This window comes from Rhodococcus sp. DT1 (genome assembly GCF_049844875.1).
Lineage (GTDB): Bacteria > Actinomycetota > Actinomycetes > Mycobacteriales > Mycobacteriaceae > Rhodococcus.
Genome location: NZ_JBNCLW010000004.1, coordinates 405,783 through 462,388 on the forward strand (window position 1 = coordinate 405,783; position 56,606 = coordinate 462,388).

Genomic DNA, 56,606 nt, shown 5'->3' on the forward strand with positions numbered 1-56,606 from the left:
GCATCACCCGCGACGCCACCATGCGCACGATGACGGAAGACGACTTCGACCTCGTGATCGACGTGCACCTCAAGGGCACGTGGCACGGCACCCGCAAGGCCTCGGCGATCATGCGGGAGGCCAAGCGCGGCGCGATCGTCAACATCTCGTCGTTGTCGGGCAAGGTGGGCATGGTCGGTCAGACGAACTACTCGGCGGCGAAGGCGGGCATCGTCGGTCTGACGAAAGCGGCTGCCAAGGAGATGGCGCATCACGGCGTGCGCATCAATGCAATCCAGCCCGGTCTGATCCGCTCCGCGATGACCGAGGCCATGCCGCAGAAGGCATGGGATCGGAAGATGAGTGAAATTCCGATGGGACGGCCGGGCGAGGTTGCCGAAGTTGCTTCCGTCGCACTGTTTCTCGCATCGGATATGTCGTCGTACATGACCGGCACCGTTCTCGAAGTCACCGGCGGCCGCTTCATGTGACGCTCGGCCGTCACCTCGTCACTCCTTCCGAAAGGCCGTCATGCGCGAAGTTGTCATCTGTGAACCTGTCCGGACCCCCATCGGTCGCTACGGCGGCATGTTCAAGTCCCTCACCGCCGTCGATCTCGGCGTCGCGGCACTGAAGGGTCTGCTCGACCGCACGGGCATCGCTCCCGCCGAGATCGGGGACGTCATCCTCGGTCACTGCAACGGCAACAGTGAGGCTCCCGCGATCGGCCGGGTCGTCGCGCTCGACGCGGGCCTGCCCGTCACCGTCCCGGGCATGCACATCGATCGCCGTTGCGGATCGGGTCTTCAGGCCGTGATCCAGGCGGCGTTGCAGGTGGGCAACGGAGACAACGACCTTGTCGTCGCCGGCGGCACCGAGTCGATGAGCAATGCCGCGTTCTACTCCACCGATATCCGTTGGGGCGGCGCCCGCACGGGCGTGCAGATGCACGACGGTCTGGTGCGTGCCCGGTCCACCGCCGGTGGCCGCTTCTACCCGGTGGTCGGCGGCATGATCGAAACGGCCGAGAACCTGCGTGCCGAATATTCGATCTCCCGCGCGGAGCAGGACGAACTTGCCCTCAACTCGCACGTACGGGCGGTGGCAGCGCAGAACAACGGCATCCTCGCGGAGGAAATCGTGCCGGTCACGGTGAGTACCCGTAAAGGTGAGCAGGTCATCGACACCGACGAGCATCCTCGCGCCGACATCAGCCTCGAGTCGCTCGCCGCGCTCCGTCCCGTCATGGGCACGCAGGACCCCGATGCCACCGTGACCGCCGGCAACGCCAGCGGTCAGAACGACGCCGCGTCGATGGCACTGGTCACCACCCCGCAGAAGGCCGCCGAGTTGGGTCTGACACCGCTGGTGCGCATCGTGTCGTGGGGCGTGGCAGGGGTCGCGCCCAAGGTCATGGGCATCGGTCCGGTGCCGGCGACCGAGATCGCTCTCGCCAAGGCCGGAATCGCGCTCGCCGATATCGATGTCATCGAATTGAACGAGGCGTTCGCCGCTCAAGCGCTGGCCGTGACCCGCGAGTGGAGGTTCGGTGCCGCGGACTTCGAACGCACCAACGTCCACGGTTCCGGCATCTCACTCGGTCACCCCGTAGGTGCGACCGGCGGCCGGATGCTCGCGACACTCGCCCGCGAGTTGCAGCGCCGCGAGGGCCGCTACGGCCTCGAGACCATGTGCATCGGTGGCGGACAGGGTCTCGCGGCGATCTTCGAACGCGTGTCCTGACCGCTGCTCAGGGCTGGGTCGTCGTGGACCGGACCAGGTCCACGAACGCCCGCCCGGCTTTCGACAGGGATTCGGGTGCGAAGGCGAGACCGAACGGCCGGGTGAACGTGGGTTCGCACGCCCGCACGACGGCGACGTCCTGGGCTGCCTCGGCCAGAGAACGTTCGACGAACGAACCGCCGAGCCCGGCGAGCACCATCGGCAGCCGCGCTTCGCGGTGGGCGGTCAGCACCGCGATCGGGCGTCGCACCCCTGCCCGGCGCATCGCGTAGTCGATCTCGTCGCTCATCGACCCACCGCCGCGCGGAACGAACACCATGGGGATGTCGGGCAACGCGGTCAGGGCCACGGGGCCCGGCGGCAGATCCGTGCCCGGTGGGTATGCGAGCCAGTACTCCTGCTCGCCGAGTTCGATCACCTCGAGTCCCACCCCGTCTTCGAGTGGGAGATGGGCGAGCACGAATTCGCAATGTCCGTCGCGGATCACGCCGGAGGCGAGTTCTTCGGACTTGAGGTCGGAGAACCGCACCGTGGACTTGGGGTGGGCGCGCCGGAACCGGGCGACCAGGTCGACGATCGGCCCGCCGGCAAGTGCCGGGAACACCATCAGGTCGAGGCTGCCCGTGACCTCGTCGGTCGGCGCGGAGAGCAACTCTTCCACCGCATCGACATCGCGCAGAATCTGACGGCTGGGACCGATGAGGCTCTTCCCCGCTGCGGTGAGGACCATCCCGCGACCGATGCGGTGGAACAGGTTGACGCCGAGTTCGCGTTCGAGGCTCCGGAGCGCTTGGGACACGGTGGGCTGCGCGACACCCAGCGCGGCGGCGGCACCGTTGATGCCGTCGTTTTCGACGACGGCGAGGAAGTACTCGACCTGACGAAACTCCATGCTCAGGCTCCCGGGGTCTCGGCGGTGGCAGTCGCAAGGAACGCTGCGGCAGCCGGCGACGGTTCCCCGGGGCGCAGCACCAGGCCGACGGGCCGCATGAACGGCGGGTCCAGCGACCGGATCACCGCACTGGGCATTCGCTGCTGGGCCACCTGCCGGGAGACCACCGTCGCTCCGGTGCCGCGCATGACGAACTCCCAGATGGCCGCCGGATGGGCACAGTCGACGACGACGTTCTGCTCACCGAGCAACTCACCCGCGCGCGCAGCACTCGCGCGCGACCCCAGGTCGAGGACGAGCGGAATCTCCCGGACTCGTGCACGAGTCACCGGGTCGGGGACACCGGTGGCGAGGTCGGGGTGCATCGCGAGCACCATTTCCTGTTCGAGGAGCGGGATCGTGATCATGCCCGCGTGCTCGACGGACATGTCGGTGACGCCGATCTCCGCCTCCCCGCGTCGCAGTGCCGCATGGATGCCCGCCGGTCCGTCCGCGTCGGAGATGTTGACGGTGATGCCGGGATAGCGGGCGCGGAACCGCTGGACGAGCGCCACGACGGGGTGGACGGAGAACGCGGAGAACGTCACGATCTCCACCCGTCCCGCCTCGAGGTCACGGACCGCCGCGACCTTCCGCTTGGCACGGTCGACATCGGCGAGGATACGGCGTGCCGCAACCTCGAGCGCCCTGCCGTCGTCCGTGAGCGTGAGCCGGCGACCGGTGCGGTCGAAGAGTGTTGTCCCCAGGCGACGTTCCAGGGTGCGGATGGCCTGGGAGAGCGAGGGTTGCGAAATGTAAAGCGACTGAGCAGCTTTCGTGATCCCACCGTGGTCGACGACGGCCACGAAATAGGTCACGAGATGCAGGTCCACGCCGTCATCGTAGGCGACTGCGGAAACCCGGCCGCTGCGCGTGCCTCGGCGTTCAGTTCGGCGGGGTCATCACCGGGGAGGCGGTGTCGGGTGTGCTCAGCGTGGCGCGGAGCGTGCGTTTGAGGATCTTGCCGCTCGCGTTGCGCGGCAGTTCGTCCACGAGGTGGATGCGCTGCGGTTTCTTGTACGACGCGAGACGCCCGGCGGTGAAGGCGACGAGTTCCTGCTCGGAGGGGCGTTCGACGCCGTCGGCGATGCGGACGACAGCGGTGACTGCTTCTCCCCAGCGCGGGTCCGGGAGGCCCACCACCGCTACCTCGGCGACAGCGGGATGTTCCGCGAGCACGGCTTCCACCTCGACGGGATATACATTTTCTCCGCCGGTGATGATCATGTCCTTGACCCGGTCGGTGACGAACAGGTAGCCGTTCTCGTCGAGGTACCCGGCGTCGCCGGTCCGCAGGAAGCCGTCCTCGGTGTACAGCGCCGCTGATTCGGCGTCGCGACGCCAGTAGCCCGAGACGTTGTTGCGGGAACGCGACACGATCTCCCCGGTCTCACCCTGCGGAAGCGGTTCACCCGTTGCGATATCGCGGATCTGGACCTCGGTGCCCGGCAGGGGTGTACCGGCCGAACGGAGAAGGTGGGTGCGCGTCCCGCGGGGATCGTGGTCGCCGGAGCGCAGTGCGGTGAGCGCGCCCACCGTCTCCGTCATGCCGTAGCGCTGCACCATCCGGCAGCCCAGGGTGTCCATCGTCCGCTCGAGCAGCGTGGGGGTGATCGGCGACGCACCGTACGCGATCACCTTCAGACTCGACAGATCGTAGTTCGCCAGGTCGGGTAGTTCGAGCAGCATGCCGATCGCTGACGGCACCATGAATGTATGGGTGACGCGGTGTTCGGCGATCGTTGCCGCCACCATCGCTGGACGCATCTCACCGAGCAGAATCGTGTGCACACCCGCCGACAACGACGTGGTGAGCCAACCCGCTCCCGCGATGTGGAACAGCGGGAGGGCGTCCAGCGAAACGGATGCGTCCTCGAATTCGTACAGGGCAAAGGTTTCCGGGACGTTGTACAGATTGCGGTGAACCGCGACAACACCTTTCGGCCTGCCCGTGGTGCCGGAGGTATAGAGCTGCAGGAACGCCGTTTCGGGGTCGTCGCCCGCTCCGGGGTCGATGTTGTCCCCCGACGCGACGAACTCCTCCCACGACCGCGCCCCGGCGACAGCGGCGCCGTCACCGGCCACGACGATATGCACGTGCGGCAGTGCCGCCGCGATCGCTGCTGCCGACGCAGAGAATTCCGGCTCGACGATCAAGACCTCCAGCCCGGCGTCCACCGCGATCGCCGCGACCTCGCCGGGAGTGAGACGCCAGTTGAGCGGGGTGAAGACGAGACCGGCCTTCGCGCACCCGACGAGGGTCGCCGCACCGGGCAGGCCCATGCGCAGCAACGCACCGATGCGACCGGGTGCCGATGCCAACGTGGTCAGCGCAGACGCCACCCGGTTGGTGCAGGAGTCGAATTCCCCGTACGTCAGGGTGGTGTCGCCTGCGGTGACTGCCGGCCGGTCGCGGCGCTCGACTGCGAATCGCCGGATTCTGTTCGGGAGGTGCAGTTCGCTCACTCGTGCTCCTGGTCGGCAACGCGCGGGCCGGCGTGCCCGCGCGGCTTCAGTCGAACACGGTCGTGCGGCCGCGACAAAGACCTGCAGCCGCACGACGCCATAGGGGAAACCTATGGAGAGCCGGGGCACGCGCATCCCCGCAACATTTGTCGGATGTCACGATTCCCTATCGGGTAGTCGATGCAGGGTCCACAGGGCTTCGAGGACTCCCACCGTCGGCGGCGGTCGATGGCACACTGCGGCACAGCCCGATCCGATCATGTTCCGAAGGGATTCGAATGAGCGCTGCACGACGGACAGTGGCCTCGGCCCTGGTCGCGGCCACGGTCACATTGGGAGTTTCGACAGGGCAGGCGAGCGCCGACCCTGCCGTCGACACCGTCGTGAACGGGATTCTGTCCGTGACGCCGCTGTGTCAGGGGATGATCGACGAGTTGATCATCGTCTGCACGGAACTGGAGCAACTGACTCCGCGATTTCCGGTGATGCTCGATCTGAATCCGATCGGCACTCACCTCGTTGTTCTCGGCGCGGGACTGACCGAGGACGGGAGGATCCGGCCGGTACTGGAACAGCGTCTCGAGGCTGCTCTCGCGGCGGCACACCGCTACCCGGCGTCGCCGATCGTCGTGACCGGCGGCGTACCGCGCAACGGCGTCACCGAAGCTCAGGCGATGAAGGACTGGCTCGTCGCACGCGGCATTCATCCCGATCGCGTCACCGAGGAAACTGCTTCGACGTCCACCGTGGAGAACGCACGCTTCACCAATGACGTCCTTCTCAGGCGTGGCGCAACGGGTGCCGTCCTGGTCACCAACCGGGACCATCTCAAGCGGGCGATGGTCAACTTCCGGCAGGCCGTCGACGCTCGTATCCCGGTGGCGGGCATCGTCGCTGCGTGATGCGATCAGGTTCTGACGGCTCCGAGTGCTGCCACCACCGTGCGCAGCAATTCCTCGTCGGTGGGGAGCGTGTCGGCCGCGAACCGCCAATCGGTGTTCGTCCACGGATCGGCGAGGTGACCGTCCTCGGCCGCGGGTAGATGCTGCGACACGTCGCGCAAGAGGGCGTACGCGGGATTGTCCACGACTTTGTCGTCCGCGCCGGTGATCACGATCGAAATGTCCTGGGACGAACCCATTCTTGCCAGATGCACGACATTCACCAGATCGATGCTGCCGAACCCGTGCGGCAGGCCCGCCAGCACGATGACGCGGGGTTCGGGCCGGAGCGTCTCGGCGCCGGACGACAGTGCGAGGCCCGTGAGGTCCGCGGCTTCGGCGAGGCCTTTCAGTTTCGGCGCCACCCCGGCGATGTCGTGAATGGGAGGGCCGGCGAGCATCGGCCGTGCCAGTTCGCTCAACGCGAGCAACGATCCGGACGGATCGATGATGTCGAGGCGGGATCCGGGGCGCGCGGACAACAGACGCAACGCCAACGACGACGCGACCGCGCCGGCAATCGCGGCCTCACCGTCGATCCACAACGGCCTACCGAGGGGAAGCGGTACGCACATCGGTAACCGGAGCGCCCCGCGATCCGGCGCCGACAACTCGCCCACGCGCACACCGTCTCCCTGGACCAGCGTGCCGCGCCATGCGCCCGAGTCCCACGAGGCAAGCGACGCGGGCAGCACCGCATCGACCGTGTCGAGTTCGGCGGCGAGCGTCACGCTGTCGTCACGATGCCGGGACTCCGCTGCCGCCACGAGTTCTTCGCAGCGCCGGTGTGCTTGTGCGCGGGCCGTTTCTGCTGCCCGACCGGTACGGGCGGAGGGGTCCGCCACCGCAGCCGACAACTCGTCGTCGAGCCGATGCTGCGCGTATTCGTGCGCAGCGACGTAGGCGGCGGCCGACCGGGAAGCGTCTTCGAAGATCCGCCACACCAGTTCGCAGGACGGGGGAAGTTCGGTTCCTGTCGTCGTCGGCAACGCATCCGCCTGTGCGGGAGCAACATCGGCAGGCTCGTCGACCGCGACGCCGTGCGCGGTGAACATCTCCGCGAGTCCACCGGCATAACCCGCACCGAGCGCGCGAATCTTCCAGGTTCCGTTGCGGCGGTATATCTCCCAACACAGCAGTGCGGATTCTGTGCCCGTCGCGGGCGTGATGTGGAAGGACGCGAGAGGCGTTCCGTCGGCGTCACACAGCGTGGTCGATACCGGCGTCGTCGACGCTGCTCCCACGGCGCACAGCACTCGCGCGCCCGGGCGCAGGGCGTCCGGCTCGAGGACGATGGTCTCGCCCTCGACCCGGACGCCCGCCGTGGCCGGCTGATTGTAGAAGACCACGTCGTCCGAGGTCGCGACCTGCAGCAGGTCGTCCACCACGAATGCGCACAGGTCCAGCGGAACCTGCGCGGACGCGGCGAAACGCAGCGTGCGGACCGTCAGCGGACCGTTCTGCCCCGCCGAGAACTCATACGTCATCCGCGCTACGTAGCCAGGAACCGGCCCAGCTGGGGTGCGGCCTCACCGGGATGCTTGGCCTGGATGCCCTCGCCGATCGCCTGCAGCTTCCAGGAGTTGCCCTCGCGGTACACCTTCGCCATCACCATGCCCGTGAACGGCATACCGCCCTGCATGGTGTACCGGGCGAGTTCGCCGTTGGTGGTGCCGTCGACGAGGCGGCAGAACGCATTCTGAACCTGCTCGAAGGAATGACCCTTGTACGACGTGACGACGAACATCACGGTCGTGATGTGCGCCGGGATGCGCGTGAGGTCGACGAGCACGACCTCGTCGTCGCCTGCTCCCTCACCCGTCAGGTTGTCGCCCTGGTGCTGGATCGATCCGTCCTTCGACTGCAACTGGCCGTAGTAGGCCACGTCCACGATGTTGTGGTCGGCGAACAGGACTGCGGACGCGTCGAGGTCGATGTCGGCGGAACGATTGCCGAACAGCCCGCGCTTCTCGATGGGATCCCAGCCGAGGCCCATGCGCAGGTACGTCAGTGCCACGCCGCCGTCCTTGCGGAGCGTGACCTTCTGGCCCTTGACGAGGCTCACGGGACGGTTCTTCGTCAGGCTGACCTCGGCGGGCTCCGCTGGTGCGGCCGCCGGCGGCGGAGCCTGGTTGTACTGCTGCTGCGGTGCGGGCGGCGGGGTGGCCGCCTGCGGCGGGGGCGGCGTCTGGGCGACGCTCGGTGCAGGCGCAGACGCCGCTGCCGGTGCGTCGTCGACGGACACTCCGTGATCGGTGACGAGCGCAGCGAATCCTCCCGCGTAGCCCTGGCCGACCGCGCGCACCTTCCACGACCCCTGCCGTCGGTACAGCTCGAGGGCGATCACGATGGACTCGCTGGACAACCCTTCGATCCGGTACTCGAACAGCACGTTGCCTGCTGCGTCGGAGACGCGGGCGGTGGGCGGTGCGAACCGGCCGAAACTGCTCGTCGCGTCGTCGAGTGTGATCACCGCGCGCACCTGGTCGATATCGGCGGGCACCTGCGGCAGCGATACTGCCAGCGACGAGTTCTGTCCCGCCTGTCCGGGCACCAGACGCACACCCGGCCCGACCGGCTGATTGAAGAACACGAAGTCGGCGTCGGACCGTACCTTGCCGTCGGCCTTGACGAGCAGCGCCGACAGGTCGGCGGGTGTCGTGAGTTCGAGCGAAACGACGACGTCGGAGACGGTGAGCGGTCCGTTCTGACCCTTGGAGAGCGAAGTCGGCAAGAGATGTGTCCTCACTGTGTCGGCAACCGTGTTGGCGGTCGCGTGCAAGTCCTACTCTACGAACCGCCCTCGGCGCGGGCGGACCGGGCGAACCAGGAGAGGATTTCTTCGCCGGCTGCGATGCCCGAGTGTTCGGTCACCGAGAGGTTCGCATGCTGCCATTCGAGCAGTTCGAGTTCGCCGTGACGTGGGCGGATGGCCGCGTCCGCAGCCCTCAGCATCTCGGCATCGAGCGCTCCGTCGCCGGCTGCGAACACGGGGGCGTCGGCGTCGATCACTCCCTCGTCGGCGAGCCGGCGGTGCACTTCGGCCACCGCGTGGGACTTACAGACGCTGTCGGGCATCGTGTAGATCTTGCGGCCCTGCTGCGAGACGTTCCACCCGCGGATACCGCACCATTCCTGCCAGTCTTCGACGAATCCGGCCGGCTGTGCCGCGACGTCGACGACGAGGTAGCAGAACAACCCGTCGGCGATCCGGAACTTCGACACCCAGCTCTCGGAGATGCGCCGCCGCAACTCGGCGATGACCTCCTCGAGGGAGGCACCACCCTCGCGTACCGCCGTCTCCACGTGCCGGCGCCACTGCTCGTCCGGTTCCCCGTCCGCCAGCAACGCGCCGCCGTTGCTGGTGATGGCATATCGCCACGGGCCGCCGGGCAGGTCGATGCGGCGGAATTGCTCCGGTGTCCGGGTGGTCGTGGGCACCACGGTATGCGCGGACGTGAGGTCTTCGAGTTGTCGTGCGGCGGTCTCGGTGACGTACGACAGCGGTGCGCCCTCGTAGTACTCGATGCACCGCAGATTTCCGGCCGAATACTGCGTGCCTGTCATCGCCGCACGCGAGTAGATCAGGGTGCGGTCGAGGTCGGTGGCGATCAATGCTGCTGTCACGGTAGGTCCTTGATGAGTCCCATACACGAATACGCGAGGTCGGGAACCTCTTCGACGGGAACGTTGCGGGCAGCGGCGAGCATCCGGATGTGCGCGTGCTCGTCGGCGGTCAAATCGCGTACGAGGATCTTCCACGGCACCCGGCGCAGCAGTACCCGGGTCGTCTCTCCGACACCGGGTTTGACGAAATTGATGCTGGAGATGCCGTACCGCACACGGATGCGCTCCACCGACTCCCACCCTGCCCAGGTGGGTTCGCGGTCGGACCCGAGCAGTTCGCGTGCGCTCGCCAGTGCCGCTGCCCGATCGCCGAATTCGGCCGACACCGTATCGAGCAGGAGCGTCGAGACGTCGTCGCCGGCGAGTTCGGCGTAGTACTTCGCACCGTGGAATTCGCCGGGCCCTATCCACGTGTCGTTCAGGACCGTGCGCGACACCAGACCCGACACCGTCGAGTTCAGGCACGCCGACGCGATGAGAAAGTCGTCGCGGGTGCCGTAGGTACGCACGCAGTAACCGGGATCGGCGAGCACGGCGAGGTCGTCCGACAGCGCCGGGCCACCGGCGGCGGAGTACTCGGCCAGCGCGGCCGCCAGCTCCCGCGCGATCGCGCCCTTGCCGGTCCAGCCGTCGACGAACACGACCGAGGCCGGGTCGTGGTGTTCGGTGATGTAATCGAGTGCTGCGGAGTCGATTCCGCGTCCCCGCACGATCGAGACCGCGTAGTGCGGCAGCGACAGGCCGTGGTGCTGTTGCGCCCAGCGGCGGATCAGGATTCCGACCGGCGTTCCCGCGCGCGCCAGCGACACGAGAGTGAGGTTCGTCCCGCGTTCGGCGATCAGGAGTTCGGTCAGGGTTCCCACCGCGTGGGCAAGTCGTCCCGCGGTGGACGCGAGTGCCTTGTCGAACAACTCCCGGTACGGGGCGTCGGGCTGGTACTCGACCGGCAACGACTCCGCGTAGTGCGCGAGTCCCGCCTGGATGCGGGCCTCACGCTCGGCGATGTCGCCTTCGAGGTCGACGTGCGAGAGATCCTTGAGCAGCCAGGTCACCTCGTCCGGGGCGTACGAACCGAAATCGGGTCCGGTCAACGGCGTGGTCATCGTGTCTCCCTCGAAGCAGCCAGTGCTGCCGGATCTGTGGCCGGCACAACCGCCACCAGTACGTCCTCGCCGGCCGCGCTCACTACGTCGAGCACGCCCCCGTCGGCGCGCAGGCGCTCGGTATCGGCCGGAGAGTCGACCACGAGGATCAACTCGGGGCGTACTTCGGCGGGTTCCGGCCACCGGGCGTTGTACAGGTACCGGGCCGCCTCGGTTTCGTGTTCGGACGGGATGTGTTCGGGTGCGACGAAAGAGAATCCGCGCCGCAGTGGGTAGCCCGGGACATCCCGGACGTACGCGGGCGACCGTGTCGTGGTCTGGAATCTGGTCGCGGTGCCACGCTCGGAGAGCGCCTGTGCCAGTCGCAGCGGCAGGTACATGAGTTCTTCGTGGCCGATGACGATCGCCGGACGATCACTCTCCCGGACGGACTCGACCGTCGCTGCCGCCGCGGCGACCGCGGAGTCGTAGGCCGCGAAGTCGCTGCCCAGAACGCCGTGCCGTCCTCCGTCGGGGACGTCCGACGGCCAGGGCACAGAGACGAACCGAACGGTACCGCGGTGAGCAGCGACAGGATTGAGGTCGGGAGCCGGTAGCGCGGTGACCCGGTCGGTGAGATCGGTGGGCAGCACGGTGTGACCGTCCGCGAGGCTCACGTGCTCGATCGTCGCGCCGAGGTCGAGTTCCGCCGCCGCCGTCTGGCGACGGTGCTCCTCGCCGCGCATGTCCACGAGCGACGCGACGATGTAACGGTCACGGGGATGAATCCGGTGCAGCGCGCGGATGGCATCGACAGCTGTTGCACCGGTCGAGATTTCGTCGTCGACGAGAACGAGCGGCGCGGCGTTGGCGAAGAGATCCGGCGAAGTGGGCTGCAGCAGGTGCGATGTCGCGTGGGAGTGCCCCTCCTCGAAACCGGCGAACACCACCGCGCCCGGCACGCGGCGACGTGTCGAATGCAGGTAGCACCCGGCACCCACCGCCTCGGCGACACAGTGTCCCAAACCCGTTGCGGTCTCTGCGAATCCCAGAACGAGCGCATTCGAGGCGTCGTCGCCGAGCAGGTCGGAGACGAGGAGCCCGAGGTCGCGGCCCGCCGCCAGCACCGCGGCGGGGTCGGTGGGGATGTGCTTGCCGAGCACCGTCGATACCAGCAGATGTGCCCGGCGCGGGTTCCGGCGAAGTCCGGGCTGGACGAGTTCCGGGACGGTGTAGCCGCTCGAAGTTCCTCGATGCTCGAGGGCGAGCCCGAACTCCTCGGTGGCCCAATACTTCTGGAGAATATCGGTCATCGGTCCACCAGCGCCGTCAGCAGTTCGACGAACGTGACGCCCTTGTTGGTGACTCCGAATACGGACGCGCGGACCAGCGTCTGCTCCGCCCAGGTGCGGTGGGGACGGCGTTCGTTCATCTTGTTGCCGTACCCGGACGCGCTGACTCCGCCGGTGTCGCGATCGAGAATGTCGGTCGCGTCGTGGAACTCCTCGTGCGTGACCGCCGACAACGCGTGTACCGCGGCGACGTGCGAGGGATGGATCACCGTCTTGCCCTGGATGCCGTTCGCGCGGTCGAGTGCGATCTCCCGCAGGAGCCCGTCGAGATCCCGGCTGACGAGTTGCTGGCGGAACACCACCGCGTCCTGCTCCTCGAACGGGGTAGCGCGCAGCATCGGCCGGAACATGCGTTCGTGATCGGCGAAGTACTCCCACACCGGCCCGGTGATGACGAACCCGGTGCCGTCGGTGCGGCCGAGGTGGTTGACGATGTCGGCGATCACGTCGACGACGACCCGCACGTCGTAGATCGTCAGGTCGCGGTCGCGGCGGATGCCGAAGGTCGCACACATGTCGGTCGCGCCGATCCGGACGGCGAGGATCCGGTGGCGATGTTCGGCGAGCAGCCGAGCGATCGCGCGCAGTTCGTCGTCGCGGGTTTCGCGGTGCACCACAGCAGCCGATTCGATGACGGGCATCGCGTAGAGGTTCCGCCCGACCCGCTCGGAGGCGACGGCGACCGCGTCGAGGAAGTTGCCCCCGGTAGTGGCACCGAACTTGGGAAGCACGAATCCGGTGAGCACGCTGCTTCCGGGACCCAGCATCTCGGTGAGCCGGTCGATCCCGTCGGGGGTGCGGACGCGAACGAACAACATCATCGGCGCTTCGCCACGGAGAGCGAGTTCGTCGAGGGTCGCGACGGCGTTGCGGAGTCCGTCCTCGACCTCGTCGTCGGCCACGGCGTCCTCGAGATCGAGCACCATCGAGGTCACGCCTTCGGCGGAGCGCCGGACGATGGTGGCCGTGAGGTCGTGCCGGGTCGCGGGGACGTACAACGTGGCCCCGAGCGCCATCGCGAGCCGCTCACGGGCGTCGGCGTGACCGAAAGGTTGGGGGTGGTGCAGGAACAGGCGGTCCAAGGTGGGCCGGTCCAGATGTCGGAAGTGCCGCATCGCGCGCACCTCGGTGTGAGTAGCCCCGGTCATCGGTCCGTGTTCCGTCCTCTCATTCGATTCACCACTCCGGTGATGAACGTCGATACCGCGTCCAGGTCTTTGACGTACGCCCAGTAGTCGGGATGTACACCGGTCAGCGCATCGACTGCCCGGTCGATTCGATTCAGCTGGGCGTCGAGGACGGATCCCCATTCTGCTGTGAGTCCACGCTGTACCGCGAGGTGTTGTGCATCACGCAGCCGGAACCGCACGTCACGGACCTTCGACTCCGGGTTTTCCTTGACGGCTCGCAGCGTGGCGAGCCGGTCGGTCACCGCATCGACGAGTTCTTCGGCCCGCGCAAGCTCCGCGCGCACCACACCGGCCTGGGCGAGCGCTTCTTCGGGGCGTCCTGCGGCGAGGGACGCGCGGGCGACGTCGAGTTCCTCGGCGGCGCGCTCGAGCAGAAGAAGGGCTTGTTGTTCGTTGCCGGACAGATCCGCCGAACTGGCGGCGTTGAATTCGCGCAGCAGGGCGGAGTAGGCCGGTGCGAGACCTTCCGACCGAGTGCGTACTGCGCCGAGCCGGGTGGTGACGGAGGCGAGGGTGTTGCGTGCCTCGGCCTGCCGTCCCGGTGCCTCCGCGAGCGCTTCACGAAACGCCGCGGTTGCTTCCTCCACCTGGTGGGCGGCGGTACGCACCGCACCCGCACCGGTCGCGGCACCGAGGGTGTGGAGTGCGCGTTGCACCGCGTCGGTGGTCGCGCGGACGGACGGGTACTCGGCGAACGCGCTGTTCGCGGGTGTGTCCAGCGCTCCGAGGGCGTCGCGGGCATCGGCACTCACCCGGGCGGCCAGCTGGGGTGCGGTCTGCGCGACCGTGACCGCGTGCTCGAGATGACCGCGGTAGCGCTCGTAGAACTCGTCCAGAGTTCTTGCGGCGTCCGCAATCTGGTGGATCACCTGCTCGTAGGCTGCGGCAGGGGCCAGCTCTTCCTCGGGTTCGGTGCGAGCGAGTTGCAGATACGCCTCGGCTGCCTGGTAGCACTTCTGCCGGATCGGTTCCCACCTGCGGAGCAGGTCCCGTTCCGGCGCGACCTCGTGGGAGGCGATGACGCCGGCCTCCGCGATGGACTGTCGCTTGTCCATGTCGAGGAACGCGGCCACCATCGCGTCATGGGCGCGGAGGGCCGCGGGATCATCGGTGCGCCCGCCGCCGAAGAGGCGGCGCGTCCATCGGCTCGCCACAAGACCGAATGGTACTGCTCGCCCGGCCCGCGCCTGTCGACTCGACCTCCCCGGGACCCCGTACGGGGGCCTCGGCTGGGCATTCGGGGCGTGACCCGGCACGGAGTCGGCATAGTGGGTAGGGGCGCACCTCACAGAGACCTATTACTGTGGGGGCATACGCGCACACTGGGCGTGCCCTTCCGGTACGTCGACCGTAGGAACGATCGAAAGGACCCCGCATGGGCGTCAGCTTGACCAAGGGTGGCAACGTTTCGCTCACCAAGGAAGCGCCGAACCTCACGGCTGTGGCCGTCGGCCTCGGCTGGGACGTGCGTACCACCACCGGTACCGACTTCGACCTCGACGCCAGTGCGATCGCTACGGGTGCCGACAAGAAGGTCGTCTCCGACCAGCACTTCGTGTTCTTCAACAACATGAAGTCGCCCGACGGCTCCATCGAGCACGCCGGCGACAACCGCACCGGTGAGGGCGAGGGCGACGACGAGGTCATCAACGTCGACCTGTCCGCCGTGCCGGCGAACATCGAGTCCATCTTCTTCCCCGTCTCGATCTACGACGGTGAGACCCGCAGCCAGTCGTTCGGCCAGGTTCGCAACGCGTACATCCGCGTCGTCGACCGCGCCAACGGCTCCGAGCTGGCCCGTTACGACCTCTCCGAGGATGCGTCCACCGAGACCGCGATGGTCTTCGGTGAGCTGTACCGCAACGGTGCCGAGTGGAAGTTCCGGGCCATCGGCCAGGGCTACGCCTCGGGCCTGTCGGGCATTGCGCGCGATTACGGTGTCAACGTCTAGTTCGATCAGTCGTGATCCGGTCCCGGCCGTGCCGGGGCCGGATCGACGCTCTCCGGAGCCTGCAGTAACCACCCTGCACCGCCCCTGACTTCTACTCAGAAAGGCCACGCTTCGTGGTTCTGCGAATATTCGGCCCGTCGCTGGCCGTCACCGTCATCTCTCTTGTGGTGGCGTTTCTCTACGGTGGCCCCCAGGCTCTGTTCCTCTGTGTGATCCTCGGCATCCTCGAAGTCTCGCTCTCGTTCGACAACGCGGTCATCAACGCGACCGTCCTGCGCCGGATGAGCGAGTTCTGGCAGAAGATCTTCCTCACCGTCGGCATCCTCATCGCCGTCTTCGGCATGCGTCTGGTGTTCCCGCTGCTCATCGTGTGGGTGGCATCCGGGCTCGGTCCGATCGCGGCACTCGATCTTGCGCTCAATCCGCCGGCGGACGGGGCCGCATACTTCCCCGACGGCAGCGCGAGCTACGAGACGCTGATCACCGACGCGCACCCCCAGATCGCTGCGTTCGGCGGCATGTTCCTGCTGATGCTGTTCCTGCACTTCATGCTCGAAGAGCGTGAGATCAAGTGGCTGAAGTGGCTCGAAGTTCCGCTCGCGAAGGCAGGCAAGCTCGACCAGCTCGAGGTTGTCGTCGCCACCGCACTGCTGCTGATCACTGCCACCGTCATCGCACCCGACGACAAGGTGTCGACGGTGATGATCGCCGGTGCGCTCGGCATGATCACCTACATCGCGGTCAACGGTCTCGGCGAGATGTTCCATGTCCCGGAAGAAGACGAAGTACCCACCGGTGGGCCGAGCGGACTGGCCAAGGCCACCGGTAAGGCCGGGTTCTTCCTGTTCCTCTACCTCGAGGTCCTCGACGCTTCGTTCTCGTTCGACGGCGTCATCGGGGCGTTCGCGATCACGTCCGACCCGATCATCATCGCCCTGGGTCTGGGCTTCATCGGCGCGATGTTCGTCCGATCCATCACCATCTACCTCGTCCGCAAGGGCACGCTGAACGATTACGTGTATCTCGAGCACGGCGCCCACTGGGCGATCGGCGCACTCGCGTTGATCCTGCTGTACTCGATCGGCACGCACGTTCCCGAGGTGATCACCGGCCTGGTCGGTATCGCCCTGATCGGCGCAGCCTTCGCTTCGAGCGTCTACCGCAATCGCAACAACGCCAAGAAGGCGGACGCGGACGAAATAGTGTCCGCCTGAGCAGTCCGACAGTGAGTTCGACAGCGAAGGGAGCCTCCGACCCGGATTTCGGGAAGAGGGCTCCCTTCGCTGTTTCGTACCCCCAGTGCAGTCCGCACACCGCAGTTCCGACGAAAGGTAATCGTGGCCATCGACTACAGCAAGAAGCCTGAACAGAATTCGGGCGTCAACCTCAGCAAGATCAACCTCACGAAAGAGTCCCCGACGGTCAGCCTGTCCAAGGGCGGGTCCGCTCGGGGCGTCACGCGCGTCAACCTCGACTGGTCGCGCGGGGAGCAGAAGAAGGGCTTCCTCGCCAAGCTGACCGGCGCGAGCAACGGTGTCGACCTCGACCTCGGCTGCCTCTTCGAGCTTGCCGACGGGTCCAAGGGTGTCATCCAGGCTCTCGGCAACAGCTTCGGAGCGCTGAACACGCCGCCGTACATCCACCTCGACGGTGACGACCGCACCGGTTCGGTGGCGGGTGGCGAGAACATGCACATCAACCTCGAACGCCCCGAACTCTTCAAGCGCGTGCTGATCTTCGCGATGATCTACCAGGGCGCGCCCAACTGGGCCGCGGTCGACGGCGTGGTCACGCTGTCCCCGCCGTCCGGACCGCAGATCGAGGTCCGCCTCGATTCCCCCAACAACGGGGCACGCATCTGCGCCATCGCGATGATCGAGAACACCGGTCAGGGAGTCACCGTCAACCGCCTGGTGGAGTACATCGACGGCAGTCAGTCCGACCTCGACCGCAAGTACGGGTGGGGCATGAAGTGGCAGGCCGGCCGCAAGTAGCGGACGGACGGGGCAGGGGTGCGGCCACGGTCGCGTGGCCGCACCCCGCGGCTCTTCGACCTCCCGGTTCTATGGGTTCTGTCACACTGGACAGAGCACAAAACGCTGCGCTGTGAGGAGTGATCTGATGCGGGACGATCAACGACGCGAGTACGACGAGCAGGACTTGCGCGTCGGAGACCACAAGAACAGTGCCGCCGGCGTCACCGGCGTTGCGGTCGCGTTGAAACGCTCGTTGCGGGAAATGGGCATAGTGCGCTCGGCCGAGACCCTTCTCCAGCTCAATCAGGAGGAGGGATTCGACTGCATGAGCTGCGCGTGGCCCGACCCGGAGCCGGGGCACCGGAAGACCGCGGAGTTCTGCGAGAACGGTGCCAAGGCGGTTGCCGAGGAGGCCACCCGCGACCGGGTCACTCCCGAGTTCTTCGCGCGGCACAGCATCGCCGATCTCTCCCAGCACAGTGAGCTCTGGCTGGGCAAGCAGGGACGCATCACGCACCCGATGGTCAAACGCCCCGGTGCCACCCATTACACACCGATCGACTGGGACGACGCCTACGCGCTCATCGGCGAGCAGCTGCGTTCACTCGACAGCCCCGACGAAGCCCTCTTCTACACCTCCGGCCGGGCCTCGAACGAGGCGGCGTTCGTGTACCAGTTGTTCGCCCGTGCATTCGGCACCAACAACCTGCCCGATTGCTCCAACATGTGCCACGAGTCCACCAGCATCGCGTTGCAGGAGTCGATCGGTATCGGCAAGGCCAGCGTCACGCTCGACGACGTCTACAACGCCGAGCTGATTGTTCTCCAGGGCCAGAATCCCGGCACCAATCATCCGCGCATGCTCACCGCACTCGAAGATGCCAAGCGCAACGGAGCAAAGATCCTCGCGATCAATCCGCTCCGCGAGGCGGGCCTGGTCAACTTCCGTAATCCGCAGACCCCGCGCGGTGTCGTCGGGCACGGCACGGACCTCGCCGACCTGCACCTGCCCATCGCGGTGAACGGCGACCTCGCGTTGATGCAGGGGATCGCGTCGTTGCTCGTCGAGTGGGATGCGATCGATCACGATTTCGTGCGGGAGTACACCGACGGTTTCGAGGACTGGAAGCGGCATGTCCAGAACGTCGACTGGGACGAGGTGATCTCGGCGACCGGGCTGTCGCGGCAACTGATCACCGAGGCGGCCCAGATGCTGCGGCGGTCGAAGGCCACGGTGTTCTGCTGGGCGATGGGTGTGACGCAGCATCGCAACGCCGTGGCGACCATCAAAGAAATCTGCAATGTCGCGTTCGCACAGGGGAACATCGGCCGACGGGGTGCGGGCCTCATGCCGGTGCGCGGCCATTCCAACGTGCAGGGCGACCGCACCATGGGCATCTGGGAGCGCCCGCCGCAGCACTTCCTCGACGCGCTCGAGAAGGAGTTCGGTTTCGACCCGCCGCGCGAATACGGCTTCGACACAGTCGATTCCATCCGCGCGATGCGGGACGGCAAGGCGAAGTTCTTCCTCGGCCTCGGAGGCAACTTCGTGCAATCCGCCCCCGACACGGTGGTCACGTCCGAAGCCATGTCCGGAATCGACATGACCGTCCACATCTCCACCAAGCTCAACCGGTCTCATCTGGTGTGCGGAGATACAGCGCTCATCCTGCCGACGCTCGGACGAACCGAGAAGGACGTGCAGGCATCCGGTCACCAGTTCGTCTCCGTCGAAGACACGGAATGCTCGGTGCACGCCTCCCGTGGTCCGCTCGAACCGGCCAGTGAGCATCTCCGGTCGGAGGTCTCGATCATCACGAGCATCGCCGAGGCGACGATCGGGGACCGTTACGGCATCGACTGGAAGGCGATGCGCGACGACTACGCGAACATCCGCTCGCGGATCGCGAGGGTGGTACCCGGATGCGAGGGGTACGAGGTCAATGTCCGGCGGCCCGGCGGATTCATCCTCCCGCACCCGCCGCGAGATACACGGACTTTCCAAACCGAGACGGGGAAAGCAGAATTCGCGGTGTCCCCGATCGAGGTCGTCCAAGTGCCCCCGGGGCATCTCCTCTTGCAGACGCTGCGCAGTCACGACCAGTTCAACACCACCATCTACGGGCTGAGCGACCGCTATCGCGGTATCGAGGGCGGTCGTCGTGTGGTGTTCATGCATCGTGAGGACATCGCCGCGGCGGGGCTCGACCCGGGCGACATCGTCGACCTTTTCACCCGGTGGGACGGTGACGAGCGGGTGCGCTGCGCCCATCGGTTCCGCGTCGTCGAGTACGACGTGCCGCGCGGGTCTGCGGCGGCCTACTACCCGGAGACCAACCCGTTGGTCCCTCTCGATTCCACTGCTCTCGAAAGCAATTGCCCGACCTACAAATCGGTCGTGATTTCGATTGCGCCCACGGGCACCCGCAGCAGCGAGTGCCCCGACGTGTGCAGCACTCAGGAAGTGGGATCCGACTGGTCGCACAAGACGCGCCCCCAGCCGGAGCATCTGTCGTAACGCTGCTGCACGTGGTGGTTCAGAGAATCCCCTCGCGGAGGAGCGTCTCCGCGTCCGCGAATGCGCGGGCGCGGCGGCGGATCGCCGGGGGGCCGGGGGGATTCCCGTTCCACTGATCGAAGAGCGTGCTCAGGCTCAGTACGAGGCGTTCCGGCGACTCCCACTCGCGCCACTGCCGGAATTCCGGGCTGCGCACGAGTTCTCGTGCCGCCTGCAGAGGTGAGCGACCGGCCCTGTGCCGGTCACGACCCGCGTCGTTCACCCACGCCCAGTAATCGCGCAGCGCCCGGATCTCGGCGTGGCCGCACAGTGGCCCGTGGCCCGGAACGTAGGTTGCGGCGTCCCACGAGATCAGTCGCTCGAGTGCGGAGAACCAGTTCTCCATCGGCCCGTGCCACAGGATCGGCGTCGAACCGATGAAGAGCAGGTCGCCTGCGAACACGACACCGGCGTCGGGAACATGGGCGACGAGATCGCCGGCGGTGTGACACGGCCCGAGCCGTTCGAGTTCTATTCGGCGGTCGCCGATGTCGATGATGTCCCGCGTGTCGAAGGTGCGGTCGGGCAGGCGTGGGGTGCGACGGGGAAAGCGAGCGCCGCCGCGCACGCGGGCAACATACGCACCTGCGGCGCCGACCGGCCCCGGCAGTGCGCCGAGTACCCCGCCGATCCCCGCCAGCGCACCGAGCGCCGCTGGTGGAAGATCCTCGTGCATGCCGGCCAGGGCGGCACGGCTCGTCGTGATCCGCGTGGACGACGGCAGGGTGTCGTTGCCCCACCAGTGGTCACCGTCGCTGTGGGTATTGACGGCCTCGGTGATCGGAGCGTGCGCCACGAGAGGTTGCTGCACCTCCGCCACGCGCTTCGCCCACGCCGTGTCCCAGACGGTGTCCACAACCATCGACGCCGTACCCGGAGCGACGATCAGCCCGGTGTTGGCCTCGCCCCAACCTCCCGACGGACGCACGAAAGCCCATACCCCGTCGCCGATCTGTGTGAGTCCGCTCATCATCCGCCCCCGTCGCCGTCCCCTGTGTGCTCGCGGGGTCAGGTTACTCGCCGGGGTGCCGGGAGCGTTTCGAGGCGCGAGAGCCCGGGTAGCCGGTCGGAGCCGCGAGCCGGCCCCCGACCGACACAGAAGTCCGACCGACACAGAAGTCCGACCGACACAGAAGTCCGACCGACACAGAGGAATGCACTCGACAGGAGTCACCCCGCATGAAGCTCACTACCGTCCTCGCCACCGCCGCAGCGACCACTGTGACCGCGGTCGTCGGTTCCATCGCTTCCCGCGAAACGGATTCCAAGTGGTACCGCAGGCTGCGCAAGCCCGGCATCCAGCCTCCGGCTGCGGCATTCCCCGTGGTGTGGACGGCGCTCTACGCGGATATCGCGGCCACCTCGGCGGTCGCGATCGACTCGCTGACCGAACGCGGGGATCACGACGGCCGGCGCAAGTACGTCACTGCGCTCGGCGTCAACCTGGTGCTCAATGCGTCCTGGTCGTGGGTGTTCTTCGCGTGGCACCGGCTCGTTCCCGCGACGCTCGTGGCCGCTGCTCTGGCCGCGAGTACGGTCGACCTCACGCGCCGGACGGCGGCGGCGAACCCGGTGGCCGGGGCGGCGCTCGCTCCCTACGCCGGCTGGACGAGTTTCGCGACCGTGCTCTCCGGCCGGATCACGCAGCTCAATCGCTGATCGCGCTCACGCGCTCGGCGGACGGGCCCGCGTGAGGCGCCCGCCCGCGTGGGCGATGATGGAACCATGCTCGAAACATCGGTGATCATCGGGATCGGCTCCATCTGCATCGGCTTCGTCTTCTTTCTTCTTGCGGCGACGGGAGCACGGTCGCGCTGGGACAGGAAGGTCACGATCACGTTGTTCGTGATCGCGATCGTGTTCATGACGATCATTCCGGTGATCGGTGCGGTCGGCTTCGCCGCCTGACCACCTTGTGTACCGAATCCGGCACGAGGCGCAGATCTAGGACCGAAGCCGACCGCAATCGTTTCTACCGTGACAGCATCGACGGAATCCGGAAACGAGGAGTGGTCATGAACCAGAGCACAGTCACCGGTGAACACGCGGACATCCTCGAGATGCTGGCCGAGCAGCGCGAGATGTTTCTCATCACCGTCCGCGGAATCGACGACGAGCAGGCCCGCACGCGCTCGACCGCGAGCGAGCTGACGCTGGGTGGCCTCGTCAAGCACGTCGCGAACACCGAGCGGTCCTGGATCGAGACGATTCGTGAGATGGACGAAAACGCCGAGGTCACGGACATGGATGCGCAGATGGAGCAGTACTTCATGCGCGACGACGAGTCCCTCGCCGACCTGCTCGAGAACTACCGCGCGATCGCGGATGCGACGGAGGAGTACGTCGTGACTCTCGACCTGAACCGACAGGTGCCGCTTCCGATTGCTCCGTGGACGCCTACACGGGAATGGATGAGTGCCCGCAAGATCCTCATCCACATCATTCGCGAGACCGCCCACCACAGCGGACACGCCGACATCATTCGTGAATCACTCGACGGCGCCAACACGACGCGACAGCGCGGCGAGGCGGCGGGCATGGAATTCGACTGATCGCCCCGCCCGCAGGACGACGGTGCGGTACAGGATGAGGGAGACGTTCGAGGAAGCACTGGCGGAGCGACTGTCGACGGTCCTGGGCGCGTCGTGCGTGTTCACCGGCGTCGAACGGCTCACCGGCGGGGCCAGCCGCGAGACCTGGTCGCTGACGACGAAGCCCGATCCCGCGGTGCCACGCGAACTGATCCTGCGCCGCGACCCGCCGGGCCGAGAAGATCCCACCCGAATGTCCATGGAAGCAGCGGCTTTCGTGGAAGCGGGCAGAGCGGGAGTCCCAGTACCGGAGATCCTGGACAGCAGTGGCACCGAGCCGTCGCCGGGTATCGGCTCGTACCTGGTGATGTCACGACTGCCCGGCGAGGCGCTGCCCCAGCGTCTGCTGCGCGACGAGCGGTTCGGTTCCGTGCGACCGCGCCTACCGTACGACCTCGGGCGCGCGCTCGCCCGACTGCACCGGATGGACCCGGTGGCGGTGCCGGGCCTTCCGGACTACGACCCGATGGAGTTTCTGTTCGGCCAGTACACGCGGACCGGAGCTCCGTTGCCCGCTCTGGAGGCGGCGTTCTCCTGGCTGAGAGACAACCGGCCAACGGCCACACGGAAGTCGGTCGTGCACGGCGATTTCCGTAACGGAAACATCCTCGTCGACGAGGACGGCATCCGGGGGGTGCTGGACTGGGAGCTGGCGCACGTGGGCGACCCGATGGAAGATCTCGGCTGGCTGTGCACGAAGACATGGCGATTCGGGTCGCCGCACCCCGTCGGAGGATTCGGGTCGCGCGACGACCTGTTTCGCGGTTACGCCGAGGAATGCGGTGTCACACCGGATCCGGATGCGGTGCGCTGGTGGGAGGTCTTCGGGTCGCTGCGGTGGGCGGTCATCTGCCGGGTGCAGGCGATGCGTGCGGGCGAGGTCGGCGACAACACCCTCGAACTGCTGGTCATCGGCCGCCGCGTCGCGGAATGCGAACACGACCTGCTGGACCTGCTCGGTGTGCCGGCGAGTGCGACCGGTGACGTCGCACAGGCCGGTGACGATCGGGCAGACGAGTTGTTCGGCACTCCCCGCATCGGCGAGTTGCTGCGGGCGGTCCAGGATTTCGTCGTCGACGCGTCAGCAGGGGCCGACCCGCGGACCGTCTATCGCTCTCGTGTCGCCGCGCATGTTCTCGGTATCGCCGCGCGCGAGTCGGAGGTCGGATACGCGGTGCGAGAACAACTTCGCGCGCGGCTCGCGGCTCTCGGCTATCGCACGGAATCGGAACTCGCACTCGGCCTGCGTGCAGGTGACGTCACTCTGGGGGACACACCGGTCGGCTGCGTCATCCGAGATCTGGCAGAAACGCGGCTGAGGGTTGCCAACCCGCGGTATTGAGCGTCGGCGCGCTGTCTTCTCGGTGCACTTCCGGCGGACGACCCGCGTGCTCGGGCATAGGCTTGTCCGGTACCGATCCTCACCTCGAGAAAGGCTCGATTGTGCCGAAGCCTCCGGTTCCTGCCGCCGTTGCCGAGTTCCTTGCCCAGCCCAATTACGCCACCATCAGCACGCTGCGGGCCGACGGGCAACCGGTGTCGGTGCCCACCTGGTACATGTACGAGAACGGTCGCATTCTCGTGAACATGGACGAGGGACGAAAGCGGCTCGAATACCTGCGCCACGACCCGCGTGTGAGCCTGTCCGCGATGGATCCCCAGGACTGGATCACCCACGTCAGCATCCAGGGCCGGGTGGTGGAATTCGTCGACGATCCGGATCTGGCCGATATCGACCGCATCTCGACGCACTACACCGGCCGCCCCTACCACCAGCGCGACAGGCGGCGGGTGAGCGCGTGGATCGAGATCGATCATTGGCACGCGTGGGGACGACTCGCGAACGCCTGACCGGTCGCTATCGGGTCGGCGGATGCCGCCTGCACCGCCAGGAGGCTACTTTTCGCAGGCGATGCCGTCCCCGTCCCTGTCCAGGTGGGCTGCATACCCGGCTTCGCCTCTACGGATGGGAGCGGCACCTGCTGCCTTTACCTCGCCGCAGTTCTTGTACGACGCACTCGGTTGCGGCGGAGGCGTGTACTCCGTCGTGGGCGGAGGTGTGTACTCCGCGGTGGGCGGAGGCGTGTATTGCGTTGCCGGGGGCGGGGTGTACGCCGGGGCAGCCGGTGGCGTGTAGTCCGTTGTCGCGCTGGTTGTCGTTTCCACCTGAGGGACCAACGGCACCGGAGCGGGAGCCTCCGAGGTCGTGGTGGGCGCCGGGGTAGTCGTCCGGAGCGTTGTCGTCGTGGTGGGTCGCGCCGTCGTTGTGGTCTGAGCTGCCGAACTGGTCGTCGTAGACACGACCGAGGTGGAATCAGGCGCCGGTTGTTCCTCGCCTACGGCTGCTCCGAGGGCCAACAGCCCCACGAACCCTGCGCCGACCACCCACGGCCACTTCCGGCGCTTCTTTTCCTCGGCCGGCGGGTTGCCCCCTGGATCGACAGAACCGAAGACCTGGGTGGGAGTATCGCTACCTTTCGGCCTGGTTTGCTCCGTCCACCGTTCACCGTCCCAATAGCGGTCGACGGACGGGTCGAAGGGGTCGGGATGCCAGCCGGCAGGAGGATTCATAGTCGATCCGTTCTGAGGAAGTGTGTTCCGTCAGAACGTCGGGGATACCGGTCGGTTTGTTACACCGCAAGCAGGAGCGCCGCCCGTCAGATGACGCCGATCCGCTTCGCGGAGTTGCGCACCTGGAACGCCATCACGATCAGCAGCGCGCCGAACAGGATCGCGTAGATGCCGACGAGGAAGATCAGGCTGAGGATGCCTTCTCCGGGGAAGATGAGAAGGATCAGGCCGAACACCACCGCGAGGACCCCGGCGATCACCGACCAGACCCACCCGGATTCCGGGACCTTCCGGAATCGAAGGCCGCCGACGATGCCGGTGATGCCGTACAGGATGGCGTAGAAGGCGACCACGTACAGCAGGGCGAGCGCGGTGATCCCGGGCCAGACGAGAGCCACGATGCCGGCGACAACCGACACGACAGCCATCGCGAGCCACCACCCCCACCCGGCGAGCGACGCGCGGTCGCGTACCGCGTGGGCACCGAGCACCACCCCGTCGACGATCGCGTAGATCGCGAAGACGATGACCAGTGCCCACACCGTGATGTTCGGCCACGCGAGCGCGACGATGCCGAAGAGCACGGCGAGAATGCCGCGGATGAGGACTACCCACCAGATTTGCTTGAACAGCGACCTGAACGGGTCGGAGGGAGAAACAGGGTTCGCGGACATGGGAACTCCTCGTGATGACACCTCGAAGTCGTGATCTTGGTGTGCTCAGAATAGGCCCGCGGCAGTGGCCGTGACCCGAAAACGGCACCGCTGCATCGCGGGGGGGGGTGCGGCCCGTTCGCAGAAGGGTCGGTGGCATCGTGAAAACTGATGCGGCAGGATTCGCCGCCCCGACCCCCGGCGGACCTGCGACCGAAAGCGAGGCGAAGTACTGTGTGGCCCGATCATTGGCCGAAGACGACCCAGCGGATCGCGTCCGCGACCGATGCGGCTCTCGTTGCTGCGCGCGCCGGAGCGAGCGAGGTCTTCGGCGATGCACTCGACGATCTGGTCGGGCTGCCGTACGAGACGGTCACCGCGGTCCATGCCGGGATGATGCGGGAGTTGTTCGAAGAACTTCATCCCGACGGCCTGACGGGTGAGGACGTGCAGACCGTTCTCACGCGAGCCGTACGCGACGGTGTGCGATGGCTTCCGTCGATGCAGCCCGACGCGGTGGTCGCGGTGATCACCGGCGCTCTGGGGGTGCAGGACGTCGAGGCGACGGATCCTCGTATCGCGCCGGAGCAGTACCTCACCGCCGGGCTGTTGGTACTGACCGATCTGCTCGCCGCGCGGAAGGCGGCCCCCGGTCCCTGCCTGCGCCGGGCGATCGCGGAGATCGAACGGTCGGAAACGATGGAGATGCCCTGATCTCGCAGCGCCGGATGGGATCACGGCGTGCCGGCGATGCGGCTGCCGATCAGGAGAACGTCTGATCTTCGACGTTGCGTGCGATGCGCCGCAGCAGGCCCGTCAGTACCTCGAGTTCGTCCTCACTCAGCCCGTCCAGCATGAGCCGCTCGCTCTGCACCCGCCGCGGTAGTTCCGACTCGACCAGGGCACGGCCGGTATCGGTGAGGGACAACAGCACGACGCGTCCGTCCCGCTCGAGGCGAAGCCGTTCCACGAGTCCGAGTTTCGCGAGTCGCTCGGTGTGCTTGGTGGTGGACGCACCGGAAATGCCGGTGACCGAGGTGACTTCGCTGGCACGCAGCGGATGGGGGCTTCGCGCAAGTGCGCTGAGCACCTCGAATTCGGTGCGTCCGATGCCGCGCGGTTCGAGTTCCCGTTCGAGTCGGATGAGGGCGAGTGCACCGATGCGCGTGATGCGGCCGATCACGTCGAGGGGTCGGAGATCGAGGTCGGGGTAGAGGTCTTCCCATGCGCGACGGACGCGGTCGACGTAGTCGGGGCGGTCGGAAGACGAGGGCATATGCGCATTCTAACGGCCGGAGCGAATCGCTTCGTAGATAATTTATCCTCAAAGTATTATTGTGGGGGGAATGCGGCGCTCCTCCTCCGGCACGCGTGACAGTCGCGTGCAGCACTCGGTACGCGCGCTGGCCCATTCCGTCTCGCCGTCCGCTTGGCACGACGTGGTCGAAATGCGCCGCGCAGACCCGACTGTCGCGATCGCGATACGCGTCGGTCTCGCGACGCTCATCGCGCTCGTCGGTGGTGGATTGCTCGGATACAGCGAGGTCGCAGGTTTTGCGGCGCTCGGATCGCTGTGCTGTGCCTTCCTTCGCCACGAGCCGTACCCGCGGATGGCAGGAAAGCTCGCGTGTATCGGAGCGTGTGTCGTCGCATACACGTTCGCCGGTGCGGTGCTCGGCGTGCTCGGACTCTCGATATGGCTCCAGATCGCGGTGCTGTCGGTGGCGGCAGGACTGGCCTATCTATTCCTGTCCGCATTCAGGATGACGGGCCCGGGACCCGTCATCCTGATCTTCGCCGCCGCCGGCGCGGCAGGATTCGCCCACACCGGCTCCGACGTGCGGATCGCCACCGCCGCGGCCGCGATGGGCGCACTGGTCGGCTGGATCGTCGCGCTGCTCCCGGCGCTCTGGAATCCACACGGGCCGGCGCGCGTCGCCGTCGCGCGTGCCCTCGCGGCGACCGCTGCTCTCGAGACCGAGGGTGAAGCAGCCGTGTCCGCCGCCCGCGCGGCGGCCACGCGGGCGCGGGAAGTGATCGCGCTCGGCAGCCGCAGGGATTCACACACCGCCGAACTGCTGGCACTCGTGGGCGCCGCGGAAGCAGTGATCGACAGCGGGCCACACGACACCCTCGCGGGACGCCGCGCCGACTTCGTCCGATTCGAGGCGGAACTGCGGAAGACGCGCCCCACCATCGATATTCCTCGCGAGGACATCTCGGCCGTGCCGGACCTCGAGCGCCCCCGGGGTTTCGTCCGTGAGGGAGCGCTGCTCCTGCGAGACCGGGCGCTGTTCATCGGCGCGTGCCGCGTCCTGGCCGCTTCGGCACTCGCGGGAGGCTTCGCGGCGGTCGTCGGGTTGGAGCATCCGCTGTGGGCGACGATGGGCGCGATGGCCGCCCTGCAGGGCGTCAATTACCGGCACACCGTCGCCCGTGCGATTCAACGTCTGCTCGGCAACGTCGTCGGGGCTCTCATCGCGGCGGCGGTGCTGGTACTCGATCTCGGTTATTGGCCGGTCGTAGCGGTCATCGTGCTGCTCCAGACGATCACCGAGTTGTTCGTCACCCGCAATTACGCCGTCGCAAGCATCTTCGTCACCGCAATGGCGCTGTTACTCACCGGAATCGGCGAACCACTCGGTGCCGATATCGCGCTCAGTCGAGTCGGGGACACCCTCATCGGCGTGGTGGTGGGTGTAGTCGTCGCCGCGGTGACCATCCACCGCGACGATCGACATCACCTGACTTCCTGATCAGGAGTGCGCTGCCTCGAACCGCTCGAGGATGTGCGACGGAATGCGGCCCCGCGAACTGACGTCGAACCCTTCGTTGCGGGCCCAGTGCCGGATCGCCGCCAGTTGTTCCGGGGAGCGGGTGGACGGAATGGTCTTGCGCTTGCGGGCCGCCCGTGGCCGGGACGGCTTGATCACCCGTTCCGTGACATCGGCGCGCGCGGCCGGTGTGCGTGCGCCGGGGGGCTTCTTCAGCCACGGACGTAGAACGGCCCAGAACTTGTCCGCGTTGGCCGGACGGAGGTCGATTTCGTACTCCACGTCGTCCACGGAGATCCGAAACGATTGCGCCAGACCATCGGCGATGGGTTGACCGTCGATGTCGTCGAAATACTCGACGCGCACTTTCTGCGCCACGCTATTCTCCTTGTCCCCGAAATGTTGCAAACGCGACGCTAGTTGTTACTCCCGGGTACGTACAACTCGCGCACATAAAGTGCGACTCGCTCGACGAGATGAGTGAAGAAATATTCGGGTTCCGTACCGACCACGATGTCGGCATCGGGTTCTCGTCCCCAGATTCCCGACCAGTCGGCGACCGTCGTGCCCCGAGTGATCCGCCCGTCGAGTTCGACATCGACGGTGGCGGGTCGTGTCACGAAGGGGACGGTGCCGAGTGCCACCGCCGCGGCGAACGGATCGTGCACGTGGGCGAGGTATCCCAGGTTCTGGTCTCGATGGAACTCCATGTAGAACCGCAACGCATCGGACAGGTGGCGTACGACAGGAACGGACGCCCGTGATCGCCGGCCGCGGGGATCGTCCGGCGACAAGTCTTCTCCGGGAACACTTCCCGCGAGCTCTGCGATCCGGGCGATGTGCGCGGGATGCATCTCGATCGACTCGGTCGTATCCAACGGGCAGAGCAGCGGACGCCGCTCGGGGGCGAGTCCCGCGAAGGCATCGAACACGACTTTCGCGGCCTCGGGATCGACCGCGACGTTCCACTCCGAAGTCGGCGTGGTGTTGCCCGGGTGATTGAAGCAACCTCCCATCACGACCAGTCGGCGGAGCCGGGTGAGAACACCGGGGTCGAGACGCACAGCGAGAGCGAGGTTCGTCAGCGGTCCGGTGACGAGTCCGGTCAGTTCCCCGGGCCGCTCGCGCGTGAGTTCGACCCAGGCTTCGGCAGCGGAGCGTGCCGAGGGGTCGCGCGTCGGCGCAGGCAGTTCCGCGTAACCGACACCGCGGGGGCCGTGCGTATCCTCGGTCGTCATCAACGGCGCGACGAGGGGCACCGTCGATCCCACCGCGACTTCGATATCCGGGCGGCCGCACACCTCCAGCCACGCAAGGGTATTCGTCGCCACCTGGTGCACCGGGACATTTCCCGCGGTGCACAGGACTGCGGCGATCTCTGCTTCCGGGCTCGCCAGCAGGTACAGCAGGGCGAGGGCGTCGTCGATGCCGGTGTCGACATCGACGAGCAGTGGGATCGGTGCCCGGGCCGTATCTACCTCGTGTGCGCGCACGCGCTCATCTTCGCCCATCGCTTTCGGTGCCACCTCCGGGGGCGTCCCCGGTGAACGGGCTCACACCTGCACTTGCGAGAATCCGGAAATGCCCCAACGCCCGGAACGTGGATTCTTCACCGAAGCCGACGGTATCTACACGCCGACGAAATATGCGGCCAGTCCGTGGTCGGACACCATGCTCAACGGGCCGTGTGTGAGCGGGCTGATCGCCCGGGAACTCGAGAATGCGCACGCGCCGGACGGATTCGTGCCGGCACGCTTCACTCTCGATCTGTTCGCACCGGTCCGCAACGAGCCGATCACCTTCACCACGACCCGGGTGCGGGACGGGAACCGGATTCGGGTCGCCGACGCAAGCCTGATCCAGGGCGGGAAGGTGTCCGCACGGGCAACGGTCGTGTACCTGCGGCGGTCGGAGCAGCCTCCGGGATCGGTCTGGACCCGCGACGAGCATCCGGAGCCACCACGGGAAGTACTCGATTCCCCTCCGGCCACGGACACCTACTCCTGGTACAGCAGTGACGGGCGGTGGTCGAGGGGGCGGTCGGAACACCAGAATGCGGATCGCAAACGCCTGTGGTCGAGGCAGCTCCCGGTGATCGTCGGGGAAGAACAGTCGCCCTTCGTCAACACCGCGATGGTCGGTGAGGGAACGAGTTTCGTGACCAACTGGGGCGACAAGGGTGTCGGATTCATCAACGCCGACGTGACGCTGGCGTTGTCGCGCCTCCCCGAAGGTCTCGAAGTGGGTGTGGAGGCGGACAATCACATCGGCACCGACGGGGTCGCGGTGGGCACGGCCGTGCTGTTCGACAGGCTCGGTCCGTTCGGGACCGGGGTGGTCACCGCGCTGGCCAATGCGCACCGGCAGGTCGACTTCGGCTGACCCGCTCAGCTCCGTCCGGTTCGGCGTCCGTCCCCATGATCGGGATTGCTGCCGGGCCCGTTCGGGCCGGGCGCGTTCCTCGGATCGGTGATCCGAGATCGAATAGCGGCGTTTGTCCGAAACAGGTGGACCGGGCTAGCCTTGATCCTCATGAAAAAACCGGCTGGCTTCATGGTCTCTGCGTTCACCGCTGTCACGATGGCCGTAGGTCTCCTCGTCGGTACGGCCACGTCCACTGCCCAGGCGCGCCCCGCTTCCGCCTGCGCGCCCCGCGTGGACGCCGGGGTCATGGCGGAAATAGCGGACATATCGGCACCCGAGAACAACCGGACCCTGCAGGACGCTCGCGACAACGTCACCGAGATCGCCGAGCTGTGGGGTGACGCGGGAGACCCGCGCGGCGGATTCGCGGTCGTCTACAAGGAGATCCTCGACACCACCGTCCCCTCGATCGAGCGCGGCGACTACGACGATTCGCAGTGGGCCGAGGACCTCGCCGTGGACTTCGTGCAGCGCTACCTGGCAGGCGTGCACGCGCATGCGACGGGCGAGCCGGTGCCCGCGCCGTGGGAGCTCTACTACCGGACCGCGACGGACTGCGAGCACTCCGGCGGTCGTGTGGCCACCAGCGGGATGAGCGCGCATCTGCTGCTCGACCTGCCCGCCGCGCTCGCCGCGGTCGATACCCCGGCTGAGCGGTGGGACGACTTCAACCGGTACGGCGAGGTCCTCGGCACGGCGACGCCGAACATCATCCGCGAGATCGAGGCCGACTACGGAACCGATCTCAGCGAACTCTTCTCGGTGTCGATCGTGGGCGACGTCATCGGGAGTGAGCGTGCCGCCGGGATCTTCTTCCAGACGGTGCGCGCGGTGGCATGGGCCAGCAGCCGGGCACTGATGTCCCCGGCCACGGAGGGCGCGGGCGAGGCCGCGATGTGGGCCGAGTGGCACGCCTCGGAGGTCGTTCTCGACACCGCGGAAGCCATCGGGATCTTCTGACCGGCCGAGCGCCGGCAGTGCGACCGCGGGGCGGTCACCCGAGGTGGGTCACCACGACCCGCACCGTCCCGTACACGGCGGTCCCCGCCGTGACGAGCGCGAAGATCGCGATCCAGATCCCGGCCGGTATCCGGGTGAGCCCCCGCAACTGATCGGCGTCCGAGCCGCGCCCGCGACCCTGCCGGTGGGTGCGTGCCAGTTCCAGAACCGGACGCGTCGCGCCGAGGAGCAGAATCCAGGTGATCAGATACGCGGCTGCGTAGCGGACCACGGGATCACCGAAGTAGGCGGCCGCACCGACCAGGGCGCCGGCGAGAACCACCGAGATGAACCCGTAGAGGTTGCGGATCAGCAGCAGCAGGACCGCGAGCGCTGCGAGGATCGACCACAGCACCGCGGCGGGACGATCGAGGGTCAGCAGCGTCGCGGCCGCGAAGCCCAGGACGGCGGGGCCGGTGTACCCGGCGAAGGTCGTCGCGATCATTCCGGGTCCGCGGGGGTTTCCGGAGGACACCATCACACCGGAGGTGTCGCTGTGCAGCCGGATCCCGGAGAGTTTCCGCCCGACGAGAGCGGCGACGAGCGCGTGGGAGCCCTCGTGCGCCTGCGTGATGACATGCCGGGTCTTGAGCCACAGCGGCCGCACCCACACCAGCGCAAGGGCGATGACCGCGGTACCGACCACCAGCCATGACGGAGCCGGCTCATCGACCGTGGAGACGGCCTGCCACGCGGACTGCACCGCATTCGTGAAGGAATCGAGGGTGGACGCCACCGGTCACCTTTCCGTGTCGGGCCGCCGAGTGCGGCCCCGTCGAACTGTCGGGGAGGACGGACGCGTCATCGTACGGTGCGCGCGGAGGGCAATGCGCCCGTCGATAACCTGGGAGCCATGCTCAACCCTCGCACCACGCAGATCCGTGCGGGTATCGCCGATTCGTGGGCCGTCGGCCTCGGCCTCGTCCCCCTCGGACTCGCGTTCGGCGTGGTGCTCACGCAGGGCGGGTTCGAGTGGTGGTGGGCGCCGGTCTTCTCCACCGTGATCTACGCGGGGTCGATGGAGTTCCTCGCGATCGGTCTGATCGGCGCCGTGACGCCCCTTGCGTCGATCGCCGCCGCGACGCTGCTGGTCAATTTCCGTCATGTCTTCTACGGACTGTCGTTTCCGCTGCACCGGATCCGCAGTCGTATCGGACGGCTCTACGGCGTCTACGCGCTCACCGACGAGTCGTACGCGATCGTCGCGCCCAAGGCACGCGACGACCTGTCCGGCACCCGGATCCTCACCGTGCAAGTGGTGTGCCAGATCGTGTGGGTCGCGTCGGGCACGGTCGGTGCGCTGATCGGAGCGGTGCTGCCCGCCGGACTGGAGGGTCTCGAGTTCGCCCTCACCGCGTTGTTCGCGGTGCTCGCGATCGATGCGTTCCGTGCGAACCGCGACGTGCCCGCGCCCGTGATCGCGCTGGTGTGCGGTCTCGTGGCGATGCTGGTCGCGAAAGAGCAGATGCTGGTGATCGGCCTGACGCTGTTCGTCGCGGCGCTGTTCGTCCGGTTCGTCTACCGGAATGCGACGACCCGTGCCTGACTCGGTGCCGGGTGCCGGATACGTATTCACCGCGTTGTTGGTGATGTTCGCGGTGACCGTGGCGCTGCGCGCGGCGCCTTTCGTGGCGTTGTCCGCTTTGCGGGACTCGGCCTTCGTCGGCTTTCTCGGCCGCACGATGCCCGCGGGGGTCATGGTGATCCTGGTGATGTACACACTGCGTGACGTCGGGCAGACGACGTGGCTGCCCGCGACCGTCGGCCTGGCGGGAACCGTCGCGGTGCACGTGTGGCGCCGCAACGCCGCTCTCAGCACGGTGGTGGGGACAGGTCTCTATCTGGTCGCGTCCACCGTGTGGGGCTGAGCCTCCTGCTGCGGCGCCGGTACGTCTTCGGACACGTCGGATTCTTCGGCCAGTGCCGGGCGGCGGCTGCGCGCCGCGATCACCGCGGCGACGAACACCGCGATGGCTGCGAGGCACTGCGACGTGCCGAGTACTTCGAGAAGGAGTTGTTCCACCCATCCTCGCGACGCCGCGTCGCGCAGCAGGTGGTTGGGCCCGGCGAGGAAGACCAGGGTGGCGGGGAGCAGGACGGGCCACCAGGAGCGATACCGGGGTGCGACGAGAAGCGGCACGAGGAACAGCGCGTACACCCAGTGATGGGTGACCGCGATGGGGGCAGCGAGCAGCGACGCGAGGCCGACGAGCGCGAGCGCCACCACGGGTTCGTCCGCGCGGAGGAAGCGGTAGGCGGCCCACGCGGTGGCGGTCACGATCAGCGCGGCGCCGGCCAGCCACAGGGCTTTGCTGAGGCCCTCGGACAAGTCGAATCGCGCGATGAGGCCGGTCAGTGCCTGATTCCGGAAGAATCCGGGGTCGCCCGCACGATCGGTCGCGAAGAATTCCTCGGTCCAGAAGAAGACGGTCGACTCGGGCCGCAGCCAGTAGCCGAACGCGACGGTCGCGATGAACGCGCCGAACGCGCGCGCTACCGACGGCAGATCCCGGCGCAGCAACAGGAGCAGGCCGAATGCTGCCGGAGTGACCTTGATCGCGGCGGCCAGGGCGATACCCACACCGCGGAAGCGCTTGGGGATGACCCCGAGGACGTCGGCGACGACGAGCGCCATCAGCACGATGTTGATTTGGCCGAACGCGAAGTTCGAGCGGAACGGTTCGAGGAAGAGGACGACACCGAGCGTGGCCGACGCGATCAGGCCGGCGTAACCGATGTCCAGGCGACGGTAGATCACCTGCAGCATCCACCACACGAGTGCGATGAGTCCGGCCGTCCACACCACCTGCAGCACGGCGCTGCTCACCAGAGCCATCGGAGCGAAGAGGAAGGCCGCGAACGGTGGGTAGATGAACCGGAACCCGGAATGACTGAAGAAGCCCTCGGTGTAGAGCGGTGTGTGGTGGAGGAAAGCCCAGCCGGCGTCGCGGAATACGTCGAGGTCCATGAGGTATTCGGTGGTCGCGTCACGCATATAGCCCCACACCGCCAGGACCGAGACCACGAGACCCACCGCGATCAACGCGGATTGCACAGGTCGGGAGCGGACTTCGGTCAACAGCACGGGCGGGTACCTCCGGGTCGGAAACAGATGTGGCTACGTTACACAATCGTTGTAATTTCCGTGGAGGGACGAGAAGCATGGTCCCGCAGCCGCTTTGGCATACCCTGTTCGCCGGCTTCTAAATGTGATCTCTCTCACGACTGAGACATCCGGAGAATATTCATCTTTCTAGAAATAACGCTAGATAGGCGAATATTCTCCGGACGTGGGTCACGTCCCGCTGATCTCGTTCGGCGTGTGTGGAAGGGAACCGGTGCGAATGTCGCCGGAAACGAGGTCCACCGCGTGGAGCGAGTCGGTCGCGGGATCGGTGACGAACGCGGTGCGTCCGCTCACCGAGAGCGCCGGTCGCGGCGTCTGCCAGTCCTCGGGTTCGGTCCACTGTGCGAGGACGTCCATGCGGCGGATCGTCTCCCCCGATTCCGGATCGAGCACGTGGAGGGCTCCGTCGGTGCCCAGTACGACCGCTTCACCGTCGGGGCCGCGGCCGAGCGAGCGGAAGGTGTAACTCGTGCCCAGGTCCACCAGCCGGATCTCGGCGGTACGGGTGTCTACGAGCGCAACGGTTTCGGGCCGTTCGAGGTCTGCATCCGGATCGGTCTTGTAGTCGCCCAGTACGACGGGGGAGACCGGAGATCCGGCCTGGTTGCCGATACGGCCGTAGTCGTCGCGGCTCGTGGCTTTGGTAAAAGTGCCGTTACGGTAGATCATCATGCCGTCCTGGCATCCGAAGACGATGGTCTCGCCCTCCGCTACGGCTTCGCCGTGTACGCCGGGGCATTCTTCGGTGCGGGCAATCTCGCGCCTGCTCGAATCGAGAAGTGCTATGCCCGTGCGAGAATCACTGTCTCCGAGCGTGACGAGAAGCGATCCGTCCGCGAGTGCGACCGCGACCCCGTGGTGTGCGTGCGGGGCGGTGTAGGACTCGGAGTCGGTAACGCCTTCTGTAGCAGCGAGACCGAAAGGATCGATCAACTCGGCCCGTCCGGTGGCGTCGTCGAACAGTGCTGTCGTACCCCCGTGGGCGACAACGTGTCCCGGTTTCCCGGCGGGGAAGACCGTCTCGGTGAGCGCGGCAGGGCCGGAGTAGTGGTGGCGGTGGTCGCCGTGGCGCTCCGACCAACTGCCGGTATCGAGCGCCCGGAACCCGCCCTCCGTGGAGATCATGACGTGGCGGCCGTCGCCTGCGGGGGCGAGCCGGGTGAATCCGCCGAGCGGGACGTCGTCCACCACGGTCAAGTTCGTTTCGTCGACGATCAGGACCCCGCCGTCGTAGGTGAGCGCGAGCCGCGGTTCGGCGGCGGAGACCTCGGCCGGGGCCTGCTCGGGTCCGCTGCCGGACTCCTGCGCAGGAGGAGGGGCAGGCGCCGAGCATCCGGCAGCCAGTGCGGCGGAGAGCGCGACCGTGAGCGCGATTCCGCGCGGAGAGGGAGTTTTCATGAGTACAGAAATATCCCGTAATGAAAATGGATGTCAAAGTCGGTTATGCGTACATCTGCATTCGGCTCTCTACGACACGCGCTAGAGCAACCCAGAAACAGCTGCGCAGCTCGTTACCATCGACCGATGGATCCGGTCCGCAACCCGTACGCCCCCGGCGCGGGGCAGCGCCCGCCCGAACTCGCCGGCCGAGAGAAGCAACTCGCGGCGTTCGACGTCGTTCTCGAGCGCATCTCCCGCGGCCGGCCCGAACGCAGCGTCGTGCTCACCGGTCTGCGCGGTGTCGGGAAAACCGTTCTGCTCAATCACCTGCGCTCCGCTGCCATAGCCAAGAGCTGGGGTACGGGCAAGATCGAGGCGCGCCCGGACCAGGGTTTGCGACGCCCGCTGTCGTCTGCCCTGCACATGGCGGTGCGTGAGATCGCGGCCGCACATCCGGATCCCGAATCCGTCGACCACTTCCTCGGTGTACTCAAATCTTTCGCTTTGCGCGCCACAGCGGACAAAGGGATGCGCGAACGCTGGCAGCCCGGAATCGACGCACCGGCGGTGAAAGGTCGCGCCGATTCCGGTGACATCGAGATCGACCTGGTCGAACTGCTCGTGGACGCCGCCGGCCTCGCTCGGGACGTCGGGGTGGGAATCGCCTTGTTCATCGACGAGATGCAAGACCTCGGTCCGGACGACGTGTCGGCGATCTGCGGTGCGTGCCACGAATTGAGTCAGGACACCGCTCCGCTGATCGTCGTGGGAGCCGGACTGCCGCACCTGCCGGCCGTGTTGTCCGCGTCCAAGTCGTACTCCGAACGATTGTTCACCTACCACCGGATCGGCCGCCTCGACCGGGATGCCGCCGATCACGCACTCATTGCGCCCGCCCAGCGAGAAGACGTCGAATTCACCAGGGACGCACTGGATCTGTTGTACGAAACGGCAGACGGTTATCCGTATTTCGTCCAGGCATACGGGAAAGCCACCTGGGATCTGGCCGCGGACAGCCCGATCACCGCAGCGGACGTACGGGTCGCGGCCCCCACCGCGGAAGAAGAACTGGCCGTAGGGTTTTTCGGTTCGCGGTACGAGCGGGCCACTCCGGCCGAGCGTGAATACATGCGAGCCATGGCGGACCTGTCGGGCGACGACGGACCCATCGCAACGTCCAAGATCGCCGCCGAACTCGGCCGCAAGCCGGCCTCACTGTCTCCCGCGCGCGACGGATTGATCAAGAAAGGCCTGATCTATTCCGCCGAAAGAGGTTTCATCGGTTTCACGGTGCCGCACTTCGGACGGTATCTCCGCAGTCAAACCGACTGAGCCGACCCGGACCGCGACACCTCCTCGGGCTATTCGTCCACCCACTCGACAGTCGCCTCGAGGGTGGCGCGATCGGTGCGGCAGGTATTGGCCGGGTGTGCTTCGTCGGCGTACCCGAACGACACCGCGCACACGATGTCGCGGTCGTCGCCGATGCCCAATTCGCGATGCAATGCTGTCGATGCCATCGGCACCGCGGCTTGCGGTACCGCAGCAATCCCGAGCGACTCCGCCGCGAGAAGCAGGTTCGACACGTAACCACCGCAATCGACGGCGCCGTACACACCGAGCGCCTTGTCGGTGCTGACGACGGCGACGTGTGGCGCCCCGAAGAACAGGAAGTTCTCGAGCATCTGCTCGCCGCGTCGCGCGTAATCGTCGCGCGCGATCCCCAGCGCGTTGTAGAGCGCATACCCGGCGTTGCGCCGGCGCTCGGCGTACTCCCCGCGATACTCGGCGGGACCCGGGATGTCCGGATCCATGGCTCCCGACGCGGCCTGCGTGTACACCGCGTCCCGCAACCGATCGGTCGCGGTGCCGCTGGTGAGGTGGACGCGCCAGGGTTGCGAGTTGCACCACGATGCCGTCCGCTGAGCCATCCCGAGCATCCGCTCGATGTCGTCGCGCGGGACCTGCTTGGACAGAAAGGCGCGGCAGCTGTAGCGGGAGTCGAGAAGGTTCGACAACACGTCGGCAGAACTCGTCATTCGATCACCTTCGCATACCGGCCGGGCCGCGGTACCCGACGGTATCTTCCGCCTCGCGCGGATCGGCCTCTCGTGGATCAGCGAGCAGCGACCGGGACCGCCACCTCGTTGCGACGCCGAAACGGAACCGTCCAGGGCGGGTCGTAGAACCATGCCACCGGTGGGCCGGTAGCGAGCCACTCCGTCGCCTCCAGCGTTCTCAGCAACTCGGCGGTGCGCTCCGCCACCGCGGCGCGGCTGCGGTCGCCGCTGAACTGCAGCACCGCCATCGTCTCGTCGTGGATCTCGACGAGTTCCACGGACCGGTCCTCGGGGTCGGGCAGGTCCTCCATGGCCCACTTCGCCGGCATGAAGAACCGGATGACCGACGAGTCGTCCGAGGCTCCGGCCTGGGATACGGGCGCGGTCATCGCGATCGTCGACTTGCCTCTGTTCGAGCCGAAGATGTAGCCGGCCAGACGCCGGAATCCCACGTCGCGGGCACGTTCCTCGTCGCCGTGCACCGTGGTCTCGGCAGCGATACGACGGCCGTACCTGCGGACTTCGAGCCCGTGAGTCGTCGCCTGGACTTCGTACCGCGGTTCCTCGGTGCCGGTGCGGATCCCGACCGCCGAGCCGACGCCCTTCGCCGCGCCGGTCACCATGTTCACCACTCGCATATCGGTCTCCCGTCGGAGTGTTCCGCCTCAGACCTCCACGGTAGGCGCGGTGGTCATCCCGGTGGGCCGTTCATCTCGACGAGAAACTTGCGGCGCCCGGTCGTCTCGGCGGGTGTACCGCTTTCTAGTGCAATTCCGAGACTGCCGGATAATCGCCGATCAGACGACATCCTCCTCGTCGCCGGGTGTGACCCGGCGCAGACCGCGATACGCGTCCGCGGGACTGCGGTGCCCTCCGACCACGGCCGCTACCTCTGCCGCGATGGGCATCTGGATTCCGGCCTCGCGAGCCAACTCCATGACGGTGGGCGCCGTCTTCACTCCCTCGGCGACCTGCCCGAGTTCGGCGACCGCCTCATCGACGCTGAGCCCGCGCGCCAGCGCTTCGCCGAGCCTCCGGTTGCGGGAGGCCGGACTGGTACACGTGGCGATCAGATCCCCCATACCGGTGAGGCCGGCGAACGTCCGGGCGTTGGCGCCCATCGCTTCCCCGAGGCGCGTCATCTCGGCGAGACCGCGCGACAGGACCATCGCGCGCGTGTTGTCACCGACGCGCAGTCCCTCCGCCATGCCCGCGGCGATGGCGACGATGTTCTTGAGGATTCCGCCGAGTTCGCAGCCGAGGACGTCGGTGTTGCGATAGACCCGGAACAGCGTGGATGCGAACAGGGGCTGGAGAGCCGTGCCGACGGAGTCGTCCTGCATCGCCACGACCGAGGCGGCAGCCTTGCCGTCCGCAATTTCGCTCGCGATGTTCGGACCGGAAAGCAACCCGACGGGATGGCCGGGGAGGCACGCGCTGATCACCTGCGTAGGCCGCAACCGCGTCCCGGGTTCCAGCCCTTTCGCAAGAGAAACGATCGGTACCCACGCTCGGAGTTCGTGGACGAGCGGCTCGAGTGTCGAGCGCACAGCGTACGACGGCACCCCCACGACGAGCACGTCCGCTTCGTGGGCGGCCTCGTCGATGTCCGCGGTGGCACGCAGGGTGTCCGGAAGTTTCCGGTCGCCCAGGTAGCGGTGGTTGCGGTGATCGACGTTGATCTCGTCGGCGGTTTCCTTGTTCCGCGACCACAAGAGCGTCGGCGTGTTCTTCGCGGCGAGACCGGCGACGGTCGTGCCCCACGAACCCGAGCCGAGAACGACTACGCGAACCGGACGTGCCATCGGTGAATTCCTCTCGTCCAGATACGGGCGTACCGGTCAGACTGTCATGCCGTGGCGCCTCTCGGTTGTTGTTCCCGGACGCAGACGAGACGAACCACCTCGACGCGATTTTTCCGGCCGTGGTCCCGACGGTGCGGGACGTGGCAGGATATCCCCGTGACCGGGAAACCCGACACAGCACAGCGTCTGCGCGACCTCGCGCTGTTGCGGCGGGTTCGTGATCGGATCGACCGCGAATACGCACAGCCTCTGGACGTCGAGGCCTTGGCCCGCGGGGTGAATATCTCGGCCGGGCACCTCAGCAGGCAATTCCGGATCGCCTACGGTGAATCGCCGTACTCGTATCTCATGACGCGTCGTATCGAGCGCGCGATGGCTCTGCTCCGTCGTGGCGATCGCACCGTCACCGAGGTCTGTTTCGAGGTGGGCTGTTCTTCTCTGGGGACCTTCAGTACGCGCTTCACCGAATTGGTCGGTGTCCCTCCGAGCACCTACCGGCGGGAAGCGGCACTCGCGACGGACGGCATGCCGTCGTGCGTGGCCAAACAGGTCACACGACCGATCAGAAATCGAGAAGCATCGGCGGCCGCATCCGACTTACGGTGATCGTCATGGACATCAACATTCATCACACCTTCCTTCCCCACTCGGATCCGGACGCTTCGCTGGCGTTCTATCGCGACACTCTCGGCTTCGAGGTTCGTAACGACGTCGGCTACGGCGGGATGCGGTGGATCACGGTCGGCTCCGCCGACGGCACCGGTCCCTCCGTCGTCCTGTACCCGCCCACCGCCGACCCCGGAATCACCGAAGACGAGGGCCGCACCATCGCCGAGATGATGGCGAAAGGAACCTTCGCCTCGATCATCTTGTCCACCGCAGATCTCGACGGGACCTTCGCGCGTCTGCAGGACGGCGACACGGAGATCGTGCAAGAGCCGATGGACCAGCCGTACGGGGTTCGTGACTGTGCCCTCCGCGACCCCGCCGGCAACATGGTTCGCATCCAGGAATCGAGCTGACACGCCGGCAATCCCGGTGGCAAAGTCGTCGAACCCGAACCCGAACTCCGCGCAGCGTACGGCAGTAAGGATGCGGACTTGATTCGCTGATACGGCGAGTGGTTCCGTCACGCGGGGGGCCAGCGGCCGGTGATCATCTCGGTCAACTCGTTCACCCAGGTGTCGTCGAGGGCGGCGTCCCGGCGGATCAAGATACGGAAAATCGCGGTCCCCGCGACCACCTCCACGAGCATGGGTAGTTGGTCGTCGTCGCGACGCTCCTGACCGAAGCGAGACTCGAATGCGGTCAGATTCCCGGCCAATCGCGCGATCATCATGTTGTGCAATTCCGGGTCGGCAACGGTGTCGGCGATCAGACCCGGCAATGCCGCTCGCACCTCGGGGCGGTCGAAGATGACCCGGATCGTCTCGACCAGAACCCTGATCTCGTTGCGGATACCTCCCGAATCGTCCGGCATGGTAATCGTTTCGGCAGAAAGCACTGCCTCGTGGACAAGTTGCGCCTTGCCCGACCATCGCCGGTAGATGGCAGCGGTGGTGGTCCCGGCGCGCGCGGCGATCGCCGACAACGACAACGCGGAATAGCCCGTCTCGAGAATCAATTCGCGGGTGGCGGCAATGATCGAGGCATCGATCCTGCTGTCGCGCGGCCGTCCCGGCGACGGCTGCGCAGACCTCTTGCCATCCTTTGGGCTTTCTGCTGTCATGACTGCATCATATTTCCAATACGATCTGCATCGTATTTGAGGGAGTGCCTGTGAACTTGAGCCCGCTCGACGAGTTTCCGATCCATCAGGCACCTGCGCCGTTGACGTGGCCGACCACGTCCGATCGAAACTTCTACGACCGGTCGTATTTCAACGTGCTCGATCGGGAGGGCCGCTTCATGGCGCTCACCGGAGTCGGCTACTACCCGCGCCTCGGCGTGAAAGACGCCTACTTCGTCGTCCGCCGCGGCGATATGCAGACCGCGCTTCACCTCAGTGACGCCATCGACGACGACCGCCTTCACCAGAACGTCAACGGCTACTGTCTCGAAGTCGTCGAGCCACTGCAGCAGCTGCACCTGACACTGGCGCAAACCGAGGGTATTTCCGCAGACCTCACCTGGCGCGGGCTGTTTCCTGCTGCGCTGGAGAAGCCGCACGAGATGCTCACCGAGCGGCGAGTGACCTTGCAGGCGTGTCGCTTCGCCCAGGTCGGGTCCTGGGAGGGGTGGATCGACGTCGACGGCGAACGGCTCGAAGTCGGTCATGACACCAGCGTGGCGAGCCGTGACCGATCGTGGGGGATCAGACCTGTCGGTGAGGCCGAGCCAGTCGGTCGGCCAGACGCTTCGTTCGCCGGAATGTGGTGGCTCTACCTACCTCTGGCCTTCGACGACTATCAACTCTTCTTGATCCTGCAAGAGGATTCCGACGGCCACCGCAGCCTCTACGACTGCACGCGCCGCTGGCGGGACGGGCGCGTCGAACAACTCGACGGAGTGCGCGCCACCATCGACTACCGGACCGGAACCAGGATTCCCCGGGGCGCCCACGTCGAGTTCATGAACCGTGCAGGGGACCGAATTCAGCTGGATGTCGAATCGAAGTTGTTCGCGCCTATTGCTTTCGGGTCGGGGTACGGGGGCGACTCCTCGTGGGCACACGGCAGCTGGAAGGGCGGCCCCTTCGCCGAACGCGTCAGCTTCGACCTCACGGACCCGGAGGTGATGGCCCGAGCGCCCTTCAGTCTCATCGACCACGTCGGCAAAGCTGTGTGCACCGAAGCCGACGGGACGGTCCGCGAAGGTGCGGGCTTGTTCGAGCACGGTGTGATCGGCCCGCACCACCCGTCGGGCTTCTCCGACTGGACAGACGTCGCGGATCAGGCGCCGCTTCAGTGAAGATCATGACAGCCCTGTTCGGGCCCACGGATGCGGTCGAGCGCGCGCAAGTGCTCCAGGAAGCCGGTGCATCCGGTGTCTTCACCTTCGAGGGACCGTTCGACGTGTTCACGCCTCTGGTGTTGGCGTCGTCGGTCAAGGGTCTCGACCTGATGTCGAACGTCGCGATCGCATTCCCCCGCAATCCGATTCAACTTGCCCACCAGGCAAACGATCTGCAACTGCTCAGCGAGGGGCGCTTCATCCTGGGTCTGGGCACACAGGTGCGGGCGCAGATCGAGAAGCGCTACGGCACACAGTTCGATCATCCGGTCGCGCGAATGAAGGAATTGGTGGGGGCGTTGCGCGCGATCTTCGCGACGTGGAACGAGGGGGAGCCACTGGACTTCCGCGGTGAGTTCTACCGCCATACCTTGATGACACCGACCTTCGTGCCCGGACCGAACCCGTTCGGTCCGCCGCCGATCTATCTCGGCGCGCTCGGGCCTCGGCTGACCAAAGCGACCGCAGAAGTGGCCGACGGTCTGTTGGTGATGCCTTTCGGATCGAAGCGGTTCCTGCACGAGACGACGCTGCCGGCCGTTCGCGACGGTCTGGCGGCTGCCGGCCGCAGCGAGGACGACTTCGAGGTGGTGCCCGAGGTCATCGTGTCGGTGGGTACCGGACGGGACGACGACCATGCCTCGACCCGGATGCTGCTGGCGTTCTACGGCTCCACCCCGGCCTACCGGCCGGTGCTCGACGCCCACGGCTGGGGCGATCTGCAACCCGAACTCAACGCAATGTCCAAGCAGGGCCGCTGGCGGGAGATGGCCTCGTTGATCGACGACGACATACTGCACACCATCGCCGCGTGCGGTACCCCGAAAGAGGTCGCCGCGCACATCCGTGATCGCGTCGACGGTGTGTCGGACCGGATTTGCCTGTATCAACCGGGTCCTATCGAGGTCGAGGCGCTCGCCGAAATCGTCGACGCATTGGGGGGATCACCATGCCCCTGAACGCAATCGAATTCGACGAGGTCACCGATGACCGCTACGGCGGCAAAGCAGCCGGACTCGCGCAGTTGCGCCGCCTCGGACTTCCGGTACCGGTGGGATTCGTCATTGCTGATGCTACCGAGTGGGTCAGCATCGATGATGTGGGGGAATGTTTCTCGCGCATGGCCGCAGTCGGTGCTGTACCAGTGGCTGTCAGGTCCTCGGCAGTCGGGGAAGACGGCGACGACCAGTCGTTCGCCGGACAATACGACACCGTGCTGGGCGTGAACTCCGTCGATGACTTCGCCGCGGCCGTGCAGAGGTGCGCTGCCTCCGTGCGTTCGCGACGCGCCGCGGCCTACAGCGGCCAACCCACGGCCACCATGCATCTGGTGGTGCAGCAGATGGTGGACGCGCGCGCCGCCGGGGTTGTGTTCACCGCCGATCCGGCGACCGGCCGGCGCGACCTCACGGTGATCGACGCCGTCGCCGGTCTCGGTGAAGCGCTCGTCGACGGTACGGCGTCCTCAGACCACATCGTCCTGGATTCGGACGGTAACCCGGCCGTCCGCGATGTCGGCGAGGTGCCGGTCCTGTCGCCGGACGAGGTCGCCGATATCAGGTCCGGCGCCCTGCGTGCTGCGCAACATTGGGGCAGGCCGATGGATCTCGAGTGGGCCATCGACCGATCCGGCACACTGTGGTGGCTGCAGGCTCGACCGATCACCACCCTGCCCGGCGATCTGGCCGAGATGGATTCGCCTCTCGCGGGTGCAGACCACGTATACACGCGCTGCAACATCGGCGAGATGATGCCGGGTGCATTCTGCCCGTTGACCGCATCGGTCTCCGGCTTTGCCATCGACTACGCGATGCAGATGACGCAGGTGGTGGCGCGGGCACAGCAGAGTTACGAGAAGCCATGGCTACAGGTGGGTTACTTCCATGGCCACATGTTTCTGAACCTGACCGAGGGGACAGCTCTGAGCTCCGGACTCCTGGGCAATTCGTTGGAGCAGTTCTCCACCTCGATCTGCGGGCGGGTGGTTGACGAGCTGAAGCCGAAACCCCCGAAACCTTTTGTGCACAGGTTGATCAACACGGTCCGGCTCACCACGTATGCGTTGTCCGCCGGCCCCGCGATTCGGCGCCTCGAAGACCAGATCGCCGCGTTTCAGATCCCGACCAGCGACGACCCACGACGCGTGATGGGCCAGTTGGAATCCGGCGTGCAGCAGTATTGCGACATCACGCTGACACATGTGCGGTCGTCATCGCGCGCGGCGGTTGCGGCCAACATTCTCGAAAGTGTCCTGATGAGAAAAGCGGTGAAGAACGGACGAAGCGAGGACGAAGGTCGTGCCGAGGCAACCCGGCTCATGGCCGGAGCCTCCGATGTCGAGAGCGCGATGATGCTCGTGGAGCTCGACGCGGTGGTACGCGCCATAGCCGCCACCGAGGGGGTCGCCGAGCAGTTCTCGGCAGCGGCGCCGGACGTCGCGGTCAACGAGCTGCAGTCCACACGAAGCGCCGGCGGCACAGCGTTGCGACAGTTCTTGACCCGTCACGGTCACCGCGGATACCGCGAGTTGTGCATGCGTGACCCCTCCTGGGCCGAGGATCCTGAAGGCCTGGGCGCGATGATGCAGGTGATGGTCCGTTCGGCGCTCGATCCGACTCGTCGTGAATCGGGAAGCACCCACGTCGAAGCACCAAGATCCTTCCCCATCAGGTTTCTTGCCCGGTTGGCACAGGGCGGCGCACGCGGGCGCGAGGAGACGAAATCGAAGATGGCGCTCATGGCGCATGCGCTCAAATTGGGCTACCGCCACCTCGGTGAGGTGCTGGCCGAGACCGGGCGACTGCCCGACTCGGATCTGGTGTTCTTTTTCGACCGTGCCGAATTGACACGCGTCGTCGGTTCGGACGACATCACCGGTCTCGTGCAGAACGCGCTGAAGCGTCGGGAAGCGCTGGCGTTCCAGAACTCTCTCGAGTTCGACGATGTGTCTGTCGGACGACCGACCCCGCTGATCGCCCGGCCTGCGCCAGGTGTCACCGGTGATGAGATCATCGGCCGACCCGCAAGTCGCGGCACCGTGGAAGGTGTTGTGCGGGTCGCACAATCGATGGGCGATGCGCGCGAGCTGCAGCGGGGAGAGATCCTCGTGACGCCGGTGACCGACGTCGGGTGGACGCCGTACTTCACCGTCATCGCGGCGCTGGTCACCGACATCGGCAGCTCGGTGTCCCACGGCGCGGTGGTGGCCCGCGAATACGGCTTGCCCTGCGTCGTGAACACCTTGGTGGCCACCCGATCGCTCGAGACCGGCGACCGTGTACGCGTGGATGGAGACCGAGGTGTGGTCACCCGTCTCGACCAGTCGTGAATCGGACGCTGAGCGATCACTCACGACCGAGCCCGAGTCACCGGCAACACGAAAGTTGTTGCACCGGGCGGTCATAGGTAAGCATGGCGGCAGCGACCTGGTCTGCCGCTGTGTGCGGCAGGGCGGACCCATGTCGTCGAGGACGAGCAGTCGCGCGGGTTCCCCCGGGTGCACCACACTTTTGCTATACATACGTTAGGCCCTGGTCGAGGACGGATGGAGACCCATGAGCTCTGCCACGCGAAAAAAGCCCGGTTCGTCCCGGACCCACCCCGCCGACAGCCACGACTGGATCCGCGTACACGGCGCACGCGAGAACAATCTTCGGGACATCAGTCTCGAGATCCCGAAACGGCGGTTGACCGTGTTCACGGGTGTCTCGGGCTCCGGAAAGAGTTCGCTGGTGTTCGCCACGATCGCCGCGGAATCGCAGCGGATGATCAACGAGACCTACAGCGCCTTTGTACAGGGCTTCATGCCGACCCTGGCGCGACCCGACGTCGACGTGCTCGAGGGCCTGACCACGGCGATCATCGTCGATCAGGAGCGGATGGGTTCCAACCCTCGTTCCACCGTCGGCACCGCGACCGATGCGAACGCCATGCTGCGCATCCTGTTCAGCCGGCTCGGGAAGCCCCATATCGGCTCGCAGCAGGCGTTCTCCTTCAACGTCGCCTCCATCAGCGGAGCCGGCTCGGTCACCGTGGAGAAGTCCGGAAGAACGGTGAAGGAACGCCGGAGTTTCACCGTCACCGGCGGCATGTGCCCGCGCTGCGAAGGCATGGGCACGGTGTCCGACTTCGACCTGACCGCCCTGTACGACGACAGCAAGTCGCTCGAAGAGGGTGCGCTCACCATCCCGGGTTACACCATGGACGGCTGGTACGGGCGCATATACCGCGGGTGCGGATTCTTCGATCCGAGCAAACCGATCGCGAAGTTCACGAAGAAGCAACTGAACGATCTGCTCTACAAGGAACCCACTCGGATCAAGATCGACGGCATCAACGTGACGTTCGAGGGGCTGATCCCGAAGATCCAGAAGTCGTTCCTGTCCAAGGACCGAGAAGCGATGCAGCCGCACATCCGGGCGTTCGTCGACCGCGCGATCACGTTCCAGACGTGCCCCGAATGCCACGGCACGCGGCTCAACGAAGGAGCCCGATCGTCGAAGATCGACGGCATCAGCATTGCCGACGCCTGTGCGATGCAGATCAGCGATCTCGCCGAGTGGGTTCGCGGGCTCGACGAACCGTCGGTGGCCCCGCTCCTGAAGTCGCTGGGCGACACCCTCGATTCCTTCGTCGGGATCGGCCTGGGATACCTCGCCCTCGACCGCCCCGCGGGCACGCTGTCCGGTGGTGAGGCTCAGCGCACCAAGCTGATTCGTCACCTCGGGTCGTCGCTCACCGATGTCACCTACGTCTTCGACGAACCGACGATCGGCTTGCACCCGCACGACATCGCACGGATGAACGACCTGCTGCTGCAACTGCGCGACAAGGGCAACACCGTACTGGTCGTCGAGCACAAACCGGAGGCGATCGCGATCGCCGACCACGTCGTCGATCTCGGCCCCCGCGCCGGCACAGAAGGCGGCAAGATCGTGTTCGAGGGCACCGTGGAGGAGTTGCGCACGAGCGGCACCCTCACAGGCAAGCACTTCGACGACCGCGCGTCGCTGAAACCGTCCGTCCGTACCTCGACGGGCGCCCTCGAGGTGCGCGGCGCCGACACCCACAACCTCCGCGACGTCGACGTCGACATACCCCTCGGAGTGCTCGTCGTGGTGACCGGCGTTGCCGGATCGGGGAAGAGTTCACTGATCAGCGGGTCGGTCGCTCACCGCGACGGGGTGGTCTCGATCGATCAGGGCGCGATCAAGGGTTCGCGCCGGAGCAACCCGGCGACCTACACCGGACTGCTCGAACCGATCCGTAAGGCGTTCGCCAAGGCGAACGGCGTCAAACCGGGCTTGTTCAGTGCCAATTCCGAAGGGGCATGCCCCAACTGCAACGGTGCCGGAGTCGTGTACTCGGACCTGGCGATGATGGCCGGAGTAGCGGCCCCCTGCGAGGTGTGCGACGGCAAGCGGTTCATGGCGGAGGTGCTCGAGTACAAGTTCGGCGGCAAGGACATCGACGAGGTGCTCACGATGTCGGTCGCGCAGGCCGAGGAGTTCTTCGGTGGTGGCGCGAACGGCTCGTCGCTCCCGGCAGCGCACAAGATTCTCAGGCGTCTCGCGGACGTCGGTCTCGGCTACATCAAGATCGGTCAGCCGCTCACCACACTGTCCGGCGGCGAACGCCAGCGACTCAAGCTCGCGACCCACATGGGCGAAAAGGGCGACGTCTACATCCTGGACGAGCCCACGTCGGGCCTGCACCTCGCCGATGTCGAGAACTTGCTGGGCCTGCTCGACAGGCTCGTGGACTCCGGAAAATCGGTCGTGGTCATCGAGCACCACCAGGCGGTGATGGCCCATGCCGACTGGATCATCGATCTCGGTCCCGGTGCAGGCCACGACGGCGGCCGCATCGTCTTCGAGGGCACACCACGCGAACTCGTCGACGACCGCTCGACGCTCACCGGCAAGCACCTTGCGGAGTACGTCGGCGCGTGAGACCGGCTGCGGCCGTGCGGTTCACTCCTCCTGCCGGAACCGGACTGCGAGTTCGCTGCGTGGGCGGATGCCGAAGTTCGGGTAGACGCGAGTGAGGTGGTCTGCGGGGTCATTGCATCTGCCGCCACGACGACGACAGGACATACTCGGACCATGACTCTCCCGCTGCGCGATGTCTACGCCGAACCCACGCTCGCCGACGTGATCCCGTCGGTACTCGCGTCCGCGGGGGTTCCCGGTGAACGCAACCGCCTCGGCCTCACGGACAGCGCGCACACGGTCGTCCTGCTGGTCGACGGTATGGGATGGGAACTGCTGCGGCGCAACAGGAACACGGCGCCGTATCTCACCGACCTTCCCGGTCGGCCGATCCGTGCAGGATTCCCCACCACGACCGCGGCGAGCATCGCGTCGCTCGGCACCGGATTGCCGTCCGGGCGCCACGGAATCACCGGATACCAGTCGTACGTCGAGGAAGCCGAGACCGCGGTCAACTGGCTGAGCTGGACGGCCGCGGGGACCTCCCTCGATCAACGCGACACGCTCGTGCCCGAACAGGTCCAGCCCCATCCCACGGCCTTCGAACGCGGAGACGCTGCGGGCCTGGCCGTGACGACCGTCGTTCCCAGGGCGTTCGACGGCAGCGGGCTGACCCGGGCAGTCCTGCGTGGTGGCAGATTCGTCGGGGTGTCCGCCTACGGTGACCTGCTGGCGGAGGTCGTCGCGGCCGCACGCGCCGGCGAGCGGAACCTCGTGTACTGCTATCTCTCGGAAGTGGACACGCTCGGCCACGTCTACGGGCCCGACTCCCAGGCGTGGCTGGCGCAACTGACGGTGGTGGACCGCTTCGTGGAACAACTCGCCGGGGCTTTGCCGGACGGAACCCGGTTGCTCGTCACGGCGGACCACGGGATGGTCGATTCCTCTCGTGGCCGCCGCGTCGATTTCGACCGTCATCGCGGTCTCGAGGAGGACGTCGACGTCGTCGCCGGTGAGCCGCGGTGCCGGCACATTCACACGGGGCGCGTAGACCGGGTCCTCGAACGGTGGGCGAACGAACTCGGCGACGACTTCTGGGTCGGCACCCGCGACGAAGTACTGTCGGCGGGACTGTTCGGACCCGACCCGGACCCTTCCGTCACCGGCCGCATCGGGGACATCGTCGTGATCGGCCGCGACGAGGCGACCGTGATCCGTTCCCACGGCGAGCGGATGCTCTCAGCGCTGCCCGGCCAGCACGGCGCACTCACCGCTGAAGAACTTCTCGTACCTCTTCTCCAGGTCCGGTAACGCCGCCCTCGGGCGGTGTGCCACTTACTGTGTTCTCATGCGCACTTCCGCTCCGGTCACGTGGCACGAACGCACGAGCAGGATCGCATCGATCGTCCTGTGGGTTGCCCGACTTCTGTTCAAGCCCCTGCTCACCCTCTGGCCCAGCAACGATTTCGGGATCGCGGTGCTCGGGCGGCTGTCCTGGCTCGTCGACAAGGTCACTCCCACACCGAGAAATGTCCATGTCACGGAGACCGAGCTGGGCGGTGTCCCGGCGGAGCAGATTATGTCGCCGAAACCCGTGGACGATCCGCTCGAGGACGCCACCATCCTGTACTTCCACGGCGGCGGATTCATCTTCTGCGGACCGTCCACCCACCGGCAACTGTGCGTGCAACTAGCGCTCGAATCGGGTGCACCGGTGTATTCGATGGACTACCGACAGGTTCCGGTCGTGCCTGTTGCGGGATCGGTGCAGGACGCGATGAGCGCGTACGAGGCACTGCTCGGCATCGCGGACGACCCGACGCGCATCATCGTCGGAGGAGACTCCGCCGGTGGGTACCTGGCTGCGAAGGTGGCCGAGATCGCGGCACGTCGCGGGCTTCAGCGGCCGGCGGCGGTCATCGGGTATTCGCCACTGCTGAATCTCGATCTCGGCGATCACGACCGGGCCTACATGGTCAGGGATGCGTATCTGCCGATCAAGGCGCTCGACAAACTACGCCCTCGGTGGATCGGGGAGGACGCGATCGAGGGAGAAATGAACCCGGTCGACGCCGAACCCGCACTGTTTCCGCCGATGTTTCTCTGTGCGGCCGAATACGAACTCACCCGCCCCGACGTCGAGATCATGACGCACCGCCTCGCCGAGGCGGGTCGCGTGGTCGAAACCCACCTGTGGCGCGGGCAGGTCCATGCGTGGCCGGTTCTTGCGCGCGCCTTGCCCGAAGCCCTGGAACTCATCACGCTCAGCATTGCGTTCGCACGCCGCGCCGTCGTGGCGCTGGACGACGGTCGCGCCGCCTGAACGCAGGCTAGTGCTTCGTCGTCTTCAGGAGGCGTGGCTGCAACCATTCGACGAGATCGCCGAGCACACGGTCGTTCTCGGGTTCGTTGAACACCTCGTGGAACAACCCGTCGTACAACTTCGACGTCAGGTCCTCCGATCCGGCATGGTCCACAACCACGCGTGCCCCCGCGGGGTCGGCCAATGTGTCGGCGGAGCCGTGAAGCACGAGCAGCGGCAACGTCAGGCCGGGCAGACGCTCCGCGACACTCTCCTCGTTGAGCACGAGGACCCGCGCGAGGCCGGCGGGCACCAAACCGTGATGCACGAGAGGATCCGCGTCGTATGCGGCGACCACCGCGGGATCGCGCGACACCGCTGCGCTGTCGAGTTTCTGCACCGGTACATCAGGGAGAATCCGACCGATCAGCTTTCCGAGTTCCACGACGAGCTTCGGCGTGCCGGACGTGACGACGAGCGCCGGTCCGGACAGCACCAGCGCGGTGAGCCGGTCCTGGTGATCGAGCGCGTACGCGAGTGCGATCGCACCGCCCATGGAATGGCCGAGGAGGAACGTCGGCAGGCCGGGATGGGCCGCGGTCGCGATGTCGAACAGTGCGTCGAGGTCGTCGGTGAAGTCGTTCATGGTGCGCGCGTGCAGTCGCTTGCCGCCGGATCGGCCGTGTCCCCGATGGTCCGGTGCGTACACCACGATGCCGAGTTCGGTGAGCCGTTCGGCGACGTGGTCGTAGCGACGGGCATGCTCACCGAGGCCGTGCGCCAGGACGAGCAGCGCGGTGGGTTCACCGTCCGGCGACCACACGTCGTACACGATTCGAGTGCCGTTTCCGCCGGTGAACGAGGACTCGAGGTGTTGCATGGGGACTCCTGCCGGGTGGTCGACGTGGGGGCCATCGCATCCTTGCACGTGTGTGGCGTGCGTCCCGGGACTCGCCACGGACGAAACGGAGTTACCGGTCGGGAATCAATCCGATTGACGCCCTGTTGTGCATCGGTACCCTGGATGTCGTGATCCAGGCACTCCTCTTCCACTGACGCCCGCCGGCCCGCCCCTTCCCTCGCCCGCGCGACGGGAATCGGAGAAGCGGGCCGTTGCCTGTGTCCCTCGGCCGCTGACCCGGCCGTTCGTCGGAAACCGAGCGACTCCACCCCACCACAGTGGGGACGAGGTGCCCGGTATGCGGAGGAAAACATGACCACCACAATCACACTGCCTCGCCGTTCGCGCGCGCAACTCGGAGCACTCGACGTCCACATCGCCCGCGGCGGCCACCCCGTCCTGCAAGGCGTCGACCTCGCTGTCTCACCCGGCTCCCGGATCGGCGTGGTCGGTGAGAACGGACAGGGAAAGTCCACGCTGCTGCATATTCTCGCGGGCAGCCTCGAACCCGATTCCGGATCCGTTCGACGATTCGGGTCGCTCGGCGTCGCAGAGCAGGAGATGACGGTCAGCGGCGGTCGTACGGTCGGCGACCTGATCGACACCGAACTCGCCGCGGCCCGTGCAGCCCTGCGCGCGCTGGACGACAGTGCCGTCGGGCTGTCCGAGGGCAGGTCGGCTGCCGCGGAGACCTACGCGAAGGCGCTCGAGGCAGCCGAGCAACTCGAGGCCTGGGACGCCGATCGCCGCGTCGATGCGGCCCTCGAGGCACTCGGTGCTGTGACCGATCGGTCCCGGCTCCTGTCCGAGATGTCCGTGGGGCAGCGCTACCGCGTGCGGCTCGCAGCCCTGCTCGGCGCGGAACACGACTTCCTTCTGCTGGACGAGCCCACCAACCACCTCGACGCCGACGGTCTCGACTACCTCACCGAGCGACTGCAACAGACCCGCAGCGGTCTCGTCCTCGTCAGCCACGACCGGGCCCTGCTGTCCGATGTCGCGACTTCGATCCTCGACCTGAACCCGAGCCGGGACGGGCGCCCCCGCCTCTACGGCGGTGGCTACGCCGGTTATCGCGAGGGACGAAAGGCCGAATACGCGCGATGGGTCGAGGAATACAACCGGCAGGAGGCCGAGCGTGCCCGGCTCACCGGCGAGCTCGAGCACGCCCGGGACAGGCTGATCGACGGCTGGCGACCGGACAAGGGAACGGGAAAACACCAGCGCGCGACCCGCGCTCCCGGCCTGGTTCGATCCGTCCACCGCCGGCAGGACGCGCTCGACGAGCAGGAGATCACGACGCCTGTCCCTCCGCTGCGGTTCACGATGCCCTCACTCGGCGCCGAACTCGACTTGCTCGAGCCCGACGCGCCGCTGATCAGGGCGGAGAAGATCGCGGTCGCGGGCCGGCTCGACCGGCCGGTCTCGCTCGCGGTGCTCGCCGGGTCGCGGCTGATGGTGACGGGACCGAACGGTGCCGGGAAGTCGACGCTTCTCGCCGTGCTCGCACAGACGATCGAGCCGACGTCGGGAACGCTGGTCGTGGACCCGGTGGTGAGGGTCGGGCGACTCGCGCAGGAGTCGGCACCGCCGTCCGGCAAGCGGGTACGCGAGGTGTACGACACCCACATCGGACTCCTCACCGCCCACGGTGTGGTGCCCGAGGACCGCACCGTGCCCCTGGAGGATCTCGGTCTGCTCGACGAGCGGGATCTCGACAAGCGGGTGCGGGATTTGTCGATGGGCCAGCAGCGTCGGCTCGACCTGGCGATGATGCTCGCGACCCGGCCCCACGTTCTGCTGCTCGACGAGCCGACGAACCATCTGTCGATCACCCTCGTGGACGAGATGACCGAGGCCCTGGAGGTCACCGACGCCGCTGTGGTGCTCGCGACCCATGACCGCCAGCTTCGCCGGGACGTTGCGGGGTGGAAGCATCTGAACCTCACGGTGAACCGGGCGGACCGCGAGGTCGCGTGACCGGCGTCAGCTCCCGGCACCGCGTGCGGCGGCCGGAGGGGTGGTCGTCGTGGGCACGATCGAGTGGGCCAGCGCCTGAACGAGAAATTCGAGTTCCGGTGTCGGTGTCGCCCCGCTTCGCAGGACACCGCACACCGGCACGCGCAGCCGGTGGTCGGTCTCGCGCATGAACTTCAGGCCCTTGTGCGGTGTCTCGGCGGCGGTGCCGGCGTAGAGGACCGTCCAGGCCCGTGGGTTGGTGATGACCTCGAGGGTGGCGGTGTGGTCGCTGGCGATCGGGGGACCGAGCCGGACGCGGCGACCGACCTCGACGAACGCGTCCTCGATCACGCGGTGCAGCAGAACCTGGTTGTTCCGGGGTGGCAGCAGCAACGGATAGTGCGCGAGTTCTCCGATGTCCACGGTGGAGAAGGCGGACAACGGGTGTCTCGTCGAGGTGACGATGACGAGATCTTCGATCCCGAGGCGAATCGCCTCGAGGCCGGGCCGGTCCACGTCGCCGCGGATCAGGGCGAGGTCGGCTTCGCCGGACGCGACAGCGTTGACCCGATCGGTGAAGTCCTTGATGACGAACTCGACGTCGAGGTTGGGGTGGCGCTCGCGTACGCGGGAGATGGCGTCGAGACTCTGCGACGCGAAACTCATGTTCGCCGTGATCCGGATACTTCCCCGCGGCTCGTGCCCGACTTCTAGCGCGCGGGCCTCGAGGCTCAGCACCTCGGCGGCGATGGGCATCAGCCGTACCCCCGCCGGGGTGAGCTTGACCGAGCGCGTCGAGCGCTCGAACAGCTTCGCGCCCACCTCCTGCTCGAGTTTCGCGATCTGGTGACTGATCGCCGACTGGGAGATGAAGCATCGTTCGGCTGCCCTCGAGAAGCTCGTCTCTTCTCCCACGGCGAGGAAGTACCGCAGTTGCCGGAAGTCCATCACGCCCCTACTTATGAGCAGAACAGATAACAGTTCCCCGAATATCCCAGGTTACTGGATATACGGAGGGTCGGAAACCTAGGTTGGACTAATACATGAACTCGAGTGGAGGTATCGCTGGCGTGGGTGGGACAGGAAAGGAAGAGGCGAACATCATCGACCGGACAGAGGTAGTCATCGTCGGTTCCGGCTTCGGAGCACTGGCGACGGCGAAGAAACTCGCGAAGGCAGGCAAGCCGTTCGTCCTCATCTCGGAGACCACCGAGCACCTGTTCCAGCCTCTGCTCTACCAGGTGGCGACGGGTGTCATCTCGCCCGGCGAGATCGCACCGTCCGTCCGCGCGATCCTCGCGAAGTACCCGCAGGCCGATGTGCGGCTGGGCAGGGTCGTCGACGTGGATCCGGATGCCGGCACCGTCACCTATGAAGCCGGCGGCACTCGGCACACCCTCGGGTACGACCACCTCGTCGCCGCGACCGGTGCCCGCCAGGCGTACTTCGGCCGCGATGAGTTCGCCGACCTGACGTACGCGCTCAAGACCGTCGACGATGCCGAGCGGCTGCGCCGCCAGATCGTCCGCTGCTTCGAGGAAGCGCACACGACCTCCGATCCGGAACATCGGAAGAATCTGCTCAGCTTCATCGTCGTCGGGGCAGGGCCCACCGGCGTCGAGCTCGCCGGCCAGATCAAGGAACTCGCACAGCGCTACTTCGCGGATGCGATCCACAACATCACCGCGGACGACGTCACCGTCACGCTCGTCGAAGGTGCAGACAAGGTGCTCCCGCCGTTCGGCGGCAAGCTGAGCGAGTACTCGAAGGAATCGCTCGAAAAAGCCGGCGTCGAGGTTGTGCTCAACACCCTCGTGACCGACATCGACGAGCACGGCGCGACCCTGTCCACGCCGACCACCGAGGCATCGCGTCGTCTCACCGCCGAGACGATCATCTGGTCCGCCGGCATCCAGGCCAACGACTTCGCCGCAGTGCTCGCCGAGCGCACGCGCTGCGAGACGGTCCGCGGAGGACGGCTCGTGGTCGACGCGGACTTCACGGTGGGCAGCGCCGACAACATCTACGCCATCGGCGACATGGTCACGCTCGACAACCTGCCGGCGCAGTCGCCGTTCGCCATGCAGGGCGGCCGGCACGTCGCCAAGATGATCCTGGGCAAGATCCCGGCCGGCACGCCCTTCAAGTACAAGGACAAGGGCAGCATGGCGATCATCAACCGCTTCCGCGCCATCACGCGGGTCGGGAAGGTCGAACTCACCGGCTTCATCGCGTGGGTGCTGTGGCTGGCCGTGCACCTCGTGTACCTCGTGGGCTTCCGTAATCGCTACATCGCGGTCATGTCGTGGTGCGGGTCCTTCCTGGGCCACCGCCGCCCGCACTTCTACTACGCGCAGGAACCCACGCCGGTCGCTGCTCCTCC

At 66.6% G+C, this 56,606-nt stretch carries 54 protein-coding genes (2 of these 54 cut by a window edge); 29 read left to right on the forward strand and 25 right to left on the reverse strand.

The genetic code is table 11. The features are described from left to right. On the forward strand, positions 1–470 hold the 3' portion of the coding sequence (gene fabG / locus ACLQ3J_RS12555) for a 3-oxoacyl-ACP reductase FabG (protein ID WP_169623026.1). Its footprint begins 271 nt before the window's first position; the window shows 470 of its 741 coding nt (coding positions 272–741); the start codon falls outside the window, past its left edge; it ends in the stop codon at positions 468–470. A 40-nt stretch (positions 471–510) separates the two neighbouring features. Continuing rightward, complete coding sequence (locus ACLQ3J_RS12560) at positions 511–1,722, forward strand: acetyl-CoA C-acetyltransferase (protein WP_296550363.1); 1,212 nt, start codon at positions 511–513, stop codon at positions 1,720–1,722. A gap of 7 nt (positions 1,723–1,729) precedes the next feature. On the opposite strand, the gene ACLQ3J_RS12565 is transcribed toward ACLQ3J_RS12560, so the two are convergent. Genes ACLQ3J_RS12565 through ACLQ3J_RS12575 form a run of 3 tightly spaced genes read right to left on the reverse strand, consistent with a single transcriptional unit; the run spans position 1,730 to position 5,119 of the window. Further along, on the reverse strand, positions 1,730–2,614 hold the full coding sequence (locus tag ACLQ3J_RS12565) for a LysR family transcriptional regulator (RefSeq protein ID WP_169623024.1): 885 nt from the start codon (positions 2,612–2,614) through the stop codon (positions 1,730–1,732). Positions 2,615–2,616: 2 nt separating this feature from the next. After that, on the reverse strand, positions 2,617–3,486 hold the full coding sequence (locus ACLQ3J_RS12570) for a LysR family transcriptional regulator (RefSeq protein ID WP_296550364.1): 870 nt from the start codon (positions 3,484–3,486) through the stop codon (positions 2,617–2,619). Positions 3,487–3,538: 52 nt separating this feature from the next. Continuing rightward, the gene (locus ACLQ3J_RS12575; RefSeq protein WP_425903428.1) at positions 3,539–5,119 is read right to left on the reverse strand and encodes a long-chain-fatty-acid--CoA ligase; all 1,581 of its coding nucleotides are present in this window, start codon (positions 5,117–5,119) and stop codon (positions 3,539–3,541) included. 278 nt (positions 5,120–5,397) lie between these two features. Between ACLQ3J_RS12575 and ACLQ3J_RS12580 the strand changes: the two genes are divergently transcribed. Continuing rightward, a complete protein-coding gene (locus ACLQ3J_RS12580) occupies positions 5,398–6,021 on the forward strand; it encodes a YdcF family protein (RefSeq protein WP_425903429.1) in 624 nt (207 codons plus the stop codon). A 5-nt stretch (positions 6,022–6,026) separates the two neighbouring features. Here ACLQ3J_RS12580 and ACLQ3J_RS12585 read toward each other — a convergent pair whose 3' ends face one another. The 7 genes from ACLQ3J_RS12585 to ACLQ3J_RS12615 are packed head-to-tail and all read right to left on the reverse strand — an operon-like array spanning position 6,027 to position 14,387. Next, a complete protein-coding gene (locus ACLQ3J_RS12585) occupies positions 6,027–7,547 on the reverse strand; it encodes a TerD family protein (protein ID WP_425903431.1) in 1,521 nt (506 codons plus the stop codon). A gap of 5 nt (positions 7,548–7,552) precedes the next feature. Then, the gene (locus tag ACLQ3J_RS12590) at positions 7,553–8,794 is read right to left on the reverse strand and encodes a TerD family protein (protein WP_425903433.1); all 1,242 of its coding nucleotides are present in this window, start codon (positions 8,792–8,794) and stop codon (positions 7,553–7,555) included. A 56-nt stretch (positions 8,795–8,850) separates the two neighbouring features. Next, complete coding sequence (locus ACLQ3J_RS12595) at positions 8,851–9,627, reverse strand: HAD family hydrolase (RefSeq protein ID WP_206038854.1); 777 nt, start codon at positions 9,625–9,627, stop codon at positions 8,851–8,853. 56 nt (positions 9,628–9,683) lie between these two features. Next, the gene (locus tag ACLQ3J_RS12600; RefSeq protein WP_169623017.1) at positions 9,684–10,790 is read right to left on the reverse strand and encodes a cysteine protease StiP family protein; all 1,107 of its coding nucleotides are present in this window, start codon (positions 10,788–10,790) and stop codon (positions 9,684–9,686) included. After that, on the reverse strand, positions 10,787–12,082 hold the full coding sequence (locus ACLQ3J_RS12605) for a phosphoribosyltransferase family protein (protein WP_169652838.1): 1,296 nt from the start codon (positions 12,080–12,082) through the stop codon (positions 10,787–10,789). Before ACLQ3J_RS12605 ends, ACLQ3J_RS12600 begins: the two co-directional genes overlap by 4 nt. After that, a complete protein-coding gene (locus ACLQ3J_RS12610; RefSeq protein ID WP_169623031.1) occupies positions 12,079–13,236 on the reverse strand; it encodes an HpcH/HpaI aldolase/citrate lyase family protein in 1,158 nt (385 codons plus the stop codon). Before ACLQ3J_RS12610 ends, ACLQ3J_RS12605 begins: the two co-directional genes overlap by 4 nt. Before the next feature lie 29 nt (positions 13,237–13,265). Then, the gene (locus tag ACLQ3J_RS12615) at positions 13,266–14,387 is read right to left on the reverse strand and encodes a hypothetical protein (RefSeq protein ID WP_425903540.1); all 1,122 of its coding nucleotides are present in this window, start codon (positions 14,385–14,387) and stop codon (positions 13,266–13,268) included. A 299-nt stretch (positions 14,388–14,686) separates the two neighbouring features. On the opposite strand from ACLQ3J_RS12615, the gene ACLQ3J_RS12620 reads away from it, so the two are divergent. The 4 genes from ACLQ3J_RS12620 (at position 14,687) to ACLQ3J_RS12635 (ending at position 19,756) form a co-directional block, all read left to right on the forward strand. Beyond that, positions 14,687–15,262 carry a TerD family protein gene (locus tag ACLQ3J_RS12620; protein ID WP_169623015.1) on the forward strand — a complete coding sequence of 192 codons (576 nt, stop codon included), beginning with the start codon at positions 14,687–14,689 and terminating at the stop codon, positions 15,260–15,262. A 113-nt stretch (positions 15,263–15,375) separates the two neighbouring features. Next, positions 15,376–16,476 (forward strand): DUF475 domain-containing protein, encoded by a 1,101-nt coding sequence (locus ACLQ3J_RS12625; RefSeq protein WP_169623014.1) that lies wholly within the window; start codon positions 15,376–15,378, stop codon positions 16,474–16,476. Between the two features lie 123 nt (positions 16,477–16,599). Continuing rightward, positions 16,600–17,256, forward strand: coding sequence for a TerD family protein (locus ACLQ3J_RS12630; protein ID WP_169623013.1), 657 nt, complete (start codon positions 16,600–16,602; stop codon positions 17,254–17,256). 127 nt (positions 17,257–17,383) lie between these two features. Beyond that, positions 17,384–19,756 carry an FdhF/YdeP family oxidoreductase gene (locus tag ACLQ3J_RS12635; protein WP_169652840.1) on the forward strand — a complete coding sequence of 791 codons (2,373 nt, stop codon included), beginning with the start codon at positions 17,384–17,386 and terminating at the stop codon, positions 19,754–19,756. A 19-nt stretch (positions 19,757–19,775) separates the two neighbouring features. Here ACLQ3J_RS12635 and ACLQ3J_RS12640 read toward each other — a convergent pair whose 3' ends face one another. Beyond that, positions 19,776–20,765, reverse strand: coding sequence for an MBL fold metallo-hydrolase (locus tag ACLQ3J_RS12640; RefSeq protein ID WP_425903435.1), 990 nt, complete (start codon positions 20,763–20,765; stop codon positions 19,776–19,778). A 209-nt stretch (positions 20,766–20,974) separates the two neighbouring features. Here ACLQ3J_RS12640 and ACLQ3J_RS12645 point away from each other — a divergent pair, with 209 nt between their 5' ends. The 5 genes from ACLQ3J_RS12645 to ACLQ3J_RS12665 all read left to right on the forward strand — a co-directional run bounded on the left by ACLQ3J_RS12645 (position 20,975) and on the right by ACLQ3J_RS12665 (position 24,237). Further along, entirely contained in the window at positions 20,975–21,454 is a 480-nt protein-coding gene (locus ACLQ3J_RS12645; protein WP_169623010.1) for a TspO/MBR family protein, read from the forward strand. Positions 21,455–21,520: 66 nt separating this feature from the next. Continuing rightward, a complete protein-coding gene (locus tag ACLQ3J_RS12650) occupies positions 21,521–21,703 on the forward strand; it encodes a hypothetical protein (RefSeq protein ID WP_072700725.1) in 183 nt (60 codons plus the stop codon). 107 nt (positions 21,704–21,810) lie between these two features. Next, positions 21,811–22,347: a DinB family protein gene (locus tag ACLQ3J_RS12655; protein WP_296550367.1), complete on the forward strand. Its 537-nt coding sequence runs from the start codon at positions 21,811–21,813 to the stop codon at positions 22,345–22,347. A gap of 34 nt (positions 22,348–22,381) precedes the next feature. Further along, on the forward strand, positions 22,382–23,728 hold the full coding sequence (locus ACLQ3J_RS12660) for a phosphotransferase family protein (RefSeq protein ID WP_425903437.1): 1,347 nt from the start codon (positions 22,382–22,384) through the stop codon (positions 23,726–23,728). 101 nt (positions 23,729–23,829) lie between these two features. Then, a complete protein-coding gene (locus ACLQ3J_RS12665) occupies positions 23,830–24,237 on the forward strand; it encodes a PPOX class F420-dependent oxidoreductase (protein ID WP_169623007.1) in 408 nt (135 codons plus the stop codon). 45 nt (positions 24,238–24,282) lie between these two features. Here the strand turns inward: ACLQ3J_RS12665 and ACLQ3J_RS12670 are convergent, their stop codons facing one another. Next, positions 24,283–24,957, reverse strand: a complete 675-nt coding sequence (locus tag ACLQ3J_RS12670) for an excalibur calcium-binding domain-containing protein (RefSeq protein WP_425903439.1) — start codon at positions 24,955–24,957, stop codon at positions 24,283–24,285. 86 nt (positions 24,958–25,043) lie between these two features. Beyond that, on the reverse strand, positions 25,044–25,631 hold the full coding sequence (locus tag ACLQ3J_RS12675) for an HdeD family acid-resistance protein (RefSeq protein ID WP_169623004.1): 588 nt from the start codon (positions 25,629–25,631) through the stop codon (positions 25,044–25,046). Positions 25,632–25,844: 213 nt separating this feature from the next. Here ACLQ3J_RS12675 and ACLQ3J_RS12680 point away from each other — a divergent pair, with 213 nt between their 5' ends. Continuing rightward, positions 25,845–26,324, forward strand: coding sequence for a hypothetical protein (locus ACLQ3J_RS12680; protein ID WP_169652845.1), 480 nt, complete (start codon positions 25,845–25,847; stop codon positions 26,322–26,324). Between the two features lie 49 nt (positions 26,325–26,373). Here ACLQ3J_RS12680 and ACLQ3J_RS12685 read toward each other — a convergent pair whose 3' ends face one another. Further along, a complete protein-coding gene (locus tag ACLQ3J_RS12685) occupies positions 26,374–26,886 on the reverse strand; it encodes a MarR family winged helix-turn-helix transcriptional regulator (RefSeq protein WP_425903440.1) in 513 nt (170 codons plus the stop codon). Between the two features lie 70 nt (positions 26,887–26,956). Here ACLQ3J_RS12685 and ACLQ3J_RS12690 point away from each other — a divergent pair, with 70 nt between their 5' ends. Next, a complete protein-coding gene (locus ACLQ3J_RS12690) occupies positions 26,957–28,366 on the forward strand; it encodes an FUSC family protein (protein WP_425903442.1) in 1,410 nt (469 codons plus the stop codon). Here the strand turns inward: ACLQ3J_RS12690 and ACLQ3J_RS12695 are convergent, their stop codons facing one another. Together ACLQ3J_RS12695 and ACLQ3J_RS12700 are read right to left on the reverse strand one after the other, a co-directional pair. Further along, complete coding sequence (locus ACLQ3J_RS12695) at positions 28,367–28,762, reverse strand: histone-like nucleoid-structuring protein Lsr2 (RefSeq protein ID WP_169652848.1); 396 nt, start codon at positions 28,760–28,762, stop codon at positions 28,367–28,369. It abuts the gene before it with no gap. 38 nt (positions 28,763–28,800) lie between these two features. Continuing rightward, positions 28,801–29,895: a nucleoside hydrolase gene (locus tag ACLQ3J_RS12700; protein WP_425903444.1), complete on the reverse strand. Its 1,095-nt coding sequence runs from the start codon at positions 29,893–29,895 to the stop codon at positions 28,801–28,803. 70 nt (positions 29,896–29,965) lie between these two features. On the opposite strand from ACLQ3J_RS12700, the gene ACLQ3J_RS12705 reads away from it, so the two are divergent. Both ACLQ3J_RS12705 and ACLQ3J_RS12710 read left to right on the forward strand, forming a co-directional pair. Next, positions 29,966–30,766 (forward strand): acyl-CoA thioesterase domain-containing protein, encoded by an 801-nt coding sequence (locus ACLQ3J_RS12705; protein ID WP_169622918.1) that lies wholly within the window; start codon positions 29,966–29,968, stop codon positions 30,764–30,766. Between the two features lie 150 nt (positions 30,767–30,916). Beyond that, a complete protein-coding gene (locus tag ACLQ3J_RS12710; RefSeq protein WP_296550371.1) occupies positions 30,917–31,768 on the forward strand; it encodes a DUF5995 family protein in 852 nt (283 codons plus the stop codon). A gap of 34 nt (positions 31,769–31,802) precedes the next feature. Here the strand turns inward: ACLQ3J_RS12710 and ACLQ3J_RS12715 are convergent, their stop codons facing one another. Then, positions 31,803–32,543: a M50 family metallopeptidase gene (locus ACLQ3J_RS12715; protein WP_296550372.1), complete on the reverse strand. Its 741-nt coding sequence runs from the start codon at positions 32,541–32,543 to the stop codon at positions 31,803–31,805. Positions 32,544–32,660: 117 nt separating this feature from the next. Here ACLQ3J_RS12715 and ACLQ3J_RS12720 point away from each other — a divergent pair, with 117 nt between their 5' ends. Both ACLQ3J_RS12720 and ACLQ3J_RS12725 read left to right on the forward strand, forming a co-directional pair. Then, on the forward strand, positions 32,661–33,353 hold the full coding sequence (locus ACLQ3J_RS12720) for an AzlC family ABC transporter permease (RefSeq protein ID WP_169622921.1): 693 nt from the start codon (positions 32,661–32,663) through the stop codon (positions 33,351–33,353). After that, the gene (locus ACLQ3J_RS12725) at positions 33,346–33,675 is read left to right on the forward strand and encodes a branched-chain amino acid transporter permease (RefSeq protein ID WP_169622922.1); all 330 of its coding nucleotides are present in this window, start codon (positions 33,346–33,348) and stop codon (positions 33,673–33,675) included. The genes ACLQ3J_RS12720 and ACLQ3J_RS12725 overlap by 8 nt, the downstream gene beginning before the upstream one ends. On the opposite strand, the gene ACLQ3J_RS12730 is transcribed toward ACLQ3J_RS12725, so the two are convergent. Both ACLQ3J_RS12730 and aztD read right to left on the reverse strand, forming a co-directional pair. After that, the gene (locus ACLQ3J_RS12730; protein WP_425903447.1) at positions 33,645–34,892 is read right to left on the reverse strand and encodes a glycosyltransferase 87 family protein; all 1,248 of its coding nucleotides are present in this window, start codon (positions 34,890–34,892) and stop codon (positions 33,645–33,647) included. The genes ACLQ3J_RS12725 and ACLQ3J_RS12730 overlap by 31 nt on opposite strands. A gap of 210 nt (positions 34,893–35,102) precedes the next feature. Next, positions 35,103–36,332 carry a zinc metallochaperone AztD gene (aztD, locus tag ACLQ3J_RS12735; protein ID WP_425903449.1) on the reverse strand — a complete coding sequence of 410 codons (1,230 nt, stop codon included), beginning with the start codon at positions 36,330–36,332 and terminating at the stop codon, positions 35,103–35,105. Between the two features lie 126 nt (positions 36,333–36,458). Between aztD and ACLQ3J_RS12740 the strand changes: the two genes are divergently transcribed. Further along, on the forward strand, positions 36,459–37,646 hold the full coding sequence (locus ACLQ3J_RS12740) for an AAA family ATPase (protein ID WP_169622925.1): 1,188 nt from the start codon (positions 36,459–36,461) through the stop codon (positions 37,644–37,646). A gap of 29 nt (positions 37,647–37,675) precedes the next feature. Here the strand turns inward: ACLQ3J_RS12740 and ACLQ3J_RS12745 are convergent, their stop codons facing one another. From ACLQ3J_RS12745 to ACLQ3J_RS12755, 3 genes are all read right to left on the reverse strand, one after another. Beyond that, complete coding sequence (locus tag ACLQ3J_RS12745) at positions 37,676–38,353, reverse strand: nitroreductase (RefSeq protein ID WP_169622926.1); 678 nt, start codon at positions 38,351–38,353, stop codon at positions 37,676–37,678. A 77-nt stretch (positions 38,354–38,430) separates the two neighbouring features. Beyond that, entirely contained in the window at positions 38,431–39,012 is a 582-nt protein-coding gene (locus ACLQ3J_RS12750) for an SOUL family heme-binding protein (RefSeq protein ID WP_169652853.1), read from the reverse strand. A 159-nt stretch (positions 39,013–39,171) separates the two neighbouring features. Further along, positions 39,172–40,179, reverse strand: a complete 1,008-nt coding sequence (locus tag ACLQ3J_RS12755) for an NAD(P)H-dependent glycerol-3-phosphate dehydrogenase (protein ID WP_296550375.1) — start codon at positions 40,177–40,179, stop codon at positions 39,172–39,174. Between the two features lie 156 nt (positions 40,180–40,335). Between ACLQ3J_RS12755 and ACLQ3J_RS12760 the strand changes: the two genes are divergently transcribed. Together ACLQ3J_RS12760 and ACLQ3J_RS12765 are read left to right on the forward strand one after the other, a co-directional pair. Then, complete coding sequence (locus tag ACLQ3J_RS12760; protein ID WP_422423441.1) at positions 40,336–40,785, forward strand: helix-turn-helix transcriptional regulator; 450 nt, start codon at positions 40,336–40,338, stop codon at positions 40,783–40,785. Positions 40,786–40,790: 5 nt separating this feature from the next. Then, the gene (locus tag ACLQ3J_RS12765) at positions 40,791–41,201 is read left to right on the forward strand and encodes a VOC family protein (RefSeq protein WP_206038849.1); all 411 of its coding nucleotides are present in this window, start codon (positions 40,791–40,793) and stop codon (positions 41,199–41,201) included. A gap of 107 nt (positions 41,202–41,308) precedes the next feature. Here the strand turns inward: ACLQ3J_RS12765 and ACLQ3J_RS12770 are convergent, their stop codons facing one another. Beyond that, complete coding sequence (locus ACLQ3J_RS12770; RefSeq protein WP_425903452.1) at positions 41,309–41,908, reverse strand: TetR-like C-terminal domain-containing protein; 600 nt, start codon at positions 41,906–41,908, stop codon at positions 41,309–41,311. A 44-nt stretch (positions 41,909–41,952) separates the two neighbouring features. Here ACLQ3J_RS12770 and ACLQ3J_RS12775 point away from each other — a divergent pair, with 44 nt between their 5' ends. From ACLQ3J_RS12775 to ACLQ3J_RS12800, 6 genes are all read left to right on the forward strand, one after another. Then, a complete protein-coding gene (locus ACLQ3J_RS12775; protein WP_358473798.1) occupies positions 41,953–43,089 on the forward strand; it encodes a hypothetical protein in 1,137 nt (378 codons plus the stop codon). Then, positions 43,086–44,090, forward strand: a complete 1,005-nt coding sequence (locus ACLQ3J_RS12780; RefSeq protein WP_169622933.1) for a TIGR03617 family F420-dependent LLM class oxidoreductase — start codon at positions 43,086–43,088, stop codon at positions 44,088–44,090. The genes ACLQ3J_RS12775 and ACLQ3J_RS12780 overlap by 4 nt, the downstream gene beginning before the upstream one ends. Continuing rightward, positions 44,081–46,459, forward strand: coding sequence for a PEP/pyruvate-binding domain-containing protein (locus ACLQ3J_RS12785; RefSeq protein ID WP_425903453.1), 2,379 nt, complete (start codon positions 44,081–44,083; stop codon positions 46,457–46,459). The genes ACLQ3J_RS12780 and ACLQ3J_RS12785 overlap by 10 nt, the downstream gene beginning before the upstream one ends. A 226-nt stretch (positions 46,460–46,685) precedes the next feature. Next, complete coding sequence (locus ACLQ3J_RS12790) at positions 46,686–49,082, forward strand: ATP-binding cassette domain-containing protein (RefSeq protein ID WP_169622935.1); 2,397 nt, start codon at positions 46,686–46,688, stop codon at positions 49,080–49,082. Positions 49,083–49,235: 153 nt separating this feature from the next. Beyond that, positions 49,236–50,372, forward strand: a complete 1,137-nt coding sequence (locus tag ACLQ3J_RS12795; protein WP_425903455.1) for an alkaline phosphatase family protein — start codon at positions 49,236–49,238, stop codon at positions 50,370–50,372. Between the two features lie 37 nt (positions 50,373–50,409). Continuing rightward, positions 50,410–51,384, forward strand: coding sequence for an alpha/beta hydrolase (locus ACLQ3J_RS12800; RefSeq protein WP_422423447.1), 975 nt, complete (start codon positions 50,410–50,412; stop codon positions 51,382–51,384). A gap of 7 nt (positions 51,385–51,391) precedes the next feature. Here the strand turns inward: ACLQ3J_RS12800 and ACLQ3J_RS12805 are convergent, their stop codons facing one another. Continuing rightward, positions 51,392–52,243 carry an alpha/beta hydrolase gene (locus ACLQ3J_RS12805; RefSeq protein WP_296550381.1) on the reverse strand — a complete coding sequence of 284 codons (852 nt, stop codon included), beginning with the start codon at positions 52,241–52,243 and terminating at the stop codon, positions 51,392–51,394. Positions 52,244–52,576: 333 nt separating this feature from the next. On the opposite strand from ACLQ3J_RS12805, the gene ACLQ3J_RS12810 reads away from it, so the two are divergent. After that, positions 52,577–54,244 carry an ABC-F family ATP-binding cassette domain-containing protein gene (locus ACLQ3J_RS12810; RefSeq protein ID WP_296550382.1) on the forward strand — a complete coding sequence of 556 codons (1,668 nt, stop codon included), beginning with the start codon at positions 52,577–52,579 and terminating at the stop codon, positions 54,242–54,244. Between the two features lie 6 nt (positions 54,245–54,250). Here the strand turns inward: ACLQ3J_RS12810 and ACLQ3J_RS12815 are convergent, their stop codons facing one another. Further along, positions 54,251–55,171: a LysR family transcriptional regulator gene (locus tag ACLQ3J_RS12815; RefSeq protein WP_169622940.1), complete on the reverse strand. Its 921-nt coding sequence runs from the start codon at positions 55,169–55,171 to the stop codon at positions 54,251–54,253. A 155-nt stretch (positions 55,172–55,326) separates the two neighbouring features. Between ACLQ3J_RS12815 and ACLQ3J_RS12820 the strand changes: the two genes are divergently transcribed. Next, positions 55,327–56,606, forward strand: partial view of an NAD(P)/FAD-dependent oxidoreductase gene (locus ACLQ3J_RS12820; protein ID WP_169622964.1) — the 5' portion only. 61 nt of this gene lie beyond the right edge of the window; 1,280 of the gene's 1,341 nt are visible here — the first part of the coding sequence; the start codon lies at positions 55,327–55,329; its stop codon lies off the right edge, out of view.

Coding starts and splice junctions, on each gene's coding strand:
- ACLQ3J_RS12560 (WP_296550363.1), top strand. CDS start 511: ATGCGCGAAGTTGTCATCTGTGAACCTGTCCGGACCCCCATCGGTCGC.
- ACLQ3J_RS12565 (WP_169623024.1), bottom strand. CDS start 2,614: ATGGAGTTTCGTCAGGTCGAGTACTTCCTCGCCGTCGTCGAAAACGAC.
- ACLQ3J_RS12580 (WP_425903429.1), top strand. CDS start 5,398: ATGAGCGCTGCACGACGGACAGTGGCCTCGGCCCTGGTCGCGGCCACG.
- ACLQ3J_RS12585 (WP_425903431.1), bottom strand. CDS start 7,547: ATGACGTATGAGTTCTCGGCGGGGCAGAACGGTCCGCTGACGGTCCGC.
- ACLQ3J_RS12595 (WP_206038854.1), bottom strand. CDS start 9,627: ATGACAGGCACGCAGTATTCGGCCGGAAATCTGCGGTGCATCGAGTAC.
- ACLQ3J_RS12600 (WP_169623017.1), bottom strand. CDS start 10,790: ATGACCACGCCGTTGACCGGACCCGATTTCGGTTCGTACGCCCCGGAC.
- ACLQ3J_RS12605 (WP_169652838.1), bottom strand. CDS start 12,082: ATGACCGATATTCTCCAGAAGTATTGGGCCACCGAGGAGTTCGGGCTC.
- ACLQ3J_RS12610 (WP_169623031.1), bottom strand. CDS start 13,236: ATGCGGCACTTCCGACATCTGGACCGGCCCACCTTGGACCGCCTGTTC.
- ACLQ3J_RS12615 (WP_425903540.1), bottom strand. CDS start 14,387: ATGGTGGCCGCGTTCCTCGACATGGACAAGCGACAGTCCATCGCGGAG.
- ACLQ3J_RS12620 (WP_169623015.1), top strand. CDS start 14,687: ATGGGCGTCAGCTTGACCAAGGGTGGCAACGTTTCGCTCACCAAGGAA.
- ACLQ3J_RS12635 (WP_169652840.1), top strand. CDS start 17,384: ATGCGGGACGATCAACGACGCGAGTACGACGAGCAGGACTTGCGCGTC.
- ACLQ3J_RS12640 (WP_425903435.1), bottom strand. CDS start 20,765: ATGAGCGGACTCACACAGATCGGCGACGGGGTATGGGCTTTCGTGCGT.
- ACLQ3J_RS12645 (WP_169623010.1), top strand. CDS start 20,975: ATGAAGCTCACTACCGTCCTCGCCACCGCCGCAGCGACCACTGTGACC.
- ACLQ3J_RS12650 (WP_072700725.1), top strand. CDS start 21,521: ATGCTCGAAACATCGGTGATCATCGGGATCGGCTCCATCTGCATCGGC.
- ACLQ3J_RS12655 (WP_296550367.1), top strand. CDS start 21,811: ATGAACCAGAGCACAGTCACCGGTGAACACGCGGACATCCTCGAGATG.
- ACLQ3J_RS12660 (WP_425903437.1), top strand. CDS start 22,382: ATGAGGGAGACGTTCGAGGAAGCACTGGCGGAGCGACTGTCGACGGTC.
- ACLQ3J_RS12670 (WP_425903439.1), bottom strand. CDS start 24,957: ATGAATCCTCCTGCCGGCTGGCATCCCGACCCCTTCGACCCGTCCGTC.
- ACLQ3J_RS12675 (WP_169623004.1), bottom strand. CDS start 25,631: ATGTCCGCGAACCCTGTTTCTCCCTCCGACCCGTTCAGGTCGCTGTTC.
- ACLQ3J_RS12685 (WP_425903440.1), bottom strand. CDS start 26,886: ATGCCCTCGTCTTCCGACCGCCCCGACTACGTCGACCGCGTCCGTCGC.
- ACLQ3J_RS12690 (WP_425903442.1), top strand. CDS start 26,957: ATGCGGCGCTCCTCCTCCGGCACGCGTGACAGTCGCGTGCAGCACTCG.
- ACLQ3J_RS12700 (WP_425903444.1), bottom strand. CDS start 29,895: ATGGGCGAAGATGAGCGCGTGCGCGCACACGAGGTAGATACGGCCCGG.
- ACLQ3J_RS12705 (WP_169622918.1), top strand. CDS start 29,966: ATGCCCCAACGCCCGGAACGTGGATTCTTCACCGAAGCCGACGGTATC.
- ACLQ3J_RS12710 (WP_296550371.1), top strand. CDS start 30,917: ATGAAAAAACCGGCTGGCTTCATGGTCTCTGCGTTCACCGCTGTCACG.
- ACLQ3J_RS12720 (WP_169622921.1), top strand. CDS start 32,661: ATGCTCAACCCTCGCACCACGCAGATCCGTGCGGGTATCGCCGATTCG.
- aztD (WP_425903449.1), bottom strand. CDS start 36,332: ATGAAAACTCCCTCTCCGCGCGGAATCGCGCTCACGGTCGCGCTCTCC.
- ACLQ3J_RS12740 (WP_169622925.1), top strand. CDS start 36,459: ATGGATCCGGTCCGCAACCCGTACGCCCCCGGCGCGGGGCAGCGCCCG.
- ACLQ3J_RS12745 (WP_169622926.1), bottom strand. CDS start 38,353: ATGACGAGTTCTGCCGACGTGTTGTCGAACCTTCTCGACTCCCGCTAC.
- ACLQ3J_RS12750 (WP_169652853.1), bottom strand. CDS start 39,012: ATGCGAGTGGTGAACATGGTGACCGGCGCGGCGAAGGGCGTCGGCTCG.
- ACLQ3J_RS12755 (WP_296550375.1), bottom strand. CDS start 40,179: ATGGCACGTCCGGTTCGCGTAGTCGTTCTCGGCTCGGGTTCGTGGGGC.
- ACLQ3J_RS12765 (WP_206038849.1), top strand. CDS start 40,791: ATGGACATCAACATTCATCACACCTTCCTTCCCCACTCGGATCCGGAC.
- ACLQ3J_RS12770 (WP_425903452.1), bottom strand. CDS start 41,908: ATGACAGCAGAAAGCCCAAAGGATGGCAAGAGGTCTGCGCAGCCGTCG.
- ACLQ3J_RS12785 (WP_425903453.1), top strand. CDS start 44,081: ATGCCCCTGAACGCAATCGAATTCGACGAGGTCACCGATGACCGCTAC.
- ACLQ3J_RS12790 (WP_169622935.1), top strand. CDS start 46,686: ATGAGCTCTGCCACGCGAAAAAAGCCCGGTTCGTCCCGGACCCACCCC.
- ACLQ3J_RS12795 (WP_425903455.1), top strand. CDS start 49,236: ATGACTCTCCCGCTGCGCGATGTCTACGCCGAACCCACGCTCGCCGAC.
- ACLQ3J_RS12800 (WP_422423447.1), top strand. CDS start 50,410: ATGCGCACTTCCGCTCCGGTCACGTGGCACGAACGCACGAGCAGGATC.
- ACLQ3J_RS12805 (WP_296550381.1), bottom strand. CDS start 52,243: ATGCAACACCTCGAGTCCTCGTTCACCGGCGGAAACGGCACTCGAATC.
- ACLQ3J_RS12810 (WP_296550382.1), top strand. CDS start 52,577: ATGACCACCACAATCACACTGCCTCGCCGTTCGCGCGCGCAACTCGGA.
- ACLQ3J_RS12815 (WP_169622940.1), bottom strand. CDS start 55,171: ATGGACTTCCGGCAACTGCGGTACTTCCTCGCCGTGGGAGAAGAGACG.